The following is a 57671-nucleotide window of genomic DNA, read 5'->3' on the forward strand; positions in this document are numbered from 1 at the left end:
CGTCGCCATAGCCTTGTGTTTGTCCGGCTTGAAACAAGCTTTTGGCAATGGACAACATAGGCGTAGGGATGGACAGGCTGTCTGTTAGTGAGGCAGCGAGCTTCAAATCCTTGAGCATCAGGGCAAGTGAGAATTGGTTGCTAAAATCATGCTCGATGATTTTGCGCCCTTTCAGGTCAGCGGCCTTGCTACCTGCCGATCCGAGCTGTACCAATTCTAGGAAGCTGTCTGCTGGAATGCCGGATTTAGCTGCGATGGCAAAGCCTTCAGCCAGAGCGAGGTTATTTATACCGACCATCGTATTGTGAGCGAGCTTGGCCACGGCCCCGCTACCATTTGGTCCCATATGGAGCACCTTTTTGCCCAAGGTATCAAAAACATCTGATTGCGCCGCAATCGCTTCTGCATGACCGCCGACCATGAACACGAGTGTTCCATCTACAGCGGCAGGCTTGCTGCCTGTTACGGGGGCATCAATGAAGGAGCAGCCCAGCTTGTCCGCTTCGACGGCCAATTGTTTGACCAGCTCAGGTGAAATTGTGCTGTTGTCCATCACGGTCATACCAGCCGTAAGACCAGCAAACACACCGTCCTGACCGTAATACACGTCACGTATTGATTGATCATCGCTGACCATGGTAATGACCAGGTGCTGCCCTTCGGCCGCTTCACGAGGGGTTGAAGCTGCACATGCGCCTTGCTCTACCAAGGGCTCGCAGCGCGAAGCGGTACGATTATAAACTGTGACTCCGAATCCCTGCTTTAGCAGATTGGATGCCATCGGGGCGCCCATCGTGCCCAGTCCGATAAATCCGATGTTTTTCATTGCTAATCACCTTTCTTGTTGGAAGTTGCCGTCCGATGCAGATGCGAGTTCGGCTTGAATTGAATATTGAAACAGATTGCTCTCAGTTCATTGTAGCATGGGCATGCTACCCTATCTACAGCAGGGTCTGTCAGGGCACAGGACACACACGTAACGCAAGCTTGTCAGGCTCAGCAAATTAAAGTATCCTATTCCTAAGTCCTTATGTTCGTATTCATGGTCTTAGTAATACCAAACAGGAGGTTCCAAACATGTCTAAAAAAGTTATTTTTGATTACACTAAAGCGCTCTCCTTTGTAGGGCAGCACGAAATTGATTATTTTGCAGAGCCCATCAAGTTGGCTCATGAGCAACTGCACAATCAAACAGGTGTAGGTTCCGATTTCTTGGGTTGGATTGACCTGCCTACCAATTATGATAAAGAAGAATTTGCGCGCATCCAAAAGGCTGCTGCTAAAATTCAAAGCGATTCCGAGGTATTGATTGTAATCGGTATTGGCGGTTCTTACCTTGGAGCACGTGCTGCGATTGAAATGCTGTCGCATTCTTTCTACAATGCGCTGCCTAAAGACCAACGCAAGGGTCCAGCTATCTATTTTGCAGGCAACAACATCAGCTCTACATATGTGAATCATCTGTTGGAACTGATTGAAGGAAAAGACTTCTCTGTGAATGTCATCTCCAAATCAGGTACAACAACCGAGCCAGCTATCGCTTTCCGCGTATTCCGTGCGGCTCTGGAGAAAAAATATGGTAAAGAAGAAGCGCGCAAACGTATTTACGCTACAACGGATAAAGAACGTGGCGCTCTGAAAAAGCTCGCTAACGAGGAAGGCTATGAATCCTTCATTATTCCTGATGATGTGGGTGGCCGTTACTCCGTGCTGACAGCAGTAGGCTTGTTGCCGATTGCTACAGCAGGCATCAACATCGAAGAAATGATGCAAGGTGCAGCAGACGCTTCCAAAGAATACAGCAACCCGAATGTAGCTGAGAACGAGGCTTACCAATATGCAGCCGTTCGTAACGCTTTGTACCGCAAAGGTAAAGCAATTGAAATTCTCGTAAACTATGAGCCGTCTTTGCATTTCGTATCCGAGTGGTGGAAACAGCTGTATGGAGAAAGCGAAGGCAAGGATTATAAAGGTATTTATCCAGCTTCTGTTGACTTCTCGACAGACCTGCACTCTATGGGACAATTTATTCAGGAAGGCAGCCGTAACATTTTCGAAACGGTAATCCAAGTAGAAAATGTACCTAGTCACATCACCATCGAAGCAGATGAGGATGATCTGGATGGACTGAATTTCCTGGCAGGCAAAACAGTGGATTTTGTAAACAAAAAAGCATTCCAAGGTACATTGCTGGCTCACACAGACGGACAAGTACCAAACCTGATTGTAAATATTCCTGACTTGAGCCCTTACTCCTTTGGCTACCTTGCTTATTTCTTCGAAAAGGCTTGCGGTATCAGCGGCTACCTGTTGGGCGTAAATCCGTTCGATCAACCGGGCGTAGAAGCTTACAAAAAGAACATGTTTGCGCTGCTCGGCAAACCGGGCTTCGAAAAAGAAAAAGCTGAGCTTGAAGCGAGATTGTCTGAATAAGGGAACTATAATTTCTAATTCGAAACAGGCTTTCGGTCTGAAGCGTTATAGTGTATAGCATCAATTAAGTACAGGAAAGCAGTTCGCCAGCTGCCAGAAGCGGGGAACTGCTTTCTTGTAAAATGAAGTAAGGAAGGTTATACGTGTATGTTGGAACAATACCGAACCGTACGCGGTGCCGGCAACAAGGAAATTGTAATCCGAAAATCCCGTTTTATCGGCCATATTCAGCCTGTTCAAACTGAGGAAGAAGCAGTTGCTTTTATAGAGCGCATCAAAAAAGAGCATTGGAATGCCACCCATAATTGTTCGGCCTATATGATTGGGGAAAGAGACGAAATCCAAAAGCAATCGGATGACGGAGAACCGAGCGGGACGGCGGGTAAGCCTATTTTGGAGGTCATCCGCAATCAGAAACTGAAAAATGTCGCTATTGTGGTTACCCGTTACTTTGGCGGGATTTTGCTGGGAGCAGGCGGACTGATTCGCGCGTACTCAGATGGTGCTGTTGCAGCTATCGAGGCAGGGGATGCGATTACACGTGTGCTGCATCGTGAAGTTTTTGTGGAATTGGATTATACTTGGTTGGGCAAAGTGGAAAATGAATTACGTAATCGCAGCATCCGTACCGGAGAAACGATGTTTACGGATAAAGTTACCTTAACCTGTCTGCCGCTGGCTGGTGATGCGGAATCCTTCTGCAACTGGATAACCGACTTGACACAGGGACAATCGCTTGTGTCGGAGGGAGAGCAGCTTTACTTTATTGAAGGGGAATAAATAATATGGCTAGAAGAGCAGTAGAACAGGAGTTGTCAAGAGGGCGGATTCTGGAAGCGGCCAGGCACTTGTTTATCACCAAGGGCTACCGTGCGATTTCAATGCGCAGCATTGGCCAGCATCTGGGTTACAGTCATGGTTCGTTATACTATCATTTTAAAGAGAAGGCTGAACTGTTCTACGCCATTGTGATTGAAGATTTCAATACATTGCGTGGGATTCTACTGCAAGCAGCAACAGGCACGCCTGATGATGGCTTGAGCAGATTGGAGTACCTGATGCTGGAATATATCCGTTTTGGCTTGGAAAATCCATATCAGTACGAAATTATGTTCATGATGCACGATGAAGAGCTTTTTGCATACTGTCGGACAGAGCAAAACCGTTGTGTAGAATTATTTGCGTCTATGATTCGCCAGGAATTGAATGGTCAGGGACATTCGGAGGAAGAATGCTCAAGAGTACCGAAAAGTCTGTTTTTATCCATGCATGGCTTTGTGTCATTTTATATTCAGGACGGTTTAACATTTGAAGAGATCAGGCCCGCTGCTTTAGCACATGTAAAGCTGCTGTGCAGACACCTATGAGCGTACCTGCATTCATACGCTTCAGCCATGAACATGTAGGGCGCTTTTTTGGGTGTTTGCACTTCATGACGGTGACTTATCATTACGGTACTTTGCGAAAGCGACTAAGAATTTAACAGACGATGATGTATCCAGGGGGAGAACATCATCGTCTGTTTTTTTGCATGCCTCCGTCAGCCCTTCATAATTTTCACATGGTATTGGCGTCTGCGTGGGCCGTCGAATTCACAAAAATAAAGACCCTGCCATCGTCCAAGCAACAGCTTTCCATCATGAATAATAACTGTTTGTGATGGGCCTGTTGTAATGGATTTTAGGTGGGATGCCGTATTTCCCTCCATATGACGATATTGGGGATGTTCCCAGGGATAAACCTCATCCAGCCTTAAAATGACATCATGTTTGACATCTGGGTCGGCATTTTCATTAATGGCGATGCCGGCTGTCGTGTGGGGACAATAAATTAGAGCTGTTCCTTGCTGCACCCCGCTTTTTTCGATGAGTGCTGCAATCTCACGTGTAATATCACGCATTTCATCTCGCCGTGTAGTGGATAATTCAAAAGTATGCAACATAAATCCATCTCCTTTCTATGTATTACTTTACCCTTTTCATTCTTAAGATAATATATAGAGTTGACGAAAATTACTTTCCTTTGATAAAGTATCACATAAGAAAAACAAAGTAAGTTTATTGGAATAATTGAATGTTTTCAAATGAGGTGCGTGCTTTGCGATAAGCAAGGCTGCTGCTGTTCCTGAACTGGTCCAGAAGCGGAAAGGAAGTGTACGGATATGCATGTGGAAGTAAGAGGATTAAACAAGCATTTCGGTAATTTTCATGCGGTAAAGGACGTATCTTTTGATATTCAGACGGGCCATCTTATTGGTTTGCTCGGTCCAAGCGGCGGAGGGAAAACCTCCATTCTTCGCATTTTGGCGGGGCTGGAGCAACCGGATGCAGGAGAGATCCGCTTTCACGGAAAAAGGGTAAACGAGCTGACACCACAGGAGCGTGGAATCGGATTTGTATTTCAAAACTATGCTTTGTTCAAGCATATGAGCGTGTACGACAATATTGCCTTTGGTTTGAAAGTGAAAAAAAGCTCCAAAGCCCGCATCAAGGAAAGGGTCACTGAGCTGGTCGAACTCACGGGGCTCAAAGGCTTTGAGCATCGTTATCCGCATCAGTTGTCAGGTGGACAGCGACAGCGGGTTGCTTTTGCGCGTGCTTTGGCACCGGAGCCTCAACTACTGCTGCTGGATGAGCCATTTGCGGCTATTGACGCCAAGATTCGTCAGGAGCTGCGCACCTGGTTGCGAGAGTTGATTGAGCGGGTAGGTATTACCTCCATTTTCGTCACCCATGATCAGGACGAGGCGATTGAAGTAGCGGATGAGATTATGGTGATTAATCAAGGACGGCTGGAGCAGAAGGGAACGCCTTGGGATATTTATAAAAAACCGGGGACTCCGTTTGTAGCTTCCTTTATTGGGGAATCCACGGTGATTGAACAGGCGAGTAGTCTCAAGGGCTTTGAGGAAGCTGCCGGAGTGGGAACACGTGCCTTGATTCGTCCGGAGTACATTGATGTCGGACCGAGTGAGGAATTTGCGCTCCTGTCGGCAACCGAGGAAGGCATTGTGAAGCATTTACATTTTCGTGGGAGTGAATGGATGGTTGAAGTCCAGGTCGGGGATCAGCGTCTCATGACATACCGTTCATTGGAAAAGTCTACGCTGGAACCTGGTCAGCAGGTGCGAGTGTTGGTGCATCGGGCCTATCTATATAATGAGGAGTCCAGCTGGATGGTGGAAAACCGACTGAAGGAAGACCCCATGCCTATTATTATTTGAAAATAAAAAGATCACATATAAGGGGGGTGTCTGGCCTGTTTTACGGCTTTGGACATGCTCCTTTTGTCGTTGGTCGCTGGGGTGATTTACGCAGGCTTGATATGTTCGTTATAATAGGAGTAAAAACACCCAGATAGATAGGAGTTAAATCATGAATCGGCTTATTTTTCTTGGCACAGGGGATGCAATGGGGGTTCCGCGTGTATATTGTGATTGTCTCGTGTGCACAGAGGCCCGCACGATAGGAACGAATGTAAGGTTGAGATCGTCTGTGCTGATCGAAAGCGAGACAGAGGATTTTATGATTGATTGTGGCCCCGACTGGCGTAGACAGTTAGAATTGCGCAGTTTGCGTTTTATCCCTACGATCCTCGTGACACATGCACATTTTGATCATATTGGAGGATTGCCAGAATGGGCGGATGCCTGTCGCTGGACCGGTAATAGAGGGCGCTTGTTCGCTCCACAGGAAGTGATCGACACGATCTTGCGTCAATTTTCCTGGCTTCCTGGAAACCTGGATCTTATTCCGGTCGATCAGGGAGTCCAACTTGGCGGATGGAACATCCGGGGATGGCGTGTGAATCACGGGAAGAACGGATATGCTTACGCTTATCGTTTGGAAAAAGACGGCTTCTCATGGGCCTACTGTTCGGATTCGATTGGACTGAATGAGGCGGAAATTTTACCTTTACATAATCTGAATTTACTCGTGCTGGGGACGAGCTTTTACCATGAGGAAGCGGAGTATACCACCCGCTCGGTATATGACATGCTGGAGGCTCAGGAACTTGTAGGAAGACTGAAGCCCGGAAGCACGGTATTTACACATATGTCCCATGATGTGGATATCACACACAACTACGGGCTGCTGGAAGGGATCAGTTTGGCACATACAGGTATGAGTTTGCCGTTAGAATAACGATGGTTTTACCTTTACATCGTTCGACTGATGCGTAGAAGTGTGGAGATCCCTTCTTTAATTTGCAGCTCATTGGCGTAAGAATAGGACAACCGTATATGCGTTTTACCCTCTGCACCGATGGGATCAAATACATTGCCTGGGACAAAGGAAACGGACTCTTGTATACTTTTGGCAAGCAGCTCATTAGGTTGTATCGTAGAAGGTAGTTGGAGCCACAGGTTGAGTCCTCCCGCCGGGCTGGTCCATGTCCAGCCGGAATCGCGGAGACTGGTCTCCATCGTTTCCTTACGAATCTGGAGCGCAATACATAGCTTTTTAATATGCTGCTGCATACGTGGGGATTGAAAGTATTGTAAAAACAGCTTTTGATTCAGCAGCGGCGATCCGTTGTCCACTAGCGCTTTGACGCTCAGTAGACTGTCCATGAGCTGAGGCCTACAGGTTACGGCTGCGATTCGCAGACCGGGTGCGACATATTTGCTGTAGCTGCGAATATAGACGACGCTCCCCGAGATATCATAGGAGAAAATCGGAGAAGGCGGCTTTTGCCCAAAGCTGATATCATAGGTGCTGTCATCCTCGACAATAAGACAGCCGTAGCGCTCGGCCAGTTCGGGCAGACGTTTGCGCTGCTCATCGGGGATCGTAAAGCCGGTCGGATTGTGAAAGGTCGGATTCACATAAAAGAGACGCGGTTTTTCCGTTTTCAGGCACCATTCAATCTGATCCATATCATAACCTTCCGGCCGTATATCAGTTACAGTTAGGCGGGCGCCTTGTCTACGGAATATTTCCATGGCGGGACCATAGACCGGACGTTCGATTAATACACGGTCTCCTGTACGGATCAGAGATCGGGAAACCAAATCGATGGCTTGCTGTGCGCCGGAGGTAATCAGTACTTCGTCCGTTGATACTGCAAAATGCTTATCTGTGCTAAAATGCTGCGCCATGGCATCACGAAGCTCAGCGTCTCCTTGTACAGAAGAATAGGTAGCTGCGATTTTTGGATGCTTTTCAAACACCTGCATCATTAATTCTCTCCAGTATCGGTTAGGCAGGAGAGAGGGATCAATCAGGGCCTTGGAAAATTGGAAGTCTGCGTTCACGGCATGAACCTGGGTGAGTCCATCCAGCCCCCTCCAGACGGAAACAGACGGGTCGTCTGCCATGTAAGTGGATTCCGATTGGAAGATCCGCTTTGTGGATGATCGTTCCGAATAGGCAGTACATATTCCCAATTCTGCTGCATGGGAAGCATGAGCGTAATATCCCGATTTATCTTTTACATAGATGCGTCCTTGTTGCTTTAACTCCTGATATGCCCGGAATACGGTTAACCGATGCACACCCAGCTCCTGAGCCAGACTTCGCACCGACGGCAATTTAACGTCTGCTGGCCAGTCCCCGCGCTCAATCCGCACATTTACGTAATGGACGACCTGCTCATACAGCTTTAAGCTCGGATCGGCCGAGTTATTTTCTGTTGAAAACAATAATTCGCTGTTAACCTTGCCCATGCTGTCCACGCTCCTTTGTGTGTATTGTACTATACAGCACTTCCAAAACGTATACAACTGTTCTGTGGTTGCCCATCTGTTCTGTCTGTCTCCTTGTATGCTTGTGAGTAACAGAAGGGAGAGGGAAGTATCATGATTGGTATCGCCTTTACAGTTATGTGTCTCATTTTTGGCACCACATTTTTGGCTATCAAAGTGGGAGTGGAAGCCGGACTTCCGCCGTTCTTATCGGCAGGAGCACGTTTTATGACAGCAGGGGCGATCTTGTTTATTGCGATGAGGCTGTCGGGAAAGGTTCAGTGGTCGTTATTATGGCGTAAGGAAATGCTGCTGATTGGGACGGGAACGACCTTCGGCACATTCTCAACACTGTATTGGGCAGAGCAATATGTCAGCTCGGGGATCGGCGCTATTTTGTCAGCCACCGGACCGATGATGATTGTGCTGATGCAGTCTGCAATACTGCGGCAAAAAACGACGAGAATTACGCTCATGGGCTGTATGATCAGCTTTCTCGGGGTCGTGCTGGTGGTATTGCCCGGCTTAGCGGTTCAAATCAGCGGCCTGTGGTTGGCAGGTTGCATAGCCATTTTGCTGGGTGAGCTATGCTATTCGGGTGGAGCCCTGTATTCCAAGCGAGTCATGGATGCATTTCGTGATACGAATCCGATTGCCTTAAATGCAGCTCAAATGTTCCATGGTGGTTGGATGCTGCTAGTACTGTCGGCTTTCACTGAGCCTTGGAATTCTGAGGGATGGAATCTGCTGCCTGCCATAGGCTCTCTGTTTTATTTGATCCTGTTTGGCTCCATGATTGCGAAAACACTATTTTACTGGCTTATGGCGCGTACGAATCCATTGTTTCCGACCACATGGCTCTACATTTCACCACCGATTGCTGTAGGCCTGGGTGCTTTTTTATATGGTGAACATGTAAGCTGGTGGATGCTGGCAGGGGTGCTGCTCATTGTGACCGGGTTGATGTGTATGAATAACGGAATTATCCGTTTAGTGAACAGACGCAAAGTACGCTCTGCTGCCTGATATTTCGAAGTTGTTAGAATATGATGTAATATGATAGAAAAAGCCTCCAAACTGCCGTATATTACTAAACATGCGGCGTTTGGAGGCTTTGTTGTTGTAATACTTTATTTAAGTATTATGGGTACAGTCACTTTCTGCTTATTCAACATTGAGTACAAATTTGTCGATGGCATGCTTTACACCGTCTTCGTTATTGCTGCGAGTAATGTAATCAGCCAGCTTTTTTAAATCAGGAATCGCATTCTCCATCGCTATGCCAAGACCGGCACATTCCAGCATTTCATGGTCATTCCAAGAGTCGCCGATCGCAATGGTCTCCGACAGATCACAGCCAAAATGGTTTGCAAGAAAGGCAAGAGCGTGGCCCTTGGTGCCTTCATGATGCATAATTTCCAGGAAATGAGGCTTGGATTTTGTAATATGCACTTCACTGCCAAGCAATTCGCGAAGTTCGGGAATTAATTCGTCCAACACTTCCGGCTCGTCGATAATCAGCAATTTAGGAGCTGGTTGCTCAATAACTTTACTGAACACAGGCTCTACAAAATATTCTGTGTTGTTCAGCTCGGTGTAATCTTTAATTTTTTGATTATCTTCACGAGTGTACAATTTGTCATCTATATACGTTTGCAAATGCAGATTGCGTTCCACGCAGAATTCATACAGACGACGTGCAGCTACGAGTGGAACATAACGCTCATACAGCACGTTTTCGTCCAGCAGGTTTTTAACCAAAGCTCCTTGGTACGTAATGATCGGTACGTTCAACCCCGTCTGGCGTGCAATTTTGTGCGCGGAGGCATAAGCTCGTCCAGTAGCGAGAGTAACCACCACACCTTTAGCTACAGCAGCTTCCAATGCCTGTTGTGTCGCTGGAGTAACTTCTTTCTGGTCATTAATGAGAGTATCATCAATATCAATGGCAATTAATTTATACATATCGGTATTCTCTCCTTTATCTCTATCATGGGGCAATATTAAAATTGTATCTTATAATATTCAAAATGACAATATCGCATTGAAAAAGGGACGACGCCCATAAGAGCCTGTCCCCTTATAACCACTGAAGTATTGGCTTGAAACCATGGAAAAAAGTAACGCTTAGTCTTCCAGAAATACAAGTCCAACAAAGTCGTCCAGCTCAATATTACCAAAGTAATGCTTCAAATCGAGAGAGGATAAGGCTTGACGGACCTCACCTTCATCATAACGCTTGCCACGCAGGATATTTTCAATATCAGCGACATCACCTACACCGAAGAAATCCCCGTAGATTTTAATATCACGGATGTAGCCTTCCTTCAGATCCATGCGGATATCTATAATACCGACCGGGAATTTACGTGTGTGCTTGATATTGCTCTCAGGGGATAGACCATAGTTCCAATCCCACGATTGATAGCGTTCTTTGGAAATTTCATGGATTTTAGCCCAATCCGCATCGGTGAGCTTATATTGAGGCACCTGATCCAATTCTGAGCCAAAGATGGACCGCAGCAGTTCCTCGCGAAATTGTTCTATGGTCATCTCACGGTCCATCAGTTCGCTGATGTTAGCCACGCGGCTACGGACGGATTTTGTGCTTTTGGATTTAAATTTTTCGGGATTGGCATGCAGTGATGCAGCCACATTGTCCAGATTCAGGTTGAACATCAATGTACCATGGCTGAACATACGTCCACGTGTGGCAAATTGAGCATTTCCTGAAATTTTACGTTCTCCGACTTGCAGATCGTTGCGTCCTGTCATTTCGGCTTCTACTCCCATTTGGCGGAGGGCGTCAATCACAGGTTGCGTAAATTTGAGGAAATTATGAAAGGACTCCCCGTTATCCTTGGTAATGAAGCTGAAATTTAAGTTACCGAGATCATGATATACAGCTCCGCCGCCGGACAGGCGACGAACGACTTGAATATTGTTGTCTCTCACAAACTCAGCATTGATTTCTTCAACGGTGTTTTGATGCTTGCCTATAATAATAGAAGGCTGATTAATGTAAAATAGCAGATAGCTGTCGTCCAGCGGTAGATGCTTGAGTGCGTATTCCTCAATAGCAAGATTAATGGCTGGATCGTGTATGCCCTGGTTGTCGATGAACAGCATGTCCATTCCTCCGTATATACAAACTGTGTATTTTATGTGTGCCTCCCCCTATTGTAACCCAAGTGAGCCATGTACAAAAGCTCATTTGCATTGACGGGACGCAAAAAGCAGCCTCATAATGGAGCTAAATGATTGAAAACGGGCGGAAAGGATATGAGGCAATGATAGAGGTTTACGGTCATGGCGGGGACAGGGAAACAGCTGCCGCGACATTTGGCGGAGCTGCGGCGGATTTTGTGGATTTTAGTGCAAATATTAATCCGCTTGGTCCGCCACCGGAGGTGCTTGAGGCACTGCAAAGCTCATTGGACACGGTGATTCGCTATCCTGACCCTGGGCATCGCCACTTTAAAAATATGCTGGCACGGCGGCTGCACGTTCCACCGGAGTCGCTGAGCATCGGTAACGGCGCGGCTGAAAGCATGGCGCTGCTGCTATTGGGCCTGGCTCCCAAGCGTGTGGGCACAGTGGAGCCGTGTTTTTCGGAATATGCCGAGCTGGCTGGCAAATTTGGAGCCGAGATCCACCGGGTATACGGGAAGGCTTCGCTTCAATGGAAGGCAGACGTGGAGGACATCCTTCAGCTCATGGAGCAGGTAGATGTATTGTTCCTTGGGCAACCGAATAATCCGAACGGTGTGCAATATGGTGAGCAGGAGCTATATGAACTGGCAGAGGCGGCTGGCAGAACGGGTACCGTGCTGGTGGTGGATGAGGCCTTTATTGATTTTATCCCACTGGAACGGCAAGTCTCATTATTGCCTGTGCTGGATCGCTATCCTCATGTGATTTTGATCCGATCGATGACCAAATTTTATGCCATTCCTGGCTTGCGATTGGGCTATGCGATTGCTCATCCGGACTATATCCGGCAAATGACGGCCAAACAGGTGACCTGGAGTGTTAATGGATTGGCGTTGCTGGCTGGAGAGGCGTGTCTGAGAAGTGGGCAAGCTTATGAGCGCCGCACACAGGAACTGATTGCGACGGAACGCAGCCGCTTGCTGACTGCTTTGGCGGAATGGGGCTGCGGTGTCGTTCCCGGCGAAGCCAATTATGTGCTAGCAAGGGCGCCGGGAACGTGGAGTTCATCGGCTATTCAGCAGGCGCTTGGACAACGTGGGATTCTTATACGTAGCTGTGCTATGTATCCTGGGCTGTCGGCGAGCCATTTTCGAATTGCAGTCAAGGACGCCGAAGCCAATAATATGCTGCTGTCCGCACTCAGTGAAGTGCTGGAGGAGGAGCAGGGGCGTGATAGTTAGCTTGATCATAATGGCAGCCTATTTGCTGGACAGGCTAATCGGCGATCCGAGATGGTTGCCGCATCCAGTCATCGGGATGGGACATGCCATTTCAGCATTGGAAAAAGCGATTCGTCGTAAGGTCCGCAGTGACCAGGGACTGAAACGTGCGGGCATGCTGCTTCCACTTATTGTGGCAGGAGGCTCCTTTGTGTTTGCCTGGGGGCTGTTGCGTGTACTTGCCTGGATTCACCCATGGTTGTCTGTCGTCGTAGAAATTGTTCTGGTTGCAACCACAATTGCTTCCAAAGGACTAAAGGACGCAGGGATGGCCGTATACCGAGCGTTGCAGGCGAATGACCTGACTGTGGCACGTCGGGAGCTAGGCATGATTGTCGGGAGGGATACGCAGCAGCTTGACGAGCCTGAAATTGTACGCGGTACCGTCGAAACAGTCGCTGAAAATATCGTGGACGCCATTATTTCCCCGCTTTTTTATGCCCTGATCGGAGGAGCCCCCTTGGCACTGGCATATCGTGCCGTAAATACGCTCGACTCAATGGTTGGCTACAAAAATGAAAAGTACCTGCATTTAGGCTGGGCCTCGGCACGTCTGGACGATGTAGCTAACTACATTCCGGCTCGCCTGACAGCAGTTATGCTTGTGATAGCGGCGTGGTTGTATCGGCTGGATGCTGCAAGAAGCTGGCGCACAGTCAAGCAGGATGCGCGTCTGCACCCCAGTCCAAACAGCGGCTTTCCCGAATCAGCGGTGGCAGGTGCCTTGGGGATTCGTCTTGGTGGCTATAACGTGTATCATGGCATACGCTCGTTTCGAGCATATATGGGCGAAGAGATACGACCACTGGAGTCGAAGGATATCCGGCATACCATCGGGCTGATGTTCGCCGTATCCACTATGTTTGTAGGGTTGTGTTTGTTGGGAGCTGCGGGGTGTTTTGCCTTGGTATGGATGCGGTGAGGAGTGACATTATTTTGAAACAAAATACAGAAGGGAAAAGAGTGCGAGAATGTGCACTAAGTCCGAACCCACAACAGGATAGTGAGCCGAATGATGCTAAAGAAGATCTGCAGTGGGACATGGAGCTCGTGCTAGTTCGTCATGGCACAACCTTATGGAATAAGGAACGTCGATATCTGGGACATGCCGATTTGAGTTTGCTGTCTGGAGCAGAGCAGGAATTAAAGCCTTTACGGGAAAAATTACAGGGCCAGTCCTTTGCTCAAATCTATTGCAGTGACTTGATGCGATGTCGCCAGACCTTGCAGATCATTTTGCCGGAGTCAGCATTGACGACTGAACGTTCCCTATCTGCTATGCCTCCTATCATGGAGCCACGTCTGCGAGAACTTCACTTTGGCGAGTGGGATGGAAAAACGTATGACATGCTTAAGGATGTGGCGTTGTATCGCGCTTGGATTGATGAGCCACAGCGAATCACCCCGCCTGGAGGAGAGTCCTGGGTACATTTTGTGAACCGTCTGCGCGAATTCCGTGACTCTCTGTTTGCGTGGCGCATTGCTTTGGAGGTTCAGCCAATAGAGTCGAATGCTGCACCGCCCTCTGTTTTGGTTGTCACGCATGGTGGAGTAATTCGCCAATTGGTTTGTATGCTGATACCAGGTCATGATTTTTGGAGTCTGAATCCAAAACCGGGAGAAGCGATTAGGTTTCAGTTAAGGCTGGCAGGACTGCACAATTGTATAGCAAAATTGCTTTTTCACTAGGGTAGTTGTGGCGAATCAAGCAGCTGTTTGGGTTGTAAGCTAACTCTTTTTAACCTATAATCATCAAGTAAAAGAACGGCTTGACTACACTACATCAAATATCCAGCAGACGAGGTCGGCGCCGTGTGAGGGAACTTGCTTTTCTTCATTGCGCTGTTAAAAGGGAAGTCGGTGTGAGTCCGACGCGGTCCCGCCACTGTAAATGGAAACATGCTCATTAGCCCTGTTACATGTGCCGCCAAGCATGTGAAAGAATATCAGGGCATGCCTCTTCCATAAGTCAGGATACCTGCCCGTCCGCCTGTCACCATAATCCTTCGAGGAAAGGATGACGTGTTCGCAGTGACTGTCCATGCGGAAAGAAGCTGCCCGCCTGCGCACGATCTGTGCTAACGTGACCCCTGTATCCTGATATGAGGATGCGGGGGTTTTTGATAGGAAAAGAAGGCTGGAATGAGGAAAATATCGGATGATGTTCAAGTAACGCTCTTAACGATTTTTGTATGAAGGGGTGCAAATCATGGCAGGCAAAAAAATAAAGGTATGGACAACAGGTCTATTGGCGCTGATATTGGCAGTTGTGCTGAGTGCATGTGGCGCGAATGGAAAAAATGTAGAAAATAAAGAGGGCCAAGCTTCTTCACAGCAGCCGGGACAGACCGTAACCGCACAAGAGCCTCCGGGCAAAACGGTTTACCCGCTAACGGTTAAGGATGCAACAGGACAGGAATTTACATTTAAAAAGGCACCGGACAAGATCGTTTCCGTCTCCCCGGCAGAAACCGAGGCGTTGTTCGCTATCGGATTGGATAAGGAAATTGTTGGTGTATCCGACTACTCTGATTACCCGGAGGCAGCTACGAAAAAGCCTAAAGTGGGCGGTATTATGAAACCGAACGAAGAGGCGATCATTGCTGCGAACCCTGATGTCGTTTTTGCAGGAATTTCACTTAGTGAACAGGCTACGACTAAGCTGCGTGACATGGGAATTATGATTTTTAAAACGGAACCGAAGACCGTTGAAGATGTCATAGCTAACATCGAATTGTATGGGAAAATCACCGATCATCAGAAAGAAGCGAGAGCGGTGACCGACAAGATGAGAGCAGATGTAGCGGAAGTGAAAGAAGGAGTTAAAAATATCGGCAAAGGGCAGAAGCTACGGGTATACGTCGAATTTTCACCAGGCTGGACAGTGGGTAAAGGCGAGTTTATGGACGAACTGATCACATTGACGGGCGGCGAAAACGTGGGTGCCACGCAGAAGGGCTGGTACCAAATCAGTGAGGAAAATATTATAGCTGCCAACCCTGACGTGATTTTATACAGCAAAAGTGTGAAGGATGACAAAACAGGCCAGTCCCTCGGCGATATCATAAAAGCTCGTAGTGGATGGGATCAAATATCGGCTGTTCGTAACAATCGTGTATTTGCCGTGGATGATAATTTGATTAGCCGTCCAGGTCCACGCGTAACAGAAGGACTCAAGGAAGTAGCCAAGGGCGTGTACCCTGAAATTTTCAAATGAATCGTAGACTGATCGGTTTTGGGGGGACTGGTCTTGTCTTGCTGCTGCTGACGCTGCTGCTCTGTCTTGGCATCGGCTCGGTCAGTCTTCCGGTCAGCCAGATCACAGGTATTTTGATCAACCACCTACCGTGGTTAGGTGATACGTTTACACCGGATTGGAATACATCTGCAGAGCAGATTATTTTGAAGGTCAGACTGCCACGGGTGTTACTGGGAATGTTGGTTGGAGCAGCGCTGGCGCTGGCGGGAGCCGGATTTCAGGGTGTGCTGCGTAATCCTTTGGCTGATCCGTATACACTGGGAGTGTCTTCGGGAGCTTCGGTAGGAGCGGCAGTGCTGATTTATTGGGGGCTTCAATTTTCATTTGTGGGTATATGGACCCTTCCGCTAGTCGCATTTATAACCGGCATGCTGACGCTGTGGATGGTGTTGACGTTGGCGCGTGAAGGTGGGAAAATTCCGACCCAAAGCCTCATTTTATCAGGTGTGGTGATGCAATTTTTTGGGGGAGCCATTGTTTCTTTTCTGACAGCCATGTCGAAGGAAACAGTCAATGAAATATTGTACTGGACGTTAGGAAGTCTTAGTCTGCGAGGTTGGTCATATACGGGAATTCTTTTACCTTACGTGATCGTTGGGCTGGTGTTTCTATGGAACCGGGCACGGGTGCTGAATATTCTGGCTTTGGGTGAACGTCAAGCGGCTCATATGGGGGTTCATGTAGATGCGACGAAGCTATCTGTCCTGATCATATCTACCTTGCTGACAGCTGCCGCTGTCTCAGTATGCGGAGTCATTGGCTTTGTCGGACTCGTTGTACCACATATCATTCGTCTGGTGACAGGTCCTGATTACCGGATGATCGTTCCGTTGTCTGCACTGGGTGGAGCTATTTTTATGGCTTGGGCAGATACGGCAGCTCGTACGCTGTTAGCCCCGACGGAAATTCCTTTGGGCGTGATGACAGCCTTTGTGGGAGCACCGTTCTTCGCATATCTCCTGTACCGGAACAAGAAGCTGCGCAGGGGGGATCTGCTGTGACCGAACCAAGTGAATTACTAAAGGTGCGTGCTCGAGCATTAGAGGTAGCGGGCCTGAGCCGTGCTTATGGGGATTTCCATGTGCTAAAGAATGTTAGCTGGAACGTAGACGAAGGAGCTTGGTGGGGGATCATTGGTCCGAATGGGAGTGGTAAATCCACGTTGCTGCATCTGCTTTCTGGTGTAGACCAGCCGACCTCTGGAAGTGTTCATATCTATGGTAAAAAGATCGATAGCTACAGCAGAAAAGAGCTTTCCCGACTTGTAGCCGTACTCCAGCAGGAGGGCATTCCTCCAGTGAGATACACCGTCAGGGAAGTTATAGAAATGGGGCGGTTTCCTCATCAGGACTGGCTAGGCAGGGAAAAGGGAGTTGATGTGGAGGCGATTACGGATCGGGTCCTAGCGCGATTGAGTCTAACTTCACTGGCCGACAGAACATTGGACCGCTTGAGTGGGGGACAGCGACAGCGCGTAGCTTTGGCAAAGGTGATGGTGCAGGAACCACAGGTATTGCTGCTGGACGAACCTACTACCTATCTGGATTTGCGCTATCAGCTTGAATTTATGGAGTTGTTGGCAGAATGGCGCCAAGAAACGGGCGTGACGATCATTGCTGTCCTGCATGATCTTAATTTGGCGGCACAATTTTGCGATAATTTGCTTGTACTTAAGGATGGAATGGTTGAAGGATTGGGTAGTTCATCGGATTTGCTAACAGAGGACCGGATTCGGCGTGTATATGGTGTGGAGCCTGTGATGCTTCCGCATCCCGATAGCGGTGTGCCGCAGCTCTTGCTGCGCAGAAGCGCTGCGTCTACAGCAGATCAATAGGAGATTGTAAACATACTAAAAAGAGCAGGGAGTGGAAGGGATGAACGACAAGCTGCGTCAGCTGATCGATAGCATAGCCCAGCCGGATGGAGTGGCGGCTTCGGCAGCGTCAGCACATTTGGACCAATTAACAAAGCCACCTGGAAGTCTTGGAAAGCTGGAGAGCTTGGCCATCCAGCTAGCAGGAATTACTGGCGTGGACAAGCCTGAATTTGATCGTAAAACGGTGATGGTCATGGCTGCGGATCATGGGGTATGTGAAGAGGGAGTTAGCGCCTTTCCAGCTGAGGTTACGCAGCAAATGCTGTATAACATGCTGTCAGGCGGCGCAGCAATTAATGTGCTGGCACGTCATGCAGGCGCTGATGTCCAGGTAATAGATGTTGGCGTGAATGCGGACGTTGCTCACCCGGATTTGGTGAATCGTAAGGTGCGTATGGGCACTTCGAATATGGCTAAAGGGCCAGCCATGCTGCGTACGGAAGCGGAACAAGCGGTTTTGGCCGGAGCTGAAGCCGTAGCAGAAGCGGTTAAAGGTGGCACACGGCTATTCGTTACCGGAGAGCTAGGCATCGGGAATACGACAGCCAGCGCTGCGGTTGTATGTGCGCTCACCGGACTTGATCCGGAAGTGATCGTGGGCCGGGGAACGGGGGTAGATGTGGCGGGGCTTACCCGTAAAATAGCCGTTGTCTGCCGCGCATTGGATGTGAATCAACCGGATGCCAATGACGCGCTGGACGTGCTGACCAAGGTCGGCGGTCTGGAGATTGCCGCTCTGGCAGGCGTCATCCTCGGCGCAGCCGCGCATCGCTGTCCAGTGGTGCTGGACGGCTTTATTTCCGGCGCGGCAGCCCTTGCTGCACGCGCGCTTGCGCCTGCGAGCGCGGCGTACATGCTTGCTTCGCACGCCTCGGACGAGCGTGGACACGCGGCAGTGCTCCGCCAGCTTAAGCTGGAGCCCATGCTCCATCTGGACATGCGGCTCGGTGAGGGCACGGGCGGTGCGCTGAGCTTGCACCTGATTGATGCGGCGTGCCGCATTATGCGCGAAATGGCGACCTTTGCCGATGCAGGCGTATCGGACGGTCAGGGAGCCGCGCAGCGATGAAGGCGCTCGTGACCGGCGGGGCACGCAGCGGAAAAAGCGGCTTTGCCGAGCAATTATGCATGGCGCGCGCTCCGCGCGCCTGCTATATTGCAACGGCCCAAGCCTATGACGTGGAGATGAAGGAGCGCATCGCTCTTCATCGGCTCCAGCGCGATTCTGTTGGGTATGACTGGCAGACGCTGGAGGAAGCGCAGGCGCTGCCGGAGCTGCTGCGGCGGCTTGGCGACGATCAAGCGTCGCAGCCTGCGCCTATGGTGCTGGTCGACTGCCTGACCCTTTGGCTGTCGAACGTGCTGCTGGCCGCAGGTGAGGACGGCGAAGCTGCGGCCAGAGCCGCCATGGATGAACTGGCGGCAGCTGTGGAGCAGTATCCGGGATCGCTCGTCATCGTAACCAACGAGGTCGGTGACGGTATTGTACCAGAATATCCGCTTGGAAGGCTGTACCGGGATTTGAGCGGGATTATGAATCAGCGGATAGCCCGTGTTTGTGGCGAAGTTTTTTTAGTGACGGCGGGCATTCCCGTAGAACTTAAACAGTTGGAATATAAGCTATGAGCCGCGAACGTCAGGCTATTGCTGCGGCTTTTCAATTTTTAACCCGTCTACCGGTCAAGGCGGAGCTGGATTTTTCCCCGGAGCTGCTGAAACGCAGTGCAAGCTATTATCCGCTGGTTGGAGTCATTATTGGTATTATCGTCTGGGGCATTGCGGCGCTTACGGCTATGGTGCTGCCACCGCTGCCGTGTGCGATTCTTACCCTTGCAGTCTGGGTCTGGTTGACGGGCGGACTGCATCTGGACGGGTGGATGGATGCTGCGGATGCCTTATTCAGCTACCGGTCCCGTGAACGGATGCTGGAGATTATGAAAGATAGCCGTGTAGGAGCAATGGGGGTTATTGCTTGTGTGCTGCTACTCATGCTCAAGGCTGCTTTGCTGTATACCGTGCTGGTTGAACAAAATGTGTCCGGCTTGTTGTTGCTTCCGATGGTTTGGAGCCGCTGGTTTATGGTACATGCAATGAAGCGCTGGCCTAAAGCCCGTAACGATGATGGACTGGCTGCGCGTTTTGCTGATATGAGTGGTGGACGTGCCGGACTGGCCGTATTTTGGGCTGTAGTCGTGACTCTAGGTGCTGCCGCAGGCCAGTATATACTTGCAGGACCAGCTACAGCAACAGAGGGATCAGGAAACCTGTCGTTAGCAGGATCACACTTACAGACGCTCCTTTCGTATTCTGAAAGCCTTCCAATCTGGATAGGCTTTGCGTTGCTTCCGCTCTTGGCTTACGGAGTTGGAACCTTTACAGCAAACCGTATTAATCGCCGTCTTGGGGGACTTACGGGAGATATATACGGAGCTTTGAACGAATTGCTGGAGACTGTTTTGTTGCTGTTTATTGTCATTTTGTACGGGTTGTGATCAAATTTGAAATGAATTCGTTAAAGGGGAAGAGGCAATTGTCAACTTTCGAACCGTCCCGCACGAACCCGGCAGCTATATTAATGCTTCAAGGAACAGCGTCGGATGTGGGTAAAAGCGTGGTGACGACCGCGCTGTGCCGGATCTTTCTGCAGGACGGCTACCGTCCCGCACCGTTTAAGTCACAAAATATGGCGTTAAACTCTTATGTTACCGAGGACGGCAAGGAAATTGGACGTGCACAGGGAGTACAGGCCGAAGCTTGTGGTATTGAGGCGACGACCGACATGAATCCGATTCTGATTAAGCCGGTCAAGGATATGCACTCACAAATTGTTGTACACGGTGTACCTTATGCCTATATGAGCGCTTCCGATTACCGAAAGGATTTTTTGCCACAAGCCAAGCACACCGTTATGGATGCGCTAAATCGGCTGCGCGATACCTATGATATTGTGCTTATGGAAGGGGCAGGCAGCCCGGCAGAAATTAATTTAAAGGACCGCGATATTGTAAATATGAACCTTGCAGGCTGGGCGGATGCCCCAGTATTGCTGATTTCGGATATTGACCGGGGTGGTGTCTTTGCCTCTCTGGTAGGGACTATTGAGTTGCTGGAACCCCATGAAGTACAGCGTATCCGTGGATTTATCATTAACAAATTCAGAGGCGATTTGTCCCTGCTTCAACCAGGATTGGACTGGCTGGAAGAACGGACAGGCATTCCTGTACTCGGTGTACTGCCCTATTTACCGGACATTCGCATTGAAGCAGAAGATTCGGTCGTACTGGACAAGAAGCCTAAGCGGTCAGCAAAGGATAAAGAATTGGACATTGCGGTGATACGTTATCCGCGTATTTCCAATTTTACGGACACGGATGCTTTGGCCGCAGAGCCGGATGTGAGCGTGCGTTATGTCACAGAGGCCGGACAATTGGGCGTACCGGATGCCATTATCTTACCGGGAACCAAAGACACCATCGGAGATCTGCTGGAATTGCGTGAAAGAGGGCTAGAGGATGACATTCGAGAGGCCATGAAGATAGGACGCACGCAACTGGTTGGTATTTGTGGGGGCTATCAAATGCTGGGTACAGCGTTATTTGATCCCGATGCCGTCGAATCTGGGTTGCCGCAGCAGGCAGATGGGTTAGGTTGGCTAGCTCTATCCACGACCTTCTTAAAGGAAAAGCAAACCGTGCGCGTTCAAGGAACCCTGTCTAATCATTGCCCACTTTTGTTAAGCACTGCACTTGATTCGGGTTCTACCTCCAAGCCAGTCATTGAAGGATATGAAATACATATGGGTGTTACAGAGTATGTCACGGAACCACATGTATCTATAGACAGGACTCCAGACTCAACGAAAATGAAAACATTATTCCAGATTCAGCGTGGGGAAGGGACTGCCTTTGAGGAAGGTTGGGGTACGACAGACGGTAAGGTATGGGGAACCTACTTGCATGGTGTGTTTGATAATGACTGTTTTCGCCGGTCCTGGTTGGATGGACTGAGACAAGCCAAGGGCTTGCCAGCTTTGGATAGCACTTTTACTGTACGTGAAGCCAAGGAACAAGAATTTGACCGTGTCGCAGAGGTGATACGCGCTCATTTGGATATGGGACAAATTTACCGCATTCTCGGGATGGATTCATAAACTTCTTCATGGAAGATCCTTTAAAAAGCTTTAAAAAAATAAAGAGGTATCTCTACAGTCATTTTTGTGACTGAGAGATACCTTTTTTAGCAGATCAGCTTACTTAATTTTAAATTTTTGAACCGCCTTTTGCAGTTCAGTTGCTTGTTGGCTTAATTGACGAACAACCTCACTGTGGCTTTCCATTTCATTCAGTTGCTCATCGGCATTTAAACCGATCTCCTGAATCATATGTTGTGCGTTGGCAGCAATGAGAGCTGTCTCCTCCACGGAAGCAGATACTTCCTCCGAGCTGGCGGATACTTGCTCCGTTGCTGCGGATACGGTTTGAATCGTAGCGTTGATCTTTTGCATGAGCTCACTTAGCTGGTTAAAAGCAGAACTCGCCTGTTGAACCATTTCCGTTCCCGAGTGAATCTCACGACTAACCTGAGTCACTGAGTCCACAGATTGCTGAGATACTTCCTGAATGGTAACCAAATAGTCCGAAATTTCCTGTGTTGCTGCTTTGGATTGCTCTGCGAGCTTGCGAACTTCCCCGGCAACTACAGCGAAGCCCCGTCCATGCTCGCCCGCGCGGGCAGCCTCAATGGAGGCATTCAGGGACAACATTTGAATCTGCTTTGTAATATCGAAAATTGCAGAAACGATGCTACCAATAGCTTCTGAGCGTTCATTCATACTATGTATGTATCGAAGCGACTCATCAGCAGCATGTCCTACCTGTGACATTTGAGCTACAGCTTTTTGAGCAAGCGTATTCCCGTTAACCGTTTCTTTCGTTGCTTCACTGATTTGGTCAGATACATCATTGGCAGAGGAAGCGATATGCTGCACACCTTGAGCAATCTCCTCCATAGCCTGTGCATTTTCAGCAGCAGCAGAAGCGATGCTGTTGCTGCCCTTGGCTACTTCTTCAGCGGCAGCTGTAGAGTCCTGGACTTTTACACTCATAGCCTCAGTTCGACGAAGCAGCTCGTCCGACCCTTTAACAACTGCACCTGATGTAGTAAGCACATGGCCGATCATTTCTTTCAAGTTAAGAGACATAGATTGGAAGCTGCGGGCAAGTTGAGCAATTTCATTAACTCCTTGAACCTTTGTATCTTGCGAAAGATCACCTTGGGCAATTTTTTCGCTATGACGAACCAATTCAGCAATGGGCTGTACAACTTTACGAATGACAAGGGTAGAAATAACTCCGCCCAGTATAAGTGTTACCAGTGTAATACCAATGCAAATCCATAGGATTTGTTGGGATTTTTCCTGTACGAATCCAACATCTTCGTTCACGCCAAGAATCAGATTACTGCCTGATATGGCAAAGAAGGCGGTTTTGTGTACTCCATGCGAGTCGCTGTAAATGTCACTGATATTCATCTCGCCTTGTTTGGCTTTTTTAATATCCTCAACAGGAACGAGGGTATCCTTGACCTTATATGCTGATTTTACGTTTCGTGCGACAACTTCGGCCTTACCATCATCCTTCAGCACCGCAATATATGCGGATTCTAATTTGAGGGTGTCAACCTTGTCCTGAAGATAAGCTTCCATCTGCATAGCAGAGCTGGAACCAGACCCACTTCCTTGCCCAGCTTGAACGGCTAAGGAAATATTGAGATCCTGATACACATTTTTAGCCCCAGTTTCTAGCAATTGGTCTACTTGAGGCATGACACTGCTATTAATGATACTCATGGAAACTGCATAAAAACTGATGCTGAACAGAAGAGACGCAAAGAGCTGAATCAGCAAAAACATAATTCGTAGCTTTGCGCCAAGGGAACGATTAAAACGCTTCATGAAAATTCTCCTCTCACATGATGGTGATAAAACAGACGAATTGCCCTGCTTGATGTAGGCCGCTTGTCCAATGAGATACTAGACACGCCATGATCTACTTGTTTTCCTTTCTTTGCTTGAAGAAAAGACTGAAAATGTTCGGATTCTATGTATATTTCAGCTGTATTCAAGGACACAAGATATGAGAAAGGGAAGTAATCCATGATTTACTAAAAAGTAGGTTAGACCTATTTTACATAATTAACAGACGGTTGAATAGTCATATTTGCCCAAAAACAAACAAAAAATATATAACTATGGTCTTGGGTGTTTAGATGTAAGTTTGATGTAAATTATCAGGAGTAGGAAATTAAAAAGCTTTACCCGTGCTTTTATAACTATTGTAAAAAAGAAGGAATATAAGTAGTATAAGGAATGCCACTTTTTACAAGCTTCTTTTAAGCTTGCTTTAATAAGTTCGAATGTGGTCTTCAATATACATATAAAAGGGGAAAAGGCAGTTATGAATCGGGAATTGCTTTCTAAGGAAATAAATTTGGAGGTAGAGGGAGAAGATAACCAGGAACCGACTATAGATCAAGATAAAGCGAATAGAGGAGGGAATCCGTTCAGCCGCCTGTTTGATTTTATCTCAGGCGTATTCACTCCGCTCTTGCCATTGCTAATTGCTGGAGGAATCATTCAGGGGATTGCGACTGTCTTCTTGTTCTTAGATTTTTTTGATACTCAAGTCTTTACCGCTTTAGGGTACATTGGTGGTGTCGTATTTTATTTTTTGCCCATTATGATAGCGGTAAATGCGGCAAGAAAGCTTGGTAGCAATTTATTTATTGCGGCGGCAATTGGGGCCTGCTCATTTCATCCTGGTATTATGGAACTACTGCAATCCGGCCTAAAAATGAATTCAGACGATTTACCCGTGGTGGAGCCACAGTATGTTGCCTCTTTTATACTGATTCTTATTGTTGTCTGGCTTGCATCGAAGATTGAAAAAGGATTGAGTAGGTTCGACCGTTATTCAATTCAACTACTGGTCGTTCCGACATTGACGCTTATCTTGATTGTGCCTTTATTGCTGTTTGTTTTTGGTCCGCTGTGGACGACCCTGGCACATCATTTGTCGGATGGTTTTGCTTCACTGTTTGACGATGCGGACGTATTTGCAGGTCTGCTGTTTGGTGGGACAATACCTGTGCTCCACTTTGCGGGCATGCAATATATGATGTCGATGAACATAATAGAATCCATGGCTACGAATGGCTATGATTCTATTACCCCTGTTGTTGCGGCGGCAGTCATGGCTCAGGCAGGCGCGGCCTTCGGTGTATGTGTTAAATCCAAAAATGCCAAAGTCAAAATACTTGCTGCTTCCACAGGCCTGTTGGCTATGTTTGGAATCATTGAACCAGCATTATACGGCGTTAATGTGCGCTTCAAAAAACCGTTTATCGCGGGACTGGTTGGCGGGGCTATTGGTGGGGCGTGTATGTGTCTGTTTGAAGTGAAGTTGACTGCTTTTGCAGCCTTATCTGGCTTGCTTAGCTTACCCCTGTTTTCCGACACTACATTTGTTTACGCCATTTTGAGCATGTTGATTTCGTTTGTTACGGCTGGTGTAATTACGTATTTTATGGGCTTTGTGGACGATAAAGAGGAGCCATCAAAAATTGCATCCGCATCCCGTATTCGTGCTTCCTCGGAATTGAATGTGGAAAAGAGCTCTAACAATTAAGGTGCAACGCAACGGCTAATTACCTCATGTAAGTGTTTACAAAAAAATCTTGTCAGCTCAGTGTTTATATGATACTATGATGACAGTTAATCAAAACTGCACAATCATGGATTGTTACCATATCGGGCAAAACCATAAACAGGCACTATGTGTCAGTTTTGGTATTGCCTTTTTTTACTACTCCAAGCGGCTTAAGGTGATGGAATGAAGATAGCAAAGGTGCTGAATAATAACGTCGTAACGGTCATTGATGAACAGCAGAAAGAATTAGTCATTATGGGAAGAGGAATTGCTTTTAAAAAAAACACAGGCGATGAGATTGAAGAGGGGAAAATTGAGAAAATTTTCAAGCTTGAAAGTACCGAGGTTTCCCGTAAATTGATGACCCTGATGTCTGATATCCCTATTGAGTATGTTGAACTTTCTGATGAAATCATCCAGTATGCCAAAACGATACTTGGTGTAGAGTTGCATGACAGCATCTATATTTCGCTGACAGATCATATCCATTTTGCCATAGAGCGTTACCGTTTGGGTATGGACATCAAGAATGCACTTTACTGGGAAATCAAACGAATGTACCGCAAGGAATTCGCGATTGGGACCAAAGCATTGCACATGATTCAGGACAAGCTGGGGGTTACACTTCCAGATGATGAAGGGGCGTTTATTGCCTTACATTTGGTGAATGCACAGCTGAACAGTGAAATGCGCGAAACGATAACCCTGACTAATATCGTCAAGGATATCATAAACATTGTAAGCCGCTTTTTTGTAATGGAGCTGGATGAAGAGTCGTTAAGCTATTACCGCTTTATTACACATCTCAAATTTTTTGCCCAACGGGTTATGAACGGAACTCCTGTACAAAATACAGATAATTCGCTTCATGATATGGTTAAGGTACAATATAAGGACGCTTATGCTTGTGCGGAAAAAATAAGAGATTATACGTCTAAGATCTATGGTCGAAGCTTATCCCAGGATGAGATGCTGTATCTTACGATTCACATCGAACGCATCATTAAGAATCAATGATTTTATGGATGATCAGGGATTTAGGATTGCTACTTCTAAACAAGAAGGCAAAACCTGAATGCTGAAAGAAGATTGGCTTTTATAAAGCTGTCTGCTTTCTGTATTCAGGTTTTTTTTATTCCCAATTTTCACACACTATATACCTTAAATAGAAAAGAGGAATGCCTCATGGATCGAAATCAATTATCCAAAGAGATACTTACATTGGTCGGTGGAGAAGAAAATGTAGAGCAGGTCATTCACTGCATGACGCGCTTGCGCTTCAACCTTCATGATGATAAGAAAGCTCAAAAAGAGCAGTTGCAAAAAACGGATGGTGTCATGGGAGTCATGGAGAGTGGCGGCCAGTTTCAGGTGATTATCGGAAATGATGTAGCTAATGTATATAAATCATTGGTGAGTAACATGTCCAAGGCACCGCAAAGTGAAACAGGCGCAAGCACTGCATCCAAGAAAAAACAAAACCCGATCAGCCAACTGTTCGACTTTATTGCGGGTATGTTTACACCTATTTTGCCGGCGATCACCGGGGCAGGTATGATCAAAGGGATTATTGCCCTACTGGTAGCTATGCACTGGATGTCTGACAAGAGTCAAACCTATACGATTTTAGCCGCAATAGGTGACGGTGCGTTCTACTTCCTGCCGATTATTTTGGCTGTGAGTGCGGCTAGAAAACTCGGTAGCAATATGTTTATTGGTGCGGCGATTGGTGCTTCAATTTTACATCCAGACATTACAGCATTACTGGCTTCGAATGTGAAGGTTAGCTTTATTGGCCTTCCGGTGACAGCGGCCACGTATTCGTCGACCGTTATTCCAATTGTTATCGCGATCTGGCTGGCATCCTATGTTGAAAAATTCATTGATAAGTATACTCATGCATCACTGAAGTTGCTTGTTGTTCCAACACTGACTCTATTGATTATCGTACCTTTGACGTTGATTGCTGTAGGGCCGCTCGGCTCCATTATTGGTAATGGCCTGTCAGGAGGGATATCTTGGTTGTTTGAAAATACAGGTGCGCTTGCAGGTCTACTGCTGGGCGGTACCTTCTCCCTGATCATTATGACAGGTATGCACTACGCATTGGTTCCAATTATGATCGGATCGATTGCAACGTTGGGCTATGATTACATGATTCCAATTATGGGAGCAGCTAACTTGGCTCAGGCTGGTGCAACACTCGGCGTATTCTTGAAATCCAAAAATGCCAAAGTCAAAACAGTGGCCTTCTCCACGAGCTTGACAGCTATTATGGGTGTAACCGAGCCTGCAATGTATGGTGTGAATATGCGGTTTAAAAAACCGTTTACGGCAGCGTTGATCGGCGGAGCTGTCGGTGGGGGCTTCATGAGTTTGTTTGGTACAAAAGCGTACGTCGTTGGGGGACTCGTTGGTTTGCCTGGTCTGGCTATGTTTATTGGACCGACTTTCTTGTACGCAATTCTTGGTCTTATTATTGCATTTGTGGTTGCTGCGATTGTTACCTATGTGATCGGTTTTACAGATGAAAAGAACGAAGAAGCGACACAAGCAGCAGATGCTGCTGGCGAGATCTCTATTGAGGAAGTAGCACAATCTGCGATGAGCTCACTGCCAAAAGGTGAGAAAATCCCGGTATTCAGCCCAATTGTGGGTGAAGTTAAACCGCTCAGTGAAGTCAATGATCCTGCATTTTCTCAAGAAATTATGGGTAGAGGATGGGCTATTGAACCCTCCGAAGGTCGGGTTGTTTCCCCAGTTGAGGGCACAGTGTTCTCCATTTCCAAAAGTGGGCACGCTGTAGGTTTGGTGAGTGATTCAGGACTTGAAATGCTCATTCACGTAGGGATGGACACTGTTAAACTAAAAGGACTTCATTTTACGCCTCATTTTAAAGCAGGAGATCGCGTAAAGGTAGGTGATCTTATACTGGAGTTTGATCTGGTGGAAATCCGCAAGGCTGGATACGAAACGATAACGCCTGTTATTGTTACAAATGTAGATCAGTTTAGCGAATTGGAGCCCGCAGGGAATCAGCATAAAGTCGTTAAGGAACAGGAACTGTTATATACAGTGATCGTCTAACAGCTAAAAAAATCTACGTATAAATTGAAAACGAATTGTTGTGTTCAGGATAACAAACAGCAAGCCTTCATCTTACGAAGGCTTGCTGTTTGTCGTTTTCATAAAATCTAAGGCTGAAGCAGTTTTATTATTTTTATTTCAATAAAACCTACAAAAATAGTTGGCTTTGTGATATAGTAATCTTCGGATTGAAGGGTCACTTTAGAAAACATCTTACGTTTAAGTTTGGAGGAAAAGATATATGGATACCTTCTTAATTATTTTAAATGTTATCGTGCTGCTTGCACTGCTCGGCGTGTTGGTCTGGATGCAGAAAAAGCGCATCTCTTTTACAAAAAGAGTTTTTACCGGGCTCGGCTTCGGACTGATCTACGGGGCTATTCTTCAGTACGCTTATGGGGCTGGCTCAGAGGTCATTACCAAATCGGTCGATTGGTTCAACCTTGCAGGTAATGGTTATGTCCGTTTGCTGCAAATGGTCGTTATTCCGCTTATCATGGTGTCGATTATTTCGGCTATTATGAATTTGAAGGGAAGACAGAACCTAGGCAAAATAAGCGTGTCCATTATTGCAGTGCTACTGATTACAACGGCGATTGCAGCTTCAGTAAGTATTGTAACCAGCCTGTCTTTTGATCTAAAAGCAATTGAGATTCAAAGTGGTGAAAAGGAGCAAGCGCAGGGACTGAAGATGGAAGAACGCCTGGGAACAGTTCAGGATATGACTATTCCACAGCAGGTGCTGGAATTTATTCCTTCGAATCCTTTTGAAGATATGACAGGGGCACGCCGTACATCGACGTTGGCAGTGGTTATCTTCTCAGCCTTTATCGGGGTGGCAGTACTCGGATTGGATCGTAAAAAACCGGAGCAGGCGCAAACCTTCCGCAAAGTGATCGACGCAGTGTACGCTGTAGTGATGCGGATTGTAACGCTGGTGCTAAGATTGACGCCTTACGGTATTTTAGCACTGATCACGAAAGTTGTAGCTACAACAAATCCGGATGAAATCTTGAAGCTGATCAAGTTTGTACTTGCTTCTTATGTGGCTTTATTAGTCATGTTCGTTATTCATCTTATTTTGCTGGCCTTGTTCGGTTATAATCCAGTGACATATGTGAAAAAGGTATTGCCTACGCTGGTTTTTGCTTTTACGTCTCGTTCCAGTGCAGCGACCATTCCATTAAATGTTGAAACACAAACGAAAAAGCTTGGTGTGTCCGACGGCATCGCAAATCTGTCCGCGACCCTGGGTGCAACCATTGGGCAAAACGGCTGTGCGGGTATTTATCCTGCCATGCTGGCGGTCATGATTGCTCCAACGGTGGGCATAGATCCTACAAGCTGGGATTTTATCCTCACACTTATTCTGGTTGTTACGGTGAGCTCGTTCGGTGTGGCAGGTGTAGGCGGGGGCGCCACTTTCGCTTCCCTGATCGTGCTTTCTACCCTGAACCTTCCCGTTGCCTTGGCAGGATTGCTCATTTCGGTTGAACCGTTAATTGATATGGGCCGTACCGCGTTGAATGTTAATGATTCTATTACCGCAGGTCTTATCTCTGGCAAAGTACTCAAGGAGAACGATCAAGACGTGTTCAACAACCATGGCACGGATCTGGATGCAGCGGCACACTCTTAAGTAAAAGATAGACGAATGGTATACACTGCAGCCTCATATCGCATTTATCGCATATGTATATGTAACACATGCAGTGTGCACCTCCATACTCAGAGCCGACCCTAAGGTCGGCTCTTTATTTTGGGCTGGTGGCCGTGTAAATTATAGCTGTTCACAAATCCTAATCTATGATACATTAAAATAATGTTTTTCCGGCTTGTTCGGATGAACCGCGGTTCGCAACCATCCCGCGCTATCAAAACTAGGAGGATTTCATGTTTAATCTGTTATGGGGGGCAGCATTTGTCCTCGTCAATTTTATGTTCTTTTTGCTATGTTATCGGTTGTTTGGTAAAAAAGGGCTATACGCCTGGATTGGCGTTGCTACTGTTTTGGCCAATATTCAGGTAACCAAAACCATTGATCTGCTCGGCATTACCACGACATTGGGAAATACAATGTATGTTTCTATGTATATGGCCAGCGATTTACTAAATGAAAAATATGGGCCTAAAGAGGCGCGAAAAGCTGTGTGGTTTGGCTTTTTTACTCTGATTATGACGACGATCACGATGCAGATGGTGCTGTTATTTGAGCCTACTGCAACCGATTTTGCCCAGACACCGATGCAACAGCTCTTCGGATTGTTGCCAAGGCTTGCGCTTGCCAGCTTGACAGCCTATGCGGTCAGTCAATTGCTGGACGTGCGTCTATATGCCTGGATTCGCAAGTTTTTCCCGGAGCGTCATCAGCTCTGGATTCGCGGCAATGGCAGCACGATGATCAGCTCGTTTATAGACACCCTCATTTTCTGTAGCATTGCCTTTTACGGCTATGCGTGGGGAATATGGATCGAACTGTTGTTCACCACCTACATCTTAAAATTTGTACTGACTGCGGCAGGTACACCGATTTTATACATCGCACGTAATTTCCGTTTGATAGAAGAGGAGGGGCAAACCCTCAAGCCTTAATTGGCTTGGGGTCGCCCCTCTTTTTTTTCGTACTTTTAACATATCAATATTAAGAATAGCACTAGATTACCCCAGCACGGTCAGTTCCTTCGGAAAAGAAGTCAGCACTTCAACACCCTCAGAGGTGACCAGAACGTCATCTTCAATCCGCACACCCCCAAGACCTGGTACGTAGATGCCGGGTTCGATCGTGAACACAAACCCTTCATGAAGCAGATCGTTATTGCCTCCGTGCACAGATGGATATTCATGAACACTCATACCAAGACCATGTCCAACCCGATGGTTAAAGGCAGGGCCATATCCAGCGGCTTCAACAACGGCTCGAGCTGCCTGGTCTACGGATGCGCAGGAAACTCCCGGGCGAATGGCGGCAATTCCGGCTTCATTTGAGCGAAGAACCGTATTATATATCGTTTCCAGCTCAGTCGAAAGCTTGCCAAAGGCAAAAGTGCGTGTAATATCCGAAGCATAACCATCGGAATATACACCCATATCAAACATGAGCAGATCGCCGTGTTGCAGCTTGCGGGTCCCTGGGACACCATGTGGCAAGGCTGTTTTGGGTCCAGACAACACTGTAGTGTCAAAGGATGGACCATCTGCACCGAGTTTTTTCATCTGGTATTCGATTTCGGCTACCAGCTCGACTTCTGTCACCCCTTCGCGAACATGGGTTAGGCCGTGACGAAGAGCATCTTCCACCAAACGAGCTGCATGCTTCAAACGTTGTACTTCCTCAGGAGTTTTTCTCACGCGCATGTCTTGAAGCACCGGACCCAAGTCAACATATTGAGCAGCGCCAATGGCAGTATGTAGTTGTTCGTAACGGAGGACGGAGACGTGTTCCTTTTCCAGTGCGAATGCTTTCACTCCGGTACCTGTGCGTTGGCGTAACAGATCATACGGATTGTCCGTATCGGTGTGGGTGGATATACGCGTCACCGAGGAAGCAGCTTGGGCAGCTTCTGCGTCCAGGGCGGGTACAATTAGTTCTGGTTCTTGGTCACGAAGCAGCACGAGCCCTAGAAAACGCTCATGCGGATCACTGGCGAAGCCTGTCAGGTAGTAAATATGTTTGGGATCGGTCACAAGTAGGCCATCCCAAGCTTGTGACTTCAGTTCATCATACAATCTGGTAATTTTATCATTCATAGAGTCTCATTCCTTTCTGTCCATTTATTCATTATAGCTCTTATTACATCATAATTTATATGGCTTATTCTCTTGACTGACTTAATGCTTGCAGACGTGCCTGCACATTCTGATCATAGTAACCACCATGGTAGCAGAGTACCTTATCTACATCCAATACGGTCAGTTTATCGAGGCTCTTCAGAGCCAACGGCATATCCGGCGTAGCCGACTCAGCGGGACCGACCAGCTCACCCTCGACTACACGCAGTTCATCTGCTGCCAACAGCAGCTTGTGTGCAGGCACATACAAGCTGATATGTCCGGGCGTGTGACCAGGTGTATGAATAATCTGTATGCCTCCACCATAAGGCAGATGTTCACCGTCCTCAAGCATATGAGCAAAGCGCAAATCTGGCAGGCGGCGAATCATATCCTCTGCTTGTTGCTTGAGTGCAGGCTCCATCAGATTGATGCGTTCCGGCGTCAGCTTTATAAATGGTCGTTCTCCTGTCATATATGGAATGTCATCCTTATGGGCCAGCAGGGCAGTGTTCGGTAGCAAGTCCAGCAGTGCTTGAACATTTCCGATATGGTCAATATCCTGATGCGTTATAATAATTCTTTTCAGACGGCTTATATCCTCACCCACATCTGAAATAGCCTTGCGCAGAGGCTCCAATTGGCCAAGCATGCCCGAGTCTATCAATGTAAGTCCATCCTCGTCCTTGAGCAGTACAGGATGAATGATCGAATTTCCAAAAAAAGGTCCCATAGACACTTCCAAAATCAAAATTTGAGTTCCAATATTCATATTAAGCTGCTTCGGATTCCTTTGATTCCGAAGCATACCTCCTGTCTCATGTTGTTAAATTGGTTAATGTAGTGCTGGCTTATCTTCAAATTCTATTATAAGACCCTTTGGGGTTAATCCGCAAAACAACTCGATATGGCTGTTCCAGCGCTTGTCCTGTACAATAAATAAATCACCACAATAGGGGGGCAGATACGATAATGAACAAGGACCAATCTTTTTCCATTGAAATTGCATGCAGGGAGGATCTTCCCGATATTGTGGATATTTATAATTCTACAATTGCAGGACGAATGGTCACGGCAGACCTGGAGCCTGTGACAGTGGAGAGCCGCATTCCATGGTTTGAAGCTCATCAGGAAAACCACCGCCCTTTGTGGGTACTAAGACAAAAGGGGAACATTGCCGGATGGGCCAGCCTTCAGTCCTTTTATGGCCGTCCAGCTTATAACGGTACAGCAGAAATTAGCATTTATGTCCATGAGGATTCTCGTGGAACCGGCACTGGAAGCCGTCTGGTACAGCATTTGCTAAATGAATGTCCGAGACTAGGAATTACAACGTTGTTGGGGTTTGTATTTGGTCATAATGAACCGAGTATTGCGCTGCTGCGGAAGTTTGGCTTTGAGCAGTGGGGATACTATCCACGTGTTGCCGTGCTGGACAGCATAGAGCGAGATCTGGCTATATTAGGTAAGCGAGTAGATTAATATTGAGCTACACAAAAAGGCTGTCCCCACCATCGTCTCATACACTGTCAGTGTGGCGATTTTGGGAGCAGCCTTTTTTACTTTGTTATTTCTTCGTTTTTAACGCTGAGGTTTAAAACGTACGTTGTGAAAGATTTGATTAAGCACCTCAGAGATCACCAAACCGACTGCTATTGCCCCGGCGATCATGAGTGTGCTCATGGCCAGCTCCAGTGCCTGAGGATAATGTTGTTGTACGAACTGGCGCATGGCATTATAAGCCATTCCTCCTGGCACCAGGGGAATCATGCCTGCCACGCTGAAAATAATCACAGGCATTTTGTACAGTCTAGCAAAACCTTGACTGACGATGCCGATAAGGATCGTGGCTAAAAGGCTGGCGCTCACAGGTCCCATGCTATCCGTGGTTGAGTAATAGACAAGCCAGCCCAGCATACCGACAAAACCACATTGCAGCAGCGAACGCCGAGGAGCGTGGAACAGTATACCGAAAGCAGCGGTGGCAATAAAGCTTGTGAATAATTGTGCAAGCATAAGCTTGAATCTCCTCCAAATTACATATAAGAAATGATAACTGCAACACCAGCACCAATGGCGAAAGACGTCAAGCAAGCATCTGCACCTTTGGAAAGCCCTGAGACTAGGTGCCCGGACATTAAATCCCGAAGGGCATTTGTAATTAACAAGCCCGGCACCAGTGGCATAACGGAGCCAATGATAATTTTATCCATCATCTGACCCCCGCCAACAATCACTAACAGAGCCGCCAGCAAGCCGATTAGAAAAGATGCAGAAAATTCTGAGAAAAACTTAACCTTAACGAGCCTGTGGAAATATTGTAAGGCTGCAAATCCGATACCGCCGCACAACACAGCTCCGGGGAAATCTCGCCACACTCCACCAAACATGATCATAAAGCAACCGCTGGCCAACGCTGCAGCGATCAGTTGTACACGATTGGAATAGCGGAGGGGACCACGTTCAATTTCCGAAAGCTCTTTTACGGCTGCGCTGGGAGACAAAGTGCCTGCGCTGATTTTACGTGAAATGGAGTTCACCTCGGTCACCTTGTGCAAATCTGTAGTCCGCTCTACGATCCGGATTAGCTTGGCAGGTTCCGAATCATTAATGGCAAAAAAAATTCCAGTGGGTGTTACATAGCTATGGGACTGGGATATGCCATAGGCTGAAGCAATGCGGGACATCGTGTCTTCAACACGATAGGTCTCGGCTCCATTTTGCATCATCAGTTTGCCTGCTAGCAGACAAACCTCAACGATTTCAGGAGTAGGATAGGAATGATTATTCATGCTCGCTCTCTTTCATGCGCCCCAGGTCGTTCGACCCTGTTGTTTTCATTTATTGTAGCACAAAAAGCCGCCTTTTCAGAGGCGGTTAAATTGGGGGAATCTATGGAGTTTATCGAGATTCTATCGTATCGGGAATAACGGTATAGTAGGACTCCTCTAGGTATATTGCGGCCTCAGACAAGCCCATCAGCCTAAGCTGTCCTGTTACAAAAGCTCGAAGGGCTGAATGGGTGAACAGATGCCGTGTCTGAGCATCCCGAATAAAGGCCAGTCTGGCTTCACGCGAACCGCTGCGGAACAAATCACGTACAGCTTCACCTTGTTGTTCCCAAAGGAATGGCTCCGTTACGTTCAAGAAGTCGCTCTCAATAGAAGAGCTACGCTTCAAAGAAGAAGGTGCCTGAATACCCAAGCCATTCAGTGTAGGAGCAACTTCATTTTGCTTACGCTCTGTTCGCAAGCTGTCGATGTAGGCGGCCATATCTTGAATCGGCAGAATGCCAAAGCGCTCCCGAAAGCATTCGCGTACAAACGCGGTACGTTCATCCACAGCCTGCGGAGGACGCTGACCAGCATGTCCAGAATAGTCTGCTCCACTGGCATAGTATCGTTTTAATGAACTGTTTTCTGTATAAACAACGCTTAAAAAATCCTGCAAATGGCGGGCAACCACCCATACCCCCGTCCAATCGACGGGAGAGACGCATACAATCGGAGCCTGTGAAAGGTCCTTTTCAAGACCAAAATCGGTTAAAATGCCATAATGTATCCCGTCCACTCCAGCGTGGGCAAAAGGAATAACATCAGGCGGTGTAGCCATATATCGCGGAGCGCGGCCTTGTTCCATAATCAATCCCAAATCAAAACTCAGAGAATGCCGGTTCGCTTCAAGCTCCTGTTCAAACTCTATAAGTGCCTCAATCAAAGGTGTGGCTGATCCATAGGCTAGGTTAGAACCGGAATCCATTGTGTATACCTCCCTTATCCAAGTACATCTGTAAAGCGTTCATCCCTAAAAGGTACGTGATTTTACACGAAATGTAAACCTGTATGACGAATATTTTCAAAAATGTGACCTTTTACCCGTGTGCTATCAAAATAAAACGCTTTCGTTCAAATTAGGACAAGATGCCTATGTTAGCGCAGTAGTGAAGTAAAGTGAGTTTGCCAAAATGCAGTCTTTTCAGTGTATGTTATTATCTGAGAAGGGTGAATGACAGATACGGGGTGGGTAGGTCAGGGTGCAACGTAATAGGTCAACGGGTATAATATCAGGACAAGGTATAGAGGAGTGTCATCCAAAGATTTAACAGAAAGAAGTGGGCATATGAACTTGCAAAAGAAGGCTGTTTTTTTTGATGTAGATGATACGATGTACGATCATTTGCACCCTACACGTGATGCATTACGTACAGTATTAGGATTAAGTGAGCGTTTTCCATATGAGGGAGTCTACCACCGTATTCGCTATTACAGCGATTTACTATCGGCTAAAGGAGGACTATTGGAGGGGAAAGCAGGGCAGGAAGAACTGGATGAGATGAGGGAAGGTCGTTTTATTCTGGCTCTACAAGAATTCGGGGTAGATATTACCCGTGAGCAGGCATTGCATGTCCAACAAGAATACTTGGATCGTCAGTACCGAATTGAGTCTTTTGAGGGGGCTACTTCGTTAATTGATGAATTGAGCTCGGCTGGCTATGTGGTTGGTTTAATTACGAACGGTCTTGAAGAACACCAGATGAGCAAAATTAAAGCCATGACACTGGAAAATCATGTTGCAGCAGAGCATATTTTTGTGTCTGGGACCGTTGGTTATGCTAAACCTGATCCACGTATTTTCCAAATAGTGAACGAACGGACAGGAACTTTAGCAGAGCATTGCTGCTACATTGGGGATTCCTGGCGTAATGATGTGGCGGGAGCTATAGCTGCAAATTGGCAGGTCATTTGGTTCAATCACAGGAACGCTTTCCCGGAATCTGATGTGTCGGGGGCTTATAAAACCGCGGCAAGTTACACAGAGTTAAGAAGGCTGCTCCTGCCAGACGCACGTTAGACACGGTACATATCGTGTTATCCAAAAGAATCTAACCTATTTTGAAGCTATTTCAAAAGCTGGTCCGTAATACTATTTATCTGTTATAAATCTAACTTCATTTGAAATGGGTAGAACAGAGAAGGAGGGACCCGCGCATGGTAGAACCATGGAGGCAGGCAGACGACATCATAAGTCAAGTGACCGTATATAGTACGGAGGATAATGACCCAGTTACCATTAAAACAGCCACCCAAGGCGTACGCTGTATTGGCATTGGGACAGATGCGGCTGTATTTACACTCGATACGTTGCCAGGCTACGCGTTCAAGGTGTATTCAGACATGGCGATCGAAAAAAAAGATGCAGAAGCCGATGTATATGAGCGTTTGCAAGGGTCTGATTTTTTTCCTCATTATTACGGAAAAGGCGATAAGTATATTGTCATTAGTTACGAATCTGGTGTTACGTTGCTAGATTGCCTGCTGCAAGGAATTCCGGTGCCGGAGCAGGTCATTTTGGACGTGGAAAAGGCGAGGGAATTTGTTCGGTCCAGGGGACTGAATCCCCGTGATATTCATCTCAAGAATGTACTCATGCAAGACGGACGCGCCAAGGTATTAGACGTATCTGAATATGTAAAAGAAGGCGATGACAAGCGTTGGGAGCATTTGGTGTGGGCGTATCATACGTTCTATTCCGGTTTCTCCGAGGTTAAGGTTCCTTCATGGATTTTAGATACGATCAAAAAATGGTATTACAAGCTGGACAACTCCAGCATCAACCTGGAGGAGTTTGCCCAGCGTGCCAGTCAATTGTTTTCTAAATGGAAGTCATAACTGCTGTGAAGAGTATCGAGATACAGACCTAGCCTTCTATACAAAAGGATTGCACCCATTTTACGGGAGCAATCCTTTTCTTCTATCTGAAATCTCTAGGAACTCTTCTGGCTGTACCGCTCGCAATCGCGGCTTGAATCACCTTTTTACGCACCTGCTGTACAGCGCCTTCGTTAAAAACACCCGGGATAATATATAGCTTGTTTAATTCATCGGGACGGATTGTGCTTGCGATGGCTTCTGCGGCTGCCAGCTTCATCTCTTCGTTAATTTCACGGGCGCGACAGTCCAGTGCTGCTCGGAATATGCCAGGGAAGCAAAGTACGTTGTTAATCTGGTTAGGATAGTCCGAACGTCCGGTGGCGATGACCCCTGCAATATCCTCGACATCCTCTGGGTTAATTTCCGGAACCGGGTTCGCCATGGTGAACAGGACAGGAGCTTCCTTCATACGCTTCACGTCTTCTCGTTGCAATATTCCGCCTGCCGACAGACCGATAAACACATCTGCGTCCTTCAGAACCTCAGATAGCGTGCCGGACAGCCGTTCAGGGTTGGTATGCTGCGCATACCAGTTCCACATCGGATGCTCATAGGTTTCATCAGCTGTAAGCGCACCGTTACGGTCTACACCAATAATGTTCACTGCCCCTGCAGATAGCAAAATTTTGGTACAGGCGACACCTGCAGCCCCGATACCGCAGACGACAATTTTGACGTCAGACAGAGCTTTGCCGACCACCTTGAGCGCATTAATCAGCCCTGCGTACAAAACAACAGCTGTGCCATGCTGATCGTCATGAAAAACAGGTATATCCAGCTCGTCACGTAATCGCTGTTCAATTTCAAAGCATCGTGGCGATGAAATATCCTCCAGATTAATACCGCCAAAGGCTGGGGCCAGTTGCTTAATAGCCTTAATGATTTCTTCCGTGTCCTGCGTATCCAGGCAGATGGGGAAGGCATCGACGGACCCAAGCTGCTTGAACAGCATGGCTTTGCCTTCCATAACCGGCATGGCTGCATACGGGCCGATGTTGCCGAGTCCGAGGACAGCGCTTCCGTCAGAGACGACAGCGACGGTGTTACGCTTAATTGTTAATCGGAAAGCTTTGTCTGGCTCCTCATGAATTGCCATGCATACGCGTGCCACATCAGGAGTGTATACCCGGGATAAGTCATCGCGGTTTTGAATCGGGACCTTAGGCTGCATTTCAATCTTGCCCCCGAGATGTAAGAGGAAGGTGCGATCAGAGATGGACAGTACCTTTACACCTTGTGCTTTTTTAATCCGGGCGATCATTCGGTCGATTTCTGCTGGATCAGCAATGGTGACTGTAATATCTCTCACAGTGGCCTTCTCAGAGGTGCGGATGACGTCAATGGCGATGACATCTCCGCCATGTTCGTTTACCAATGTAATCAATTGACCAAACTGGATGTGCTCGGTGGAAATTTCCAGTCGTAAAATAATATTTTTACCGCCAATACCGCCTTGCATGCAAATTCCTCCTTTGTCTTTTAAAACAAAATAGTGATCAATTGATTGCGCTTACAATCGGGAGCAAGTCTAAAATCTAGGCTGATAGTTTAAATTAGTGGTTTCTTCCCCTATCATAGTGAACATTCTTCCACTTGTACAGATCAAGCTGAGTAATATATATGATCTTGTATCCAAAAAAGACGAAAGCCCGGCTGAATTCCAGTCTAAGCAATCGTCCTTTGTATAACGAAATGATCCATTTTTGGTTTACGTCATATTTTTGCCGTAGTAAATTTCGTCCATTTCGATTTTGAGTCGTGTTGATATATTTTGTTGCTCTTTTTCACTCAGACTTTCTTTTGTGTAGCCGAACAGGTAGTTGTCCAGATCAAATTGTTTTAGCTTGCATTTGGTATGGAAAATATTTTCCTGATACACGTTTACGTCGATCATGTCATACTGATTGCGCACTTCGTCGGGAATATAGTTTTGAATCGAGGCAATGTCGTGGTCGATAAAAAGCTTATGACCATTCGTATCACGCGTAAAGCCGCGTACCCGGTAATCAATCGTCATAATGTCAGTGTCAAAAGAATGAGTCAGATAGTGAAGTGCCTTGAGCGGGGAGATTTCCCCACAGGTAGAAACATCAATATCTGCACGAAACGTGCTGATCCCCTCGTCTGGATGATATTCAGGGTAGGTGTGAACCGTAATATGACTTTTATCCAGCTGTATCACGACAGACTCAGGTAGGGGACCTGGTGATTCTGCATACGAATCATTCGGTACCTCCACAATCGGCCCTTCTGATATAAGCACTGTCACGCTCGCTCCTTGAGGGACATAATCCTGCTGAGCAACATTGAGTACATGGGCACCGATAATATCGGATACATTTTTTAAAATAGCTGTCAGTCGATCCGAGTTATATTGTTCATCAATATATTCAATATAGGCCTCGCGTTCTTCTTTGGTTTTGGTGTAACAAATATCGTACATATTAAAGCTCAATGATTTGGTCAAATTGTTAAATCCGTGCAGGGTAATCCGCTGTTCCGGTGTTATGGTCATAGGCTATTTCCCCTTATAGTCGCAGTATTCATACGTAATATTCCCAACACGCCTTTTCATATACCGATTCATAAAATCAGCTTTGTAGCGGATAAAATAAAGACTTGAACATGTATGTTTTACCCGTTTGGTATCATTAAAAACAGCCAGATTCACTTGAGCTCCTCTCGATTTTACATGTATGGGAATTAAACGTTAATATACTTTATTTCTTACTCAGCAATTTTTAAGTAACAGAGCTTATAATGTGGACTATGTATATATGTATACAGGAAGGGAACGGAATTGGCAGAAGGTTCGTAGTACAACAAAAGATCTAGGTTCGTAATTCATGAATTTAATGTATGTTACCTTCATAATGCTGAAAGCTTAACCGAATATGATTATAGGCCCTAAAAAATAGTGATTTTGTACATTGCATAAAATGAGAAAAGCAACTTCAGCCACTGTTATGCGTATAATGAAATAAACGTAACAAGCTAAGAATTATGAAGTTAAAATGAATTTTGATCGCAAACTCATTTTATAAACCTATCTCATGACTGTAAGAAAAACGGTGGAAGGAGTATCAAGATGCTGGCTTTGTCCGATCCGGCCTGGACTCTGCTCCAAGGCCCCTACGGTTCTTCTCAATACGTTCCAGAAATGTTAAAACAGCTCCAAGCCGGATATGATGGCGAAATGGCTGACACCTTGTATTGGGAGGAATTGTATCACCAAAATACGTTGTATACTTGTACTTTTGCGGCTGTACCTTACCTAGTAGACATTGCGCTAAAAAGTTCTGATATAGAGATTCGGGCAGATATATATACCATTTGCGGAATATTTGAAGCGAAAAATAATAATCCCTTACATACCAAAATCCCGTTGGAATTTGCAAGGGATCAGGTGGAAGTGGATTCTAGCCTGGCAGAATATATTTATACGCAATATCGAAGTGCCATCGTTCGCCTTACAGAATTGACGGAAGAAATGGTGCTCTATGCGAAAGAACACGAAGAAGATGTCGGCAAGCGCTATGTTCTCGCTGCGGCTGCCGCCTTTGAGGGGGATCATTCCGTAGCCTATATGCTACAAACTTTTGATACAGGTGACGAATATATGCTGGATTGTCCCCATTGCGGTACCCCGCTCTATATTTGGCCTGATGAACAGGGTGACACTCTCGTTGTCTATGATAAAGACCCTGTCAGTTCAGGCAATCTAATCCCCTATCCGATTCGCCCCCGTTCTTTGGACCATAAAGGTGCCAATATACAGTGGCTATACGAATATGCTCAAAAAATAGATGAGAAATTACTTCTTGCCCAGTTACCTTACTTAAATGGCTGGGTAGAATGTCCAGTGTGTAATTCACCCATATACATATGGGATGAGTTGATGAAAATGGCTGATGGTGTTCGGAGGCATACCGCTTAACCAACAAAAAAAGGGGCTGTTTTTTTACAGCCCCCTAATTTCCCTTTGTATTTTTACACTCTTCTTCGTGTGCTTTGCTCCAGTCTACTCCCGAAACGGATTCAAAAAGCTTTTAGGAATGTCGGATTCAAAACGCAGCAATACTCCGGTGACGGGATGAATAAACGACAATACCTGTGCATGCAGACCAAGGCGCCCAATCGACTTGCTCTTGGAACCGTATTTTTTATCTCCAACAATCGGATGACCGATATCCTCCATATGCACGCGAATTTGATTTTTGCGTCCGGTCTCTAAACGTACTTCCAGCAAAGAAAAATGCCGATTGGCCTGAAGCCGCCTGTAGTGAGTGATTGCATGCTGGCCGTCATTCGGATAAGGACTGGAGTACATTTTCAGCGTCTTGCTTTCTTTCAGCCATGAGGTGATTGTGCCCGCGTCTTTTTTAACCTGTCCTTCTACGAGAGCAATGTATGTTCGTTCATACACAACTTCCTTCCACGCTTGTTGCATTTCCTGCTGTATGGCTTCGCTTTTCGCAAACATCATCACTCCTGATGTATCACGATCCAAACGATGCAGTACAAAAATACGGTTATACGGATGCTCGCGTCGTACGTGGGCTGTAAGCTGGCGATAGGCTGTGACTTCCTGTTCCTGCGCAGAAGCGACAGAAAGTAGCCCAGCATCTTTATGGATAACGATAATAGCTTCGTCCTCATGCAAAATACGCAGCCCGGTTAGCGGCACCACAGGAGCTACCTTTTCCTTGGAGAGCGCGACAGTCTGTCCTTGCTCCAGCGGAAAATTATGCACAGTACGAGGAGTACCGTTGACGGAAACTTGCCCACGCGCCAATGCCGATTTAATGGAATTACGACCCATGCCAGTCACATGCTCAACTAAAAAGCTCAATAGCTCTGCAGGTTCCTGAACGATGTATGTTTTGGCAGGGGATTTATCCAAAGTATGGGTTTTCCGTTGAGCTTCCGGTCTATAGGAGCCAGATTTTCCGGCGGGTTTGTGATTGCGTCTGGAGTGGCTTGTGTTTGAAGTTGATTTTGTATGATTTTTCCTTTGAGGTTTCCGATTATTCATGGGTTCTTTCTCCTTCTTGGAGCCGTATCTCTTCATATTGTGGACCATTTGCGGCACCGTGTTCACTATATCATGAGAAAACAGCGAATGCCATAAGAGACTAAAACCCGATGGACAGACTTCCAGCGGTTGAACATTGCCCTTAACCCCGGTAAACTATAAGGTAACGAAAGAAAAGCCGATATGCGTCGAGGACGCTAGAAATATGAGGAGTTTTGAAACTATGAGTGTACAAGCACCAACATTGGAACGGGCGCAGGACTTGCTGCAAAAATTTTATGGCTATCCCGATTTCCGGGAAGGACAAAAGAAAATTGTGGCCAGTATGCTGGAAGGCAACGATACGCTGGGCATCATGCCGACAGGTGGCGGAAAATCGATATGCTACCAGATTCCCGCGTTGTTGCATGAGGGGCTGACCATTGTTGTGTCACCACTGATCTCGTTAATGAAAGACCAGGTGGATGCGCTGACCACGATGGGGATTGCAGCTGCCTACATTAATAGCACGTTGAGCGGTCGAGAAGTCAATGACCGTATACGCGCCGCACGGAACGGAGATTTGAAGTTGCTGTATGTCGCCCCTGAACGACTGGAACTGGATTGGTTCCGTGATGAGATGGCTCAGTTACCGATTTCCTGCGTTGCGGTAGATGAGGCTCACTGCGTATCCCAGTGGGGTCATGATTTTCGTACCAGCTATCTGGCTGTGGCTCCATTCGTGGACGGGCTATATGAACGTCCAATCGTAGCTGCGTTTACGGCGACGGCTACACCACAGGTTATGGATGACATCGTACGCCTGCTTCGTTTGCGCTCACCGGAAACGTTCGTTACGGGGCTTGGGAGGCCGAATTTGGCGTTCAGTGTGCTGCGAGGGGAGGACAAACGCAGCTTTTTACTGAATTATGCCCGTGAACATGAGGGTGAATCGGGCATTATTTATGCGGCGACACGTAAGGACGTGGATGATTTATATCAACGCCTGCGCGACGCTGGCATGGCAGCCGGACGTTATCATGCAGGAATGACAGATCAGGAACGTGCAGATAGCCAGGAAGGGTTTCTGTACGACGATATCCGTGTCATTGTCGCAACCAATGCCTTCGGTATGGGGATAGATAAATCAAACGTACGCTATGTCATTCATTACAATATGCCTAAAAATATGGAGGCGTACGTACAAGAAGCGGGACGCGCAGGACGTGATGGCGACCCGAGTCAATGTATTTTGCTGTTCGGACCGCAAGATATTGTGACCCAGAAGTTCCTGATTGAGCAAAATCCACAGGATGAAGACCGCAAGCGCAACGACTACCGTAAGCTCCAGCAGATGGTTGACTATTGTTACACGACTCGCTGCCTACGTTCAGCACAGCTGGAGTATTTCGGAGAAGCGGAGGAGCATGAAGCCTGCGGCATATGCAGTTCATGTACTGACGAGCGGGAACTGGTCGATATGACCATAGATGCGCAAAAGATTTTTTCGTGCATTCATCGTATGCGGGAGAGGTATGGGGTTTCCATGGTGGCCTCAGTGTTGAAAGGCTCGCGTAACAAAAAAGTGCTGCAGTATGGTTTTGACAGCCTGCCAACCTATGGCGTGATGGGCAACCGAACGGAGAAAGAAATTGCTGAGATTATCAATGTTCTTGTGTCGGAAGGCTATCTGATGCTGTCCGAGGGGCAGTATCCGGTCGTACGCTTGCAACAGCTTGCTGCTGAAGTGCTGAGAGGTCAGCGAGAAGTCATGCAGCGTGTGGTGCGGCATGCCACTGCTTTAGCAGGGGGAGCGGGATCACGTGGACGAAAGGGACGCGACACCTATCCTGCTGCGGTCAACGAAACTGTGTTTGAGCAATTGCGCTTAATCCGTCGCGATCTGGCCGCTCAGGAGCATGTACCGTCTTATATCATCTTCAATGATGCCACGCTGCGAGAGATGAGCGTAGCGAGTCCGCAATCCGAAGCAGACATGCTGCGGATCAAGGGTGTTGGTGAAGTGAAGTTCCGCAAGTATGGCAAGCCGTTTCTTGATTTCTTTCAAAATCAGGGGAATACCGGCGGAATGGTGAGCGAGGACGAGATTTTTGTAGACGATGTGTACGAGGATTTTGAATAGCTATACTAAGGATATAAAAGTCCGTGCAAATTTATAGAAGGTTGTGACCTATGAAAGTCATTTTATCAACATTAAACGCAAAATATATTCATACCTCACTGGCCATCCGATGCCTCAAAGCCTACAGTGAAAAGGATTTTGATATCGAGCTGGCGGAGTATACAATTAAGGACCCGGTGATGAACATCGTATCTGATCTGTTTCAACGGGGAGCAGATGTCATCGGTTTTTCCTGTTATATTTGGAACATTGAAGAGACGATTAAAGTCATTGATGTGTTGAAAAAGATTATGCCCGAGGTCAAAATTGTTTTGGGTGGCCCGGAGGTATCTTACGATACGGAGCACTGGATGAAGCGCTTGGCGAATGTGGATTTTATTGTTGTTGGTGAGGGAGAGGAAACCTTCCATCAACTGCTGCAGGAACTGGAAGGAGATCGCAAGTTTCATTTTGTATATGGACTGGCTTACCGTAAGGGAGAAGAGGTTATTATCATGCCGGGTCGCCCTAAAGCGGACTTGAACGAGCTGCCGTCTCCATATCGTTTTGCAGAGGATATCCCGGAGCTCGGGAAACGGGTTGTCTATTTTGAAACGAGCCGGGGCTGTCCGTTCAGTTGCCAATTTTGTTTGTCCAGCATTGAGGTCGGGGTGCGTTATTACGATATTGAGCGCACTAAGTCGGATATTCTGTATCTGATTGACAATGGGGCTAAATTGATTAAATTTGTGGACCGAACCTTTAATATTAAACGCGATTATGCGCTGGAAATGTTCAAGTTTTTGATTGAAAATCACCGTGGCTGTGTCTTCCAGTTTGAGATTACGGCAGATATTATGCGTCCCGAGGTGTTGGATTATTTGGCGGAGAATGCACCACCGGGGGTATTTCGCTTTGAGATCGGTGTCCAATCAACGAATGATCCCACCAATGAACTAGTTAAGCGCCGCCAGAACTTTACCAAGCTTTCCCGTACCGTTACAAAGGTCAAGCAAAGCGGTAAAATCGACCAGCATCTGGATCTGATCGCCGGATTGCCATTGGAGGACTACAATACATTTCGTAAAACGTTTAATGACGTTTTTGCGCTTGGTCCAGAAGAGCTTCAGCTTGGCTTCCTCAAAATGCTGCGTGGTACAGGTCTGCGCATTGACGCTGATAAGTATAACTATACCTATATGGATGTTGCGCCGTATGAAATGTTGAGCAATGACGTCCTTTCCTTTGCCGACATTGTGAGGCTCAAACGCTTGGAAGATGTATTGGAGAAATACTGGAACTCTCATCGTATGGACCATACGGTGAGCTACCTGATTGAGCGTGAATTCTCGTCCGCCTTTGATTTCTTTCAGGAATTTGGAGACTACTGGGAAGGACAGGGCTGGCAAAAAATCGGACATCAGCTCGAAGACCTGTTTACGCGTCTCCAGTCCTTTTTGGAATCGCGGGGAACCAAGCGAATGGAAATGGTACTTGGGCTGATGAAGCTTGATTATTTCTTAAACCATAAATATAAGCCGCGTAAAATCTGGTGGGAACATACCCTGGAGAAGGACGATTGGTCCAGCTATATGAAAATGGCCCTTCAGCACCCGGATGCGCTGTTGTCACCTGCGGTGGCAGATGTGGGCGAGGAAAGCACGGGTGAGATGGATGTGGCTAGCCAACAGCCGCAGCCATACCGCGAGATGATCCCAGCCTTTGCTTCCTTGAAGCTGGGTGAAAAGGAACTGCAAAAGCACGCTGTGCTGGATGTCCTGCCGTTCAGTCTGGATCATATCCTGAGTGGTGGTAGCCCATTAACAGCCGAAGGCCGCACACTGTTGCTTGTAGTTTATCAGCAAAACGGACAGCAAAAACCGCTATACTACACCATGCCCATCGGCAAAAATATCGCCGCGATTTAATATAAACACCAGAAGACATCAACTCTTGGAATACCAGGAGTCGATGTCTTCTTTTTTTATAAAATATAGATGACCACTTCAATTTTTTACATTCGGGAAACCTAGTGCTTTACGATTTTTTACAAAACCAATATATGATGAATTTATCATATATGAATATTAAATTTATTGGAGTGTGACCTTGTGAAAAAGCGTTCCATGAAAAAGAGTATCCTTGCGTTGAGTGCTGTGACTGTTTTGACTGTACCCTTATTATCTGCTGATATCCCTAAAGCTTTTGCAGCCGCGGCTCCTACGAAGTCCACTGTCGCAGAGTCCAAGGCACAGAAGGCTGTATCAGCTAAAGCGGATACTCCTAAAAACGTCATTCTTTTTATCGGTGATGGTATGGGAGAAGCCAGTCGTAACGCGATTCGCTTAGCAACGGTTGGAAAATCGGGATTGCTTGAAATGGACAAGATGCCTGTAACAGGCCTGGTTAGCACGAGTTCAGGGGACAACCTGGTTACAGATTCTGCCGCCGCTGCGACTGCCATTGCAACAGGTGTGAAAACGTATAACGGCGCGATCGGAATGGATTTGAATAAAAAACCAGTGACAACCATTATGGAGCTGGCTAAAAAAGCAGGCATGTCTACAGGAGTAGTGACGACAAGCCAAGTGACAGATGCGACGGGCGCTGCCTTTGGTGCGCATGTTGAGAAGCGCTCCGCTCAAAGCGAGATTGCCAAGCAGTATATTGAGAAAAGCAAGCTGGATGTGATTCTGGGCGGGGGTGAGGATTTCTGGTACCCTGCAGGAACAGCAGGCAAACATCCAGATGCACCGGCAGAAGATCCTGAGGAAGCTAGTAAGGGAACTCAAGGAAATTTGGTGGAACAAGCGAAGAAGTTGGGCTATAGCTATGTGACAGACCAGGCTGAAATGAAAGCAGCCAAAGGCTCTAAATTACTAGGGCTGTTCGCCAATGAAGAAATGTTCCAAGCTCACAACAAACTAGGCAATTCTTACAACCCAACGGTTTCTTTACCGGATATGACAGCGAAAGCGATTGATGTTCTATCCAAAAACAAAAAAGGCTTTTTCCTGATGGTAGAGGAAGAAGGAACGGATGAGATGGCGCACGACAATGAAGGTGAATTAACCATTAAAGCCGGGCAGCAGCTGGATAAGGCTGTTAAAGTAGCTAAAGACTATGCCAAAGTGCATCCAGATACTTTGGTGTTAGTGACGGCAGACCATGAGACAGGCGGTTTGGCCATTGAAGGCGAAGATGCAGAGGATGAATCCGGTGAAGGTGTTTCCAAAGAAGACGGTCCTTTTACCGTAAAAGGCTCTGATGAGAAGTTTTATATCGACTGGACCACCGGAGGGCATACATCCGTTGATGTAGCGCTAACTGCAATGGGTCCGGGTTCCTCCCAATTTAGCGGGAATTACCCGAATACGGCCATTCATGACAAGCTGGCTAAGCTGCTTCAATTTAAAAAATAGCCTAGGGTGAGAGGGCTTATTCATCGCAGTATGAACCCTTAATTAATCCATTAATTTAGAAATTCGAGTAACAAAGACATGTAATTACGTAATAAAATCGGTTATAATAAGGTAAGAATAAATAAGGAGCCGTGCGCTAACACGACTCCACCATACAATAACTGCATAAAGAGCAGTCGGCCGCGTAAGATATGGTCGAGAATAGACCGTTTACCTTTGGTCAGGGCGGTCTATTTCTTTTTCATGTAGGTAAGTAACGCCAAAATGAACATGCCAAACATGATCATTAAGGAGATAGTATCTTTGACCTCCATGGGCATCACCTCCCTTCTGGGAGACTAGCCGACCGCCCTTTATAGCCGCATATTGTATTAGAAAAGTATACCATAAATAAGGAATAATCAAAGTGATAAAATACTTAAAAACGTCTTTTTGACTTTGGTGAGCTTTATCTCAGACTAATCCTCCGTTGTTTTCTTCCCCCACACAAATTTCATTATAAAAAATATAATTGTCAGCATGATGAGAAGCAGTGCCACCTGCAAGCCATAACGATGAATCAATTCTCCTGCTGCTTGTACATGATCGCCAAAGAGACGTCCGAGCAAAAAGAGGATCAGCGTCCAAATCAAGCCCGTTGAATAAGAGAATAGAGCGTAGCGCTTAAAACTCATTTTATTGATCCCCACAATATAAGGGACAATGTGGCGAACGATCGGTAGCAAGTAGCTGATGCATATCGTGAAGTTTCCATACTTATGTACTAAATTTTCTGAAAAAGTAATGTACTTGTCCATTTTCTTCTTTCGGCGCAAACGATCCAAAATGGGTGTACCCAAGCTTCTCCCCAACACATAACCTAAGGATAGGCCTGATACAACCCCGAGATATACAATTAAAAAAGCAGGTAACGGATGAAGTATCCCCATGCTTGTTACGGCCCCGCCAGTCATCACTATAACTTCGTCTGGAATGGGCAGTCCCACAATTCCGAGCCATAGAGAGAAGAATAATGCTGCATAGCCATATTGTTCGATAATGGAAATCAAATATTCAACATCCATCCCCATACTCCTTTCTTAAGCTTTCTTTCGGCATACATACACGAATGCGGGTGGAACATTCATAGGTACAAACTTGATTTCTTCAATATCAAACCATTCACCTAACTGCTGTTTCATCTGTTTAGAGTATTGAAAGGCGACAAACATCCCTCCATCCCTGAGTGACCGATGAATTTGTTCTACGATTTGATCTCGCATCGCTTGTGGAAAGTTGAAGAATGGCAGCCCGCTGATTATACAGTCAAGCTGTTCAATTTGAGCATTTTTCATAGCAAGCTGAAGCTCACGCGAGTCGGAATAGCACAGATAATTCGGGAATCTTCTTTTTAAACTCTGCTGCATGGTCGGGTCCTTCTCAAAGAGCAAAACCTTAGGTTGAATTTTTGTTGTAGACGGGATGTATTGGGTAATTGCGCCTGTTCCAGCCCCAAGCTCAGCCACGGCATGAACATCACTCCATGGAATGGATTCTATCATATTTTTAGCTAAAAATCTGGAACTGGGTGTTACGCTACCCACATATGCAGGCGAGTACAAAAATTTGAATAGGAACATAAGTCTCTCGTGAACTAAATGACTAATACGGATCATACTTCTTTCCCCTACCTTCAATTTTCAAAATGCGTTCATTTATTCTCTGCTAAGAGTAACAAATTATCCCTTTACTTGCTCCTGTCTGGAGTAGGGCTCGGTTCCCCGTCCTGCGGAGGGGATTTTCCTTGACTATAGTCTAGGAAGAAAGAAAAGGAGTGCAGTATGGGACAGTCCGAATTCATTCAGTTATCATTCAGCATTCTCTCAGGCTGCCTTCAGTTTTACAACCGATGAAAGAGAGGTGAGCAGCTAAAAACATTATGTACACTGAGAGGGGATCTACTTTGTCATTATCCATCAACAGGCATCTCATCACGACTTCGACTTCCTACGATAACTCGAATACGCTGAAGTCAAATGAGAATGGACTAAATAACGCGGGGCATACCACACACAAGAAATCCAGCGATTCACTCGAATTAAGTACGGAATTTATGGAATACGCCGGAGGTATGCAGGCTCCGCTTCCTACGGAAAACTACAGTTATGGCTACAAATACGACCAGAATACTGTGGCGCTGACTATGGACGAACAGAAAGCGTTATTGTCAGATTTACAAAGTTACTTGACGTCTTCAAGTGCTTTATCTGAAACGAATGAAATCAATAACAGTACAAACAATCCTTTGGCTACAGTCAGCGACTTGTTATCCGGGGTGGATCTTTCGACAGCAACAGATGAGGAAGTATCAGATTTATTCGATAAAGTAGCTGAAACGATCCAGAATAACCGCCCTACACCGCCGCCTGAAGGTGACTCATTCCGACCTGAGGTTGATAGCAGCGGTCTGCCTCCAATGATGCAGGCGATGGGTGGAATTATGCCCCCATTTGCATGGAATATTCAGGAGATTACTCATCAAGAGGATAACACCACTACATCTGAAGAAGAGCATACCGTAGATGAAAAAAGATCCTTACTGAATGATTTGCAAAACGTCCTGAGTTCCGATCTTCTATCTGGCTCCATATCTTCAGAAACAGATGAGCAAACAGACCTGATTTCTGCATTAAAAAACGCTTGGGGAAACACAGATGAATCGAATGCGACAGATGAAGAAGTATCAGTTTTATTCGATAAAATCGCTAAGATTTTTGAACAATCTGTATCGTCTTCGTCATAATCTTTAGAGCGCAATAGCATACCTTAAAAATGCTTAGCCCACACTTGTAACTCAAACTTAGCTTTTAAAAAGGAGAATCCTTCTGTGAATATTTCAGCCACATCTAGTAGCTCTATATCTATTGCCAATACTTCAACTTCATCTTCATCTAGTACCAACGATACAGCCAGTTTGGAAAAGCAAAAAGCCCAGCTTGAAGCAGAGTACAATAAGGTCCAGCAAAGCAAAGATAATAAGGATACAAAAGAAACGAAAATGAAGCAGCTTCAGCAGCAAATTAAGCAAATTGAAGCTCAGATTGCACAGCAAAGTTCTCAATCCAGCAGCACGTCCACACCAAAAATGGAAAGGTCCGCTCCAAGTAATATGGAAATGACTCGTACCAGCAGCTCGAATGGCAGTGATATTACTGGGGTTGGAAAATCACTGGATATTTCTATTTAGTCATCCTATCTCTTCTCCTGTAAGCCAGACGATGGATACAAAAGACAGCAGGCTCTCTGTTACATAGGGAGCCTGCTTTCGCGTTTTATAGTAGTTCAAAATGAATCATGTGACTAAACCTAAAAAAGTATTACAATAAATAACAGTGGGCAGATGGAAGGCTTTTGACTTTAGTATTTAATAGATTGTTATACATTCTAATTGGAGGATTTAAGCCATGACATTGGAACCTCAATGGAGTCGAAGTAGTAGGGATGAAGCTCGTTTCGTCAGAAACAAGTTGATTGAGTTTAATGCAAAACACGTCCCGGCAGATATTCAAACCCAATATGAAGAAATTAATCTTACGCTCAAAAAAGGAGACGGTCAGGTCATCGGCGGTCTTCTAAGTGTACTTTGTTGGAACTGGGTGGAGGTTGATATTTTGTGGGTAGATCAGGGCCATAGAGGAAGGGGCTACGGTTCGCAATTACTTAGTGAAATTGAACAAATCGCTAGAGATAAAGGATGTACTTTGATACAACTGAATACCTTTTCTTTTCAAGCACCTGAATTCTATGAAAAGCAGGGGTATGAAGTAGTCGGTGTCATTGATGAGGCTCCTAGAGGCTTTAAACATTATTATTATAAGAAAAATATCTACTGAGGACTTCATAAATGCGCGTACAGATCAAGGAAGTAAATCAAGATGAAAAGATTATCATTCGTAATATTGGCGAGGAAAAGATATACGGCTACTGGACATATTTTCGGCATGAACTGACCTCGGGATATGCGTATGTTGTTCCGTATGAACAAAGCTTGGAAAAGTTAATTCCCGGCTGTGTCATTTCGGTCGAGACTTCTCCATCCAGTATAGAAGGGTTCAGAAGACTGAGGCCTACGGAAAAGACAGGCATTGTTCAACCTCAACCAAAGCTAGGTGACTATTGGATTCAAGGGATGATACAACAAGTGATACAAGGCGAAGCAGGCGGGATAGACTGTCTGGAGATTGTTGTAGGAGAGGCTACGTTTGTTTTGGATTCTGACGAATTGAATGGTGATATCCACGTTAAAGCGGGTGACGGTGTCGCCTTTGAAATCATAGGTCTACAGTTGTTTGACGAGGGACTGTAATCGTTCTATGGTGAATACCATATTCAACCAAGATATGTCGGTGAGAAAGTTAAAAGCTAGATCATAGAGAATGGAATAAAGAAAGGTATGATCGGATTGAGTACAGAAGTGACACACAAAATATATACCATGTGCATGATTCAAGATGGAAACAAGGTATTGCTAATGAACAGACCCAATCGAAAGGGGTTTCCGGGTTATATTGCTCCAGGAGGAAAAGTAGAGTTCCCAGAGAGCATTGTGAATGGAGCCATTCGCGAAGTAAAAGAGGAAACAGGCTTAACGGTTACGGAAATTGTTTTTAAAGGAATCGACGAATATTGTGATCCAAACCAAGGGCTGAGATATATGGTCTTTAATTATTTGGCTACAGCAACGGAAGGTGAGCTATTAAAAAATCCTCCTGAGGGAGAACTACTGTGGGTAGATATGAAGGAAGCACTGAATTTGCCGATGCAGGATTGGTTTAAGCGGAGGTTCCCATTGTTTTTCGAGCCAGGGACGTTTGAGGTTAGCTCCGTGTGGCTGGCGGATACGGATGAAACATTGGAAGCAACGATGAAGAACTATGGGGTGTAGAGATGACGAGACCATTAGTAGATACATGGAGTGCTTAATGAGGGGGCGGTGAGTAGGATGCAGGCCATCAGATTGGTTGAGCCGGATCGGCGCTGGAAGGATGCTTATCTTTCATTTTATGAGGAATGGAAAAAGAGCCAGGAGCATATGGTGCCTTGGGTGATTTCTATAGAACCGTATGATTTTGAAGGTATGCTGACGTTTTTAAGTCAACAGAAAAACGGAATTGGCTTGTCTAAAGGCTGGGTTAAAAGTTCGACATACTGGCTGATGGATGCAGATGACCAGGTCGTCGGAGCAGTGAATATCCGTCATGATCTTAATGAGCATCTATTAAACGCTGGCGGTCATATCGGTTATGGTATCCGTCCTTCTGCACGAGGGAACAGGTACGCTGTGACTATGCTGGCCTTAGCATTGGGCAAAGCAAAAGAGTTGGGTATTTCCAAAGCCCTCGTCGTATGCGACTCCGATAATATCAGTTCCAAAAGAACGATTCTGCGAAACGGCGGAATACCGGACAAGGATTACATAGAGGAAGATGGAAACCGTGTAAACCGGTTTTGGATCGAGCTGTAAGTGAGGGAGGGGAACGCAAAAGCTCATGAAAATATGGCCAGAATATGCGAAAAATATCATTGTCGGTGTCATGTTTCAGGGACAATGGAATTGGTATGTGACGGAAAGAGAGTATTGGTTTTTGAATACCGAGATGGAGGAACGGTTTGGCATCGCTATTTTGGATGAGACCACAGCCGGAGCATTTTTGGAACACATCTGTGAATATAAGGTGGCTGCGGGAGAACTCACTACAATGCTCCAAATGCTAGATGAAGCAATCCAGCATAAGGATGAAGTGTTGGAATTCTGTCCTGCTTTGTATGTTGATTTTGACCAGAAAGTTCTCTACTCTCTATTTCCGGAGCCAGCTTCTTTCGAACACTATGTCCCGGTGGGGTGGAAAGGGGAATATCAGAACTTTTTGGAAGAGGTCCCTCCTGCTGAACGATATTGGATGATCCACGGAAGTGACTTTTTCAAAAAATACACCTGAAAAGATAAAGGAGGAAATGAACATATGAATTCTTCCATGCATGAATTTAAGATCATATCCAAGCACAGAATGTACGATCAATACTTGGTTAAGCTGCGGGCATGCATTCAGCTTTTGGATGAAACCATGTTATGGGGCACTGGTGAAGCGGAACAGAACAGTATTGGAGGAATTGTCCATCATATAATGGTGCATGTGCGTAGAAATGCAGTCAAACTCATGGATCCGACGATTACATACAAGCAAGGTATGGAGGATAGCTTCAAGCCTTCAGTGCAAAACAAAGAACAGCTTATGGAGGAAGTTGAAGATGCTTTTTCTTCCTTCTGTGCAGCATTGGACAACACAGGCGATATAAATATGTATGACGTTTACCATGTGGTGGAGCATACGGCTTATCATCTGGGTCAGATCATAGATCGAGTTCAGAGGCTGGCAAGTCACCGTTTTCAATTTGTACAGACTGGGCTGAATGAAAAAGCATTGCGTGCAATAGTGCAGCAATCCCTGCCTAATCCACAAGGTTAACGAAAGCAGTAGCCAAATAACTGTATAAACGTAGTTCCAAAGTCACTAATACCTCTGTCACAGATATGTTTTTATTTCTTAATTGATATTGATAATTATTATCACTTATAATAGAAGCAGACATAATACGCTATGATAGGGAGAGTTGCAGAGTGACAGAGTCCTTGGAATTATATGATGTAACGATCATCGGCGGCGGTCCTGCCGGTATGTATACTGCGTTTTACAGTGGCATGAGAGATATGAAAACCAAGCTGATCGAAGCCAAGCATGAGCTAGGCGGACGGATGCGTATATACCCGGAGAAGATGATATGGGATGTTGGCGGGGTAACCCCGATTTTATGTGAAAAGCTGATTGACCAGTTGGAGCAGCAGGCACGGACGTTCGAGCCTACCATTGTATTGGGACAACAGATTACAGGTTTGGAGCGGCAAGAAGATGGTACGTTCCTGCTGACTTCTGCCACAGGGGAACAGCATTGGACGCGTACGATCGTTCTGGCTGTAGGTTATGGTATTCTCAAAATGGCTAAACTGGAGATTGAAGGTGCTGACCGTTACGAGGTTACAAACCTGCATTATACCGTACAAGAGCTGGAGCCGTTCCGGGACAAGCATGTCCTGATTTCCGGTGGAGGCAACTCAGCGGTAGATTGGGCGAATGAGCTGGAATCTATTGCGGCGAGTGTGACAGTTGTACATCGTCGGGATCATTTTGGCGGACATGAGAAAAATGTAGCCCGTATGAAATCCTCTTCGGTCCGTGTTCTCACACCTTATGCGGTAAGTCAGTTACATAGCAACAACGGAGAAACGATTGAGCAGGTGACGATCAATCATGTAGATACGGGCGAAATAGAGATGCTGAATGTTGATGCAGTTATCGTAAATCATGGCCTAAAATCCGATTTCGGCCCCCTGCGAGATTGGGGACTGGATATGGGAGAGTGGCATGCCCGCGTGAGCGACAAGCTGGAAACGAATCTACCGGGGATTTTTGCTGCAGGTGATTTTGTCGAGTACGGAAGCAAGCTGTATCTGATTGCAGGTACGTTCACAGATGCTGCTCTTGCCCTCAACAGCGCCAAGTTGTACATTGATCCGACAGCTGATAAAGCCGCATATGTATCTTCTCACAACAGCCGCTTCAAGGAAAAAAACCGCGAGCTTGGTGTCGTGGAATAAAATAAGGGAATCAGTTTAATAAAGAACTTCCGTTAACTACAGCTGATGTGGTTAAGGGGGTTCTTTTTTTTTGCATAGTTATGGACTTGTCGACCTAAGGTTGGATACCATACACATATAGAATAAAATGGAGATAGCCTGTCCTTTTCAGGGATTAGATAATAGATTTGGAGTAGAAAAGATTAGGAGTGTGGAAAAATGAGCTTACAAGAGGTGCTTGAACGCCAAGCGATTGATCTACCTGACGATACGCTGGAAGCTTTACTAATCCATAGCAAGAAGCAGGAAGGGCGGAAGGTTCAGCTACGATTGCTAAGTGAACAGGAGCTTGCCGAGAGTATCGAGTGGATGACGCAGATCGAGGTGTTCAAGCATATCGTCCCGCTATGGACCGATGATCATTCTAATTATGTAGGTCTATATGTAGAGGGACCACTAGCATATAAATTATGTTACATCAATCACGAGGAAACAGATTTGTCACCGATGTACCGAAGTACAGCTTCGCTGATTGCAGAGTTGGAGCAAAACCCAGAGCTGGATTGGGAACAGATGCGTAAGGATTACCCGTCTGACAACGACATAAGCACCGAACAACTAGCAGAAGATATTCGCTGTATGCATGAAATGCAGGCTATACTGGAAAAGGATTCATCAATGGAGGATGATGTGAGGTGCCAGCTTCTTTACAGCTTAATGGCGATTACACCTGTCAGTGAGGTGGATTCATTGCTTCCCTATGTGGATGATGAAGATATGTATGTACAGGAACGTGCATGTATTCTTTTGGGATATCATGGGTATGAACCCGCGACCGAATTGTTAAAAGAAGTAGTGAAGCATGGTAGCCCGAATGGGAAGCTGGCAGCCCGTAAGGCGCTCTCGATGATTCGCGCTAAGCAAATGGACAAGCATATAAAAAAATAAACCAACCTCACATAGCAAATATGGACGGGATGGAAAGGTGACTTATGAAGAGACGAACAGAGCAGCAGGAAGCGATGATGGAAGATATTATTCAAAAGGCAGAGCCGTATGTACAGCAGCAGTTGGAGCATGACCACAGTGGTCATGATTGGTGGCATATTGACCGGGTGAGGAAGCTGTCTGTTGAAATTGCTGCAAAAGAAGGTGCAGATCCGTTCGTGTGCGAGCTGTCAGCACTGCTGCATGATGTAGCGGATGAAAAATTAAATGAATCCAAACAAGCGGGGCTGGATAAAGTTGAGCAGTGGCTGCATCTGCATGTAAACGATGCGGATGTGATCACACACGTGATGACCATTATTGCTACAATGTCCTACAATGGTGGACAAAATCCGCCTATGGAAACGCTGGAAGGTCAGGTTGTACAGGATGCAGATCGGTTGGATGCTCTGGGAGCGATTGGGATTGCAAGAACCTTTATGTATGCAGGCTCAAAAGGCAGTATCATGCACGATCCGGATCAAGACTATTCAC

General features: G+C 46.4%; 56 protein-coding genes and 1 riboswitch (2 of these 57 running past the window's edge). Of the genes, 39 read left to right on the plus strand and 17 right to left on the minus strand.

Features of this window, described 5'->3' with window-relative positions; genetic code table 11:
* On the minus strand, nucleotides 1-826 hold the 5' portion of the coding sequence (locus tag ACUC6J_RS06670) for an NAD(P)-dependent oxidoreductase (protein ID WP_447249955.1). It extends 74 nt beyond the left edge of the window; 826 of the gene's 900 nt are visible here — the first part of the coding sequence; its start codon is at nucleotides 824-826; its stop codon lies beyond the left edge, outside the window.
* Nucleotides 827-1077: 251 nt separating this feature from the next.
* On the opposite strand from ACUC6J_RS06670, the gene ACUC6J_RS06675 reads away from it, so the two are divergent.
* From ACUC6J_RS06675 to ACUC6J_RS06685, 3 genes are all read left to right on the plus strand, one after another.
* On the plus strand, nucleotides 1078-2433 hold the full coding sequence (locus ACUC6J_RS06675) for a glucose-6-phosphate isomerase (RefSeq protein ID WP_013369975.1): 1356 nt from the start codon (nucleotides 1078-1080) through the stop codon (nucleotides 2431-2433).
* Between the two features lie 147 nt (nucleotides 2434-2580).
* Nucleotides 2581-3213 (plus strand): YigZ family protein, encoded by a 633-nt coding sequence (locus ACUC6J_RS06680; protein WP_013369976.1) that lies wholly within the window; start codon nucleotides 2581-2583, stop codon nucleotides 3211-3213.
* A gap of 5 nt (nucleotides 3214-3218) precedes the next feature.
* Nucleotides 3219-3800, plus strand: a complete 582-nt coding sequence (locus ACUC6J_RS06685; protein ID WP_016820670.1) for a TetR/AcrR family transcriptional regulator — start codon at nucleotides 3219-3221, stop codon at nucleotides 3798-3800.
* Nucleotides 3801-3973: 173 nt separating this feature from the next.
* Here ACUC6J_RS06685 and ACUC6J_RS06690 read toward each other — a convergent pair whose 3' ends face one another.
* Complete coding sequence (locus ACUC6J_RS06690) at nucleotides 3974-4375, minus strand: secondary thiamine-phosphate synthase enzyme YjbQ (protein ID WP_031463130.1); 402 nt, start codon at nucleotides 4373-4375, stop codon at nucleotides 3974-3976.
* 219 nt (nucleotides 4376-4594) lie between these two features.
* Here ACUC6J_RS06690 and ACUC6J_RS06695 point away from each other — a divergent pair, with 219 nt between their 5' ends.
* Nucleotides 4595-5656, plus strand: a complete 1062-nt coding sequence (locus ACUC6J_RS06695) for a sulfate/molybdate ABC transporter ATP-binding protein (RefSeq protein WP_017426561.1) — start codon at nucleotides 4595-4597, stop codon at nucleotides 5654-5656.
* 151 nt (nucleotides 5657-5807) lie between these two features.
* Entirely contained in the window at nucleotides 5808-6578 is a 771-nt protein-coding gene (locus ACUC6J_RS06700) for an MBL fold metallo-hydrolase (RefSeq protein WP_016820668.1), read from the plus strand.
* 14 nt (nucleotides 6579-6592) lie between these two features.
* Here the strand turns inward: ACUC6J_RS06700 and ACUC6J_RS06705 are convergent, their stop codons facing one another.
* Nucleotides 6593-8101, minus strand: a complete 1509-nt coding sequence (locus ACUC6J_RS06705; RefSeq protein WP_016820667.1) for an aminotransferase-like domain-containing protein — start codon at nucleotides 8099-8101, stop codon at nucleotides 6593-6595.
* Nucleotides 8102-8233: 132 nt separating this feature from the next.
* Here ACUC6J_RS06705 and ACUC6J_RS06710 point away from each other — a divergent pair, with 132 nt between their 5' ends.
* Nucleotides 8234-9145: a DMT family transporter gene (locus ACUC6J_RS06710; RefSeq protein ID WP_447249956.1), complete on the plus strand. Its 912-nt coding sequence runs from the start codon at nucleotides 8234-8236 to the stop codon at nucleotides 9143-9145.
* Between the two features lie 138 nt (nucleotides 9146-9283).
* On the opposite strand, the gene ACUC6J_RS06715 is transcribed toward ACUC6J_RS06710, so the two are convergent.
* Both ACUC6J_RS06715 and ACUC6J_RS06720 read right to left on the minus strand, forming a co-directional pair.
* Nucleotides 9284-10084, minus strand: coding sequence for a Cof-type HAD-IIB family hydrolase (locus ACUC6J_RS06715; protein ID WP_016820665.1), 801 nt, complete (start codon nucleotides 10082-10084; stop codon nucleotides 9284-9286).
* Nucleotides 10085-10246: 162 nt separating this feature from the next.
* A complete protein-coding gene (locus ACUC6J_RS06720; RefSeq protein WP_013369984.1) occupies nucleotides 10247-11248 on the minus strand; it encodes a lipoate--protein ligase in 1002 nt (333 codons plus the stop codon).
* Nucleotides 11249-11409: 161 nt separating this feature from the next.
* On the opposite strand from ACUC6J_RS06720, the gene cobD reads away from it, so the two are divergent.
* From cobD to ACUC6J_RS06770, 10 genes are all read left to right on the plus strand, one after another.
* A complete protein-coding gene (gene cobD / locus ACUC6J_RS06725) occupies nucleotides 11410-12513 on the plus strand; it encodes a threonine-phosphate decarboxylase CobD (protein WP_126666668.1) in 1104 nt (367 codons plus the stop codon).
* On the plus strand, nucleotides 12503-13474 hold the full coding sequence (gene cbiB / locus ACUC6J_RS06730) for an adenosylcobinamide-phosphate synthase CbiB (RefSeq protein WP_447249957.1): 972 nt from the start codon (nucleotides 12503-12505) through the stop codon (nucleotides 13472-13474). The genes cobD and cbiB overlap by 11 nt, the downstream gene beginning before the upstream one ends.
* 14 nt (nucleotides 13475-13488) lie before the next feature.
* The gene (locus tag ACUC6J_RS06735; protein WP_447249958.1) at nucleotides 13489-14241 is read left to right on the plus strand and encodes a histidine phosphatase family protein; all 753 of its coding nucleotides are present in this window, start codon (nucleotides 13489-13491) and stop codon (nucleotides 14239-14241) included.
* Between the two features lie 95 nt (nucleotides 14242-14336).
* Nucleotides 14337-14552, plus strand: a riboswitch (cobalamin riboswitch).
* Between the two features lie 209 nt (nucleotides 14553-14761).
* Nucleotides 14762-15769, plus strand: coding sequence for an ABC transporter substrate-binding protein (locus ACUC6J_RS06740; protein ID WP_447249959.1), 1008 nt, complete (start codon nucleotides 14762-14764; stop codon nucleotides 15767-15769).
* A complete protein-coding gene (locus ACUC6J_RS06745; RefSeq protein ID WP_025364343.1) occupies nucleotides 15766-16812 on the plus strand; it encodes a FecCD family ABC transporter permease in 1047 nt (348 codons plus the stop codon). The genes ACUC6J_RS06740 and ACUC6J_RS06745 overlap by 4 nt, the downstream gene beginning before the upstream one ends.
* The gene (locus ACUC6J_RS06750) at nucleotides 16809-17645 is read left to right on the plus strand and encodes an ABC transporter ATP-binding protein (RefSeq protein ID WP_447249960.1); all 837 of its coding nucleotides are present in this window, start codon (nucleotides 16809-16811) and stop codon (nucleotides 17643-17645) included. Before ACUC6J_RS06745 ends, ACUC6J_RS06750 begins: the two co-directional genes overlap by 4 nt.
* A gap of 40 nt (nucleotides 17646-17685) precedes the next feature.
* Nucleotides 17686-18756: a nicotinate-nucleotide--dimethylbenzimidazole phosphoribosyltransferase gene (gene cobT, locus ACUC6J_RS06755; protein WP_044785824.1), complete on the plus strand. Its 1071-nt coding sequence runs from the start codon at nucleotides 17686-17688 to the stop codon at nucleotides 18754-18756.
* Nucleotides 18753-19313 carry a bifunctional adenosylcobinamide kinase/adenosylcobinamide-phosphate guanylyltransferase gene (gene cobU / locus ACUC6J_RS06760; protein WP_044785825.1) on the plus strand — a complete coding sequence of 187 codons (561 nt, stop codon included), beginning with the start codon at nucleotides 18753-18755 and terminating at the stop codon, nucleotides 19311-19313. The genes cobT and cobU overlap by 4 nt, the downstream gene beginning before the upstream one ends.
* On the plus strand, nucleotides 19310-20179 hold the full coding sequence (cobS, locus tag ACUC6J_RS06765; protein ID WP_447249961.1) for an adenosylcobinamide-GDP ribazoletransferase: 870 nt from the start codon (nucleotides 19310-19312) through the stop codon (nucleotides 20177-20179). Before cobU ends, cobS begins: the two co-directional genes overlap by 4 nt.
* A 38-nt stretch (nucleotides 20180-20217) precedes the next feature.
* Nucleotides 20218-21837: a cobyric acid synthase gene (locus ACUC6J_RS06770; protein ID WP_447249962.1), complete on the plus strand. Its 1620-nt coding sequence runs from the start codon at nucleotides 20218-20220 to the stop codon at nucleotides 21835-21837.
* A 99-nt stretch (nucleotides 21838-21936) separates the two neighbouring features.
* On the opposite strand, the gene ACUC6J_RS06775 is transcribed toward ACUC6J_RS06770, so the two are convergent.
* The gene (locus ACUC6J_RS06775) at nucleotides 21937-23640 is read right to left on the minus strand and encodes a methyl-accepting chemotaxis protein (RefSeq protein WP_242210649.1); all 1704 of its coding nucleotides are present in this window, start codon (nucleotides 23638-23640) and stop codon (nucleotides 21937-21939) included.
* A gap of 502 nt (nucleotides 23641-24142) precedes the next feature.
* On the opposite strand from ACUC6J_RS06775, the gene ACUC6J_RS06780 reads away from it, so the two are divergent.
* The 5 genes from ACUC6J_RS06780 to ACUC6J_RS06800 all read left to right on the plus strand — a co-directional run bounded on the left by ACUC6J_RS06780 (nucleotide 24143) and on the right by ACUC6J_RS06800 (nucleotide 31072).
* Nucleotides 24143-25372 carry a PTS transporter subunit EIIC gene (locus ACUC6J_RS06780; RefSeq protein WP_447249963.1) on the plus strand — a complete coding sequence of 410 codons (1230 nt, stop codon included), beginning with the start codon at nucleotides 24143-24145 and terminating at the stop codon, nucleotides 25370-25372.
* 204 nt (nucleotides 25373-25576) lie between these two features.
* Nucleotides 25577-26410 (plus strand): BglG family transcription antiterminator LicT, encoded by an 834-nt coding sequence (licT, locus tag ACUC6J_RS06785; RefSeq protein ID WP_016820651.1) that lies wholly within the window; start codon nucleotides 25577-25579, stop codon nucleotides 26408-26410.
* Between the two features lie 168 nt (nucleotides 26411-26578).
* On the plus strand, nucleotides 26579-28480 hold the full coding sequence (locus tag ACUC6J_RS06790; RefSeq protein ID WP_447249964.1) for a beta-glucoside-specific PTS transporter subunit IIABC: 1902 nt from the start codon (nucleotides 26579-26581) through the stop codon (nucleotides 28478-28480).
* 241 nt (nucleotides 28481-28721) lie between these two features.
* Entirely contained in the window at nucleotides 28722-30119 is a 1398-nt protein-coding gene (locus ACUC6J_RS06795; protein WP_447249965.1) for an L-cystine transporter, read from the plus strand.
* A 254-nt stretch (nucleotides 30120-30373) separates the two neighbouring features.
* Nucleotides 30374-31072 (plus strand): queuosine precursor transporter, encoded by a 699-nt coding sequence (locus ACUC6J_RS06800; RefSeq protein WP_016820648.1) that lies wholly within the window; start codon nucleotides 30374-30376, stop codon nucleotides 31070-31072.
* A 66-nt stretch (nucleotides 31073-31138) separates the two neighbouring features.
* Here the strand turns inward: ACUC6J_RS06800 and ACUC6J_RS06805 are convergent, their stop codons facing one another.
* Both ACUC6J_RS06805 and ACUC6J_RS06810 read right to left on the minus strand, forming a co-directional pair.
* Entirely contained in the window at nucleotides 31139-32227 is a 1089-nt protein-coding gene (locus ACUC6J_RS06805) for a M24 family metallopeptidase (protein WP_017426575.1), read from the minus strand.
* Nucleotides 32228-32291: 64 nt separating this feature from the next.
* Nucleotides 32292-33056, minus strand: a complete 765-nt coding sequence (locus tag ACUC6J_RS06810; protein ID WP_250249030.1) for an MBL fold metallo-hydrolase — start codon at nucleotides 33054-33056, stop codon at nucleotides 32292-32294.
* A gap of 164 nt (nucleotides 33057-33220) precedes the next feature.
* On the opposite strand from ACUC6J_RS06810, the gene ACUC6J_RS06815 reads away from it, so the two are divergent.
* A complete protein-coding gene (locus tag ACUC6J_RS06815; protein WP_019686608.1) occupies nucleotides 33221-33730 on the plus strand; it encodes a GNAT family N-acetyltransferase in 510 nt (169 codons plus the stop codon).
* Between the two features lie 99 nt (nucleotides 33731-33829).
* Here the strand turns inward: ACUC6J_RS06815 and ACUC6J_RS06820 are convergent, their stop codons facing one another.
* The 3 genes from ACUC6J_RS06820 to ACUC6J_RS06830 form a co-directional block, all read right to left on the minus strand.
* Nucleotides 33830-34264: a threonine/serine exporter family protein gene (locus ACUC6J_RS06820; RefSeq protein ID WP_017426578.1), complete on the minus strand. Its 435-nt coding sequence runs from the start codon at nucleotides 34262-34264 to the stop codon at nucleotides 33830-33832.
* A gap of 20 nt (nucleotides 34265-34284) precedes the next feature.
* Complete coding sequence (locus ACUC6J_RS06825; RefSeq protein WP_016820643.1) at nucleotides 34285-35040, minus strand: threonine/serine exporter family protein; 756 nt, start codon at nucleotides 35038-35040, stop codon at nucleotides 34285-34287.
* A 109-nt stretch (nucleotides 35041-35149) separates the two neighbouring features.
* Nucleotides 35150-36007, minus strand: a complete 858-nt coding sequence (locus ACUC6J_RS06830; protein WP_447249966.1) for a hypothetical protein — start codon at nucleotides 36005-36007, stop codon at nucleotides 35150-35152.
* Between the two features lie 360 nt (nucleotides 36008-36367).
* On the opposite strand from ACUC6J_RS06830, the gene ACUC6J_RS06835 reads away from it, so the two are divergent.
* Entirely contained in the window at nucleotides 36368-37099 is a 732-nt protein-coding gene (locus ACUC6J_RS06835) for an HAD family hydrolase (protein WP_447249967.1), read from the plus strand.
* A gap of 137 nt (nucleotides 37100-37236) precedes the next feature.
* Complete coding sequence (locus tag ACUC6J_RS06840; RefSeq protein WP_016820640.1) at nucleotides 37237-37917, plus strand: serine/threonine protein kinase; 681 nt, start codon at nucleotides 37237-37239, stop codon at nucleotides 37915-37917.
* Between the two features lie 82 nt (nucleotides 37918-37999).
* On the opposite strand, the gene ACUC6J_RS06845 is transcribed toward ACUC6J_RS06840, so the two are convergent.
* Entirely contained in the window at nucleotides 38000-39418 is a 1419-nt protein-coding gene (locus ACUC6J_RS06845; RefSeq protein WP_447249968.1) for a malic enzyme-like NAD(P)-binding protein, read from the minus strand.
* Nucleotides 39419-39667: 249 nt separating this feature from the next.
* On the minus strand, nucleotides 39668-40474 hold the full coding sequence (speD, locus tag ACUC6J_RS06850) for an adenosylmethionine decarboxylase (protein WP_016820638.1): 807 nt from the start codon (nucleotides 40472-40474) through the stop codon (nucleotides 39668-39670).
* Between the two features lie 573 nt (nucleotides 40475-41047).
* On the opposite strand from speD, the gene ACUC6J_RS06855 reads away from it, so the two are divergent.
* A complete protein-coding gene (locus ACUC6J_RS06855) occupies nucleotides 41048-41896 on the plus strand; it encodes a hypothetical protein (RefSeq protein ID WP_447249969.1) in 849 nt (282 codons plus the stop codon).
* Nucleotides 41897-41980: 84 nt separating this feature from the next.
* Here the strand turns inward: ACUC6J_RS06855 and ACUC6J_RS06860 are convergent, their stop codons facing one another.
* The gene (locus ACUC6J_RS06860; RefSeq protein WP_447249970.1) at nucleotides 41981-42994 is read right to left on the minus strand and encodes an RluA family pseudouridine synthase; all 1014 of its coding nucleotides are present in this window, start codon (nucleotides 42992-42994) and stop codon (nucleotides 41981-41983) included.
* A gap of 223 nt (nucleotides 42995-43217) precedes the next feature.
* Here ACUC6J_RS06860 and recQ point away from each other — a divergent pair, with 223 nt between their 5' ends.
* The 3 genes from recQ to ACUC6J_RS06875 all read left to right on the plus strand — a co-directional run bounded on the left by recQ (nucleotide 43218) and on the right by ACUC6J_RS06875 (nucleotide 48517).
* Entirely contained in the window at nucleotides 43218-45116 is a 1899-nt protein-coding gene (gene recQ / locus ACUC6J_RS06865) for a DNA helicase RecQ (protein ID WP_447249971.1), read from the plus strand.
* 50 nt (nucleotides 45117-45166) lie between these two features.
* Complete coding sequence (locus ACUC6J_RS06870) at nucleotides 45167-47023, plus strand: B12-binding domain-containing radical SAM protein (protein WP_016820634.1); 1857 nt, start codon at nucleotides 45167-45169, stop codon at nucleotides 47021-47023.
* A gap of 183 nt (nucleotides 47024-47206) precedes the next feature.
* Nucleotides 47207-48517, plus strand: coding sequence for an alkaline phosphatase (locus ACUC6J_RS06875; RefSeq protein ID WP_447249972.1), 1311 nt, complete (start codon nucleotides 47207-47209; stop codon nucleotides 48515-48517).
* A 230-nt stretch (nucleotides 48518-48747) separates the two neighbouring features.
* Here the strand turns inward: ACUC6J_RS06875 and ACUC6J_RS06880 are convergent, their stop codons facing one another.
* The 3 genes from ACUC6J_RS06880 to ACUC6J_RS06890 form a co-directional block, all read right to left on the minus strand.
* Nucleotides 48748-48837: a putative holin-like toxin gene (locus tag ACUC6J_RS06880; RefSeq protein WP_306294947.1), complete on the minus strand. Its 90-nt coding sequence runs from the start codon at nucleotides 48835-48837 to the stop codon at nucleotides 48748-48750.
* A gap of 138 nt (nucleotides 48838-48975) precedes the next feature.
* Complete coding sequence (locus ACUC6J_RS06885) at nucleotides 48976-49581, minus strand: DedA family protein (protein WP_447249973.1); 606 nt, start codon at nucleotides 49579-49581, stop codon at nucleotides 48976-48978.
* A gap of 15 nt (nucleotides 49582-49596) precedes the next feature.
* Nucleotides 49597-50172: a class I SAM-dependent methyltransferase gene (locus tag ACUC6J_RS06890; protein ID WP_016820631.1), complete on the minus strand. Its 576-nt coding sequence runs from the start codon at nucleotides 50170-50172 to the stop codon at nucleotides 49597-49599.
* 287 nt (nucleotides 50173-50459) lie between these two features.
* Between ACUC6J_RS06890 and ACUC6J_RS06895 the strand changes: the two genes are divergently transcribed.
* From ACUC6J_RS06895 to ACUC6J_RS06945, 11 genes are all read left to right on the plus strand, one after another.
* Nucleotides 50460-51299: a hypothetical protein gene (locus ACUC6J_RS06895; protein WP_447249974.1), complete on the plus strand. Its 840-nt coding sequence runs from the start codon at nucleotides 50460-50462 to the stop codon at nucleotides 51297-51299.
* Nucleotides 51300-51383: 84 nt separating this feature from the next.
* A complete protein-coding gene (locus tag ACUC6J_RS06900; RefSeq protein ID WP_016820629.1) occupies nucleotides 51384-51743 on the plus strand; it encodes a FlxA-like family protein in 360 nt (119 codons plus the stop codon).
* Between the two features lie 217 nt (nucleotides 51744-51960).
* Complete coding sequence (locus ACUC6J_RS06905) at nucleotides 51961-52389, plus strand: GNAT family N-acetyltransferase (protein ID WP_019686613.1); 429 nt, start codon at nucleotides 51961-51963, stop codon at nucleotides 52387-52389.
* An 11-nt stretch (nucleotides 52390-52400) separates the two neighbouring features.
* Entirely contained in the window at nucleotides 52401-52862 is a 462-nt protein-coding gene (locus tag ACUC6J_RS06910; RefSeq protein WP_044785840.1) for a hypothetical protein, read from the plus strand.
* Nucleotides 52863-52949: 87 nt separating this feature from the next.
* Nucleotides 52950-53441 carry an NUDIX domain-containing protein gene (locus ACUC6J_RS06915; protein WP_447249975.1) on the plus strand — a complete coding sequence of 164 codons (492 nt, stop codon included), beginning with the start codon at nucleotides 52950-52952 and terminating at the stop codon, nucleotides 53439-53441.
* A 57-nt stretch (nucleotides 53442-53498) separates the two neighbouring features.
* The gene (locus ACUC6J_RS06920; RefSeq protein ID WP_447249976.1) at nucleotides 53499-54020 is read left to right on the plus strand and encodes a GNAT family N-acetyltransferase; all 522 of its coding nucleotides are present in this window, start codon (nucleotides 53499-53501) and stop codon (nucleotides 54018-54020) included.
* 25 nt (nucleotides 54021-54045) lie between these two features.
* A complete protein-coding gene (locus ACUC6J_RS06925) occupies nucleotides 54046-54495 on the plus strand; it encodes a hypothetical protein (protein WP_016820624.1) in 450 nt (149 codons plus the stop codon).
* 24 nt (nucleotides 54496-54519) lie between these two features.
* Nucleotides 54520-55023, plus strand: a complete 504-nt coding sequence (locus tag ACUC6J_RS06930) for a DUF1572 family protein (RefSeq protein ID WP_045244003.1) — start codon at nucleotides 54520-54522, stop codon at nucleotides 55021-55023.
* A gap of 152 nt (nucleotides 55024-55175) precedes the next feature.
* Nucleotides 55176-56210, plus strand: coding sequence for an NAD(P)/FAD-dependent oxidoreductase (locus ACUC6J_RS06935; RefSeq protein ID WP_017426596.1), 1035 nt, complete (start codon nucleotides 55176-55178; stop codon nucleotides 56208-56210).
* 198 nt (nucleotides 56211-56408) lie between these two features.
* Nucleotides 56409-57137 carry a HEAT repeat domain-containing protein gene (locus tag ACUC6J_RS06940; protein WP_447249977.1) on the plus strand — a complete coding sequence of 243 codons (729 nt, stop codon included), beginning with the start codon at nucleotides 56409-56411 and terminating at the stop codon, nucleotides 57135-57137.
* A 44-nt stretch (nucleotides 57138-57181) separates the two neighbouring features.
* Nucleotides 57182-57671 carry the 5' portion of an HD domain-containing protein gene (locus ACUC6J_RS06945; protein ID WP_017426598.1) on the plus strand. 194 nt of this gene lie beyond the right edge of the window, so the window shows 490 of its 684 coding nt (coding positions 1-490); its start codon is at nucleotides 57182-57184; its stop codon lies beyond the right edge, outside the window.

The sequence above is a fragment of the Paenibacillus sp. JJ1683 genome, assembly GCF_053006485.1.

Excerpts from the sequence above, each read along its gene's own strand:
- ACUC6J_RS06675 (WP_013369975.1), top strand. The coding sequence starts at position 1,078 with ATGTCTAAAAAAGTTATTTTTGATTACACTAAAGCGCTCTCCTTTGTA.
- ACUC6J_RS06680 (WP_013369976.1), top strand. The coding sequence starts at position 2,581 with ATGTTGGAACAATACCGAACCGTACGCGGTGCCGGCAACAAGGAAATT.
- ACUC6J_RS06685 (WP_016820670.1), top strand. The coding sequence starts at position 3,219 with ATGGCTAGAAGAGCAGTAGAACAGGAGTTGTCAAGAGGGCGGATTCTG.
- ACUC6J_RS06690 (WP_031463130.1), bottom strand. The coding sequence starts at position 4,375 with ATGTTGCATACTTTTGAATTATCCACTACACGGCGAGATGAAATGCGT.
- ACUC6J_RS06695 (WP_017426561.1), top strand. The coding sequence starts at position 4,595 with ATGCATGTGGAAGTAAGAGGATTAAACAAGCATTTCGGTAATTTTCAT.
- ACUC6J_RS06700 (WP_016820668.1), top strand. The coding sequence starts at position 5,808 with ATGAATCGGCTTATTTTTCTTGGCACAGGGGATGCAATGGGGGTTCCG.
- ACUC6J_RS06705 (WP_016820667.1), bottom strand. The coding sequence starts at position 8,101 with ATGGGCAAGGTTAACAGCGAATTATTGTTTTCAACAGAAAATAACTCG.
- ACUC6J_RS06710 (WP_447249956.1), top strand. The coding sequence starts at position 8,234 with ATGATTGGTATCGCCTTTACAGTTATGTGTCTCATTTTTGGCACCACA.
- ACUC6J_RS06715 (WP_016820665.1), bottom strand. The coding sequence starts at position 10,084 with ATGTATAAATTAATTGCCATTGATATTGATGATACTCTCATTAATGAC.
- ACUC6J_RS06720 (WP_013369984.1), bottom strand. The coding sequence starts at position 11,248 with ATGCTGTTCATCGACAACCAGGGCATACACGATCCAGCCATTAATCTT.
- cobD (WP_126666668.1), top strand. The coding sequence starts at position 11,410 with ATGATAGAGGTTTACGGTCATGGCGGGGACAGGGAAACAGCTGCCGCG.
- ACUC6J_RS06740 (WP_447249959.1), top strand. The coding sequence starts at position 14,762 with ATGGCAGGCAAAAAAATAAAGGTATGGACAACAGGTCTATTGGCGCTG.
- ACUC6J_RS06745 (WP_025364343.1), top strand. The coding sequence starts at position 15,766 with ATGAATCGTAGACTGATCGGTTTTGGGGGGACTGGTCTTGTCTTGCTG.
- cobT (WP_044785824.1), top strand. The coding sequence starts at position 17,686 with ATGAACGACAAGCTGCGTCAGCTGATCGATAGCATAGCCCAGCCGGAT.
- cobU (WP_044785825.1), top strand. The coding sequence starts at position 18,753 with ATGAAGGCGCTCGTGACCGGCGGGGCACGCAGCGGAAAAAGCGGCTTT.
- cobS (WP_447249961.1), top strand. The coding sequence starts at position 19,310 with ATGAGCCGCGAACGTCAGGCTATTGCTGCGGCTTTTCAATTTTTAACC.
- ACUC6J_RS06775 (WP_242210649.1), bottom strand. The coding sequence starts at position 23,640 with ATGAAGCGTTTTAATCGTTCCCTTGGCGCAAAGCTACGAATTATGTTT.
- ACUC6J_RS06780 (WP_447249963.1), top strand. The coding sequence starts at position 24,143 with ATGAATCGGGAATTGCTTTCTAAGGAAATAAATTTGGAGGTAGAGGGA.
- licT (WP_016820651.1), top strand. The coding sequence starts at position 25,577 with ATGAAGATAGCAAAGGTGCTGAATAATAACGTCGTAACGGTCATTGAT.
- ACUC6J_RS06790 (WP_447249964.1), top strand. The coding sequence starts at position 26,579 with ATGGATCGAAATCAATTATCCAAAGAGATACTTACATTGGTCGGTGGA.
- ACUC6J_RS06795 (WP_447249965.1), top strand. The coding sequence starts at position 28,722 with ATGGATACCTTCTTAATTATTTTAAATGTTATCGTGCTGCTTGCACTG.
- ACUC6J_RS06800 (WP_016820648.1), top strand. The coding sequence starts at position 30,374 with ATGTTTAATCTGTTATGGGGGGCAGCATTTGTCCTCGTCAATTTTATG.
- ACUC6J_RS06805 (WP_017426575.1), bottom strand. The coding sequence starts at position 32,227 with ATGAATGATAAAATTACCAGATTGTATGATGAACTGAAGTCACAAGCT.
- ACUC6J_RS06810 (WP_250249030.1), bottom strand. The coding sequence starts at position 33,056 with ATGCTTCGGAATCAAAGGAATCCGAAGCAGCTTAATATGAATATTGGA.
- ACUC6J_RS06815 (WP_019686608.1), top strand. The coding sequence starts at position 33,221 with ATGAACAAGGACCAATCTTTTTCCATTGAAATTGCATGCAGGGAGGAT.
- ACUC6J_RS06820 (WP_017426578.1), bottom strand. The coding sequence starts at position 34,264 with ATGCTTGCACAATTATTCACAAGCTTTATTGCCACCGCTGCTTTCGGT.
- ACUC6J_RS06825 (WP_016820643.1), bottom strand. The coding sequence starts at position 35,040 with ATGAATAATCATTCCTATCCTACTCCTGAAATCGTTGAGGTTTGTCTG.
- ACUC6J_RS06830 (WP_447249966.1), bottom strand. The coding sequence starts at position 36,007 with ATGGATTCCGGTTCTAACCTAGCCTATGGATCAGCCACACCTTTGATT.
- ACUC6J_RS06835 (WP_447249967.1), top strand. The coding sequence starts at position 36,368 with ATGAACTTGCAAAAGAAGGCTGTTTTTTTTGATGTAGATGATACGATG.
- ACUC6J_RS06840 (WP_016820640.1), top strand. The coding sequence starts at position 37,237 with ATGGTAGAACCATGGAGGCAGGCAGACGACATCATAAGTCAAGTGACC.
- ACUC6J_RS06845 (WP_447249968.1), bottom strand. The coding sequence starts at position 39,418 with ATGCAAGGCGGTATTGGCGGTAAAAATATTATTTTACGACTGGAAATT.
- speD (WP_016820638.1), bottom strand. The coding sequence starts at position 40,474 with ATGACCATAACACCGGAACAGCGGATTACCCTGCACGGATTTAACAAT.
- ACUC6J_RS06855 (WP_447249969.1), top strand. The coding sequence starts at position 41,048 with ATGCTGGCTTTGTCCGATCCGGCCTGGACTCTGCTCCAAGGCCCCTAC.
- ACUC6J_RS06860 (WP_447249970.1), bottom strand. The coding sequence starts at position 42,994 with ATGAATAATCGGAAACCTCAAAGGAAAAATCATACAAAATCAACTTCA.
- recQ (WP_447249971.1), top strand. The coding sequence starts at position 43,218 with ATGAGTGTACAAGCACCAACATTGGAACGGGCGCAGGACTTGCTGCAA.
- ACUC6J_RS06870 (WP_016820634.1), top strand. The coding sequence starts at position 45,167 with ATGAAAGTCATTTTATCAACATTAAACGCAAAATATATTCATACCTCA.
- ACUC6J_RS06880 (WP_306294947.1), bottom strand. The coding sequence starts at position 48,837 with ATGCCCATGGAGGTCAAAGATACTATCTCCTTAATGATCATGTTTGGC.
- ACUC6J_RS06885 (WP_447249973.1), bottom strand. The coding sequence starts at position 49,581 with ATGGATGTTGAATATTTGATTTCCATTATCGAACAATATGGCTATGCA.
- ACUC6J_RS06890 (WP_016820631.1), bottom strand. The coding sequence starts at position 50,172 with ATGATCCGTATTAGTCATTTAGTTCACGAGAGACTTATGTTCCTATTC.
- ACUC6J_RS06905 (WP_019686613.1), top strand. The coding sequence starts at position 51,961 with ATGACATTGGAACCTCAATGGAGTCGAAGTAGTAGGGATGAAGCTCGT.
- ACUC6J_RS06910 (WP_044785840.1), top strand. The coding sequence starts at position 52,401 with ATGCGCGTACAGATCAAGGAAGTAAATCAAGATGAAAAGATTATCATT.
- ACUC6J_RS06915 (WP_447249975.1), top strand. The coding sequence starts at position 52,950 with ATGATCGGATTGAGTACAGAAGTGACACACAAAATATATACCATGTGC.
- ACUC6J_RS06920 (WP_447249976.1), top strand. The coding sequence starts at position 53,499 with ATGCAGGCCATCAGATTGGTTGAGCCGGATCGGCGCTGGAAGGATGCT.
- ACUC6J_RS06925 (WP_016820624.1), top strand. The coding sequence starts at position 54,046 with ATGAAAATATGGCCAGAATATGCGAAAAATATCATTGTCGGTGTCATG.
- ACUC6J_RS06930 (WP_045244003.1), top strand. The coding sequence starts at position 54,520 with ATGAATTCTTCCATGCATGAATTTAAGATCATATCCAAGCACAGAATG.
- ACUC6J_RS06940 (WP_447249977.1), top strand. The coding sequence starts at position 56,409 with ATGAGCTTACAAGAGGTGCTTGAACGCCAAGCGATTGATCTACCTGAC.